Here is a 57,671-nt window from a genome sequence, read left to right on the forward strand (position 1 = left end):
GAGTAGCTCTTTCAGGGCGGCGATCGCGGTGGCATCCCACGGCGGCATGCCGCAATCGAGCAGTAGCAAGTCAATGCTGTGGTGATGGATCTGGCGGTAAGTTTCCGTCCAGGTCCGGGCCAAGGAACTGCGATAACCAGCCGTTTCGAGGTACTGTGTCAGTGCCTGCAACCACTCACTGCTGCGTTCGGCGTGCGTTTCGCGCGCGTCCGCGACCAGGATATGAGGGGCGTCCTCCTCTCGTGCGGAATTGGCACCAGCATTGGCAGCGACGCGGACGGCCGAGCGCAGGGCGGTAACTTGCGATGCATTTGGAGCCGCAAGACATGGAAACACCGACAGCGTTCCCAGATGGTGCGCGCGTTGCGCCGTCGCCGCATCCAAAATCACTAAAGGTAGGGCTGCCAGCTGCCGGAAACCGGTCAGGCGTTTCAGGTCTGCCAGCGGGATGTCGGTATCGACCAGCACGATCGCGTCCGGCCGCCAGATGCGTGCTAGCAAGTCTGCTTGATCGAGGTCGTCGGCTTCCAGAACTCGATATCCGAGCTGCCCGAGCTGTGCGACGAGTTCGCGCTCGGTGTTGTGAAGGTCGGCAACACCCTTGTACGTACCCACGGTCAGCTGCAGCACTGTAAGGTCGTTTAGCGCGTTCGCCGGCGTCGCCACGATCTCTTGCTCGTCGTCCAAGTAGCGCCGCAGCGAGTCACCATCCACCGGCAAGTTCAGGAATCCGTTAGCACCGCAAGCAATGGCTCGGTCTTTCTCGGCGCTGGTAGAAGTAACCAATACGGGAATTTCTCGGGTACGCGCATCTGCTTTAAGCAACGTCAGGACATCCCATCCCGATAGCTGTGGCAGTAGCGGATTGAGGAGAATCGCCCGCGGTTGGAAGGTACGGGCTTTTTCTAATGCTTCGGTGCCAGAGCGCGCGATCGCCACGCGGTACCCGAGCTGCCGCAGTTGCCCGTTGAGATTATCGATGTACTGGGGAACGGCTTCGATCGCGAGCACGAGCTTGCTGCGCCCGACGGTGCTGCCGCCGCGAGCGGGATAGCGGTTATCCGGTGGCGGACAGGGCGGCATTAACAGCGTGAACTCACTGCCCTTGCCGACCTCAGAGATAAAGGTGATATCGCCGCCATGGGCGCGCGCCAACCGCTGGGCCAGCACCAATCCCAGTCCCGAGCCTTCAAACTGCCGCGTCAGCGGGTTTTCGAGTTGCTGGAACTTTTGAAAAATCATGTGCTGAGAGCCTGCTGGAATGCCGATCCCCGTATCCCATACGGCAAAGGCTACCCAGCCTTCCCAGTGGTTGACGCGTAAACCTACTTTACCCCCTGCTTTTGTGAACTTGAGTGCGTTCGAGAGCAAATGCACTAGCAATTGCCGTAAGCGCAAGTCATCGGCAACGATGCGCTCTAAGCCGGGCTCGACCTCCAGGGAAAATCCCACGTGCAGATCGGACTGACCGCGTTCGATCAAGGCAGCGGCGGCATCGCGATAGGCGCGATCGCAGACATCCGCGAGCGACACCGACTGCGGATTGAGCTTGAGTTGACCGGATTCCAGCCGCGTTAGGTCGAGGATGTCGTTGACCAACGTCATCAATTGCCGACCGCTCTGGTAAATCAGTCCCGTGTAGCGCTCTTGGCGTTGGTTGAGTTTGCCTAGGGTTTGTTCTTTGAGCAGGCTCGACAGTCCGACAACCGCCGTTAGCGGGCTTTTGAGCTCGTGGCTGATGCAGGCTAAGAACTCGTCCTTCAACCGATTGAGTTGCACCAGGTCGGCATTCTTCGCGGCAAGTTCGCGGCACAATTGCCGTTGTTCGCTGATGTCTGTTGCCAACACCAGCCATAAGGGTCCCGTTGCTACCGTTGGTAGCGGGGACTCCCAACCCAAAGCACTTGCTGTCGGGCCGGAGAGAGGCAGCTTCGCAAATTGCCACGCACCGCATGCCCGAGCGCGCTCCCCGTCCGCACAGAATGCACAACTATTGCTGCAGGCTGCCGGTGGGTCGTAAAATGCGGACGCTGAAACAAGTGCGGTTGATGCAATTGTCGCCGCTTTTGCTCCCAAGTCGCGCGGATCGCTCAAATTACACCACTGCTGCAGTGGTGCGTCAGCTGTTGGCGGTACGCCGGCCGATGCGAGCGGGGCTTTCTGCTCGCCAATCAATGGGCAACCATCGCATCGAGGGCAAATTTCCTCGCGCCAGCGATCGTTCTGGGCGATCGCGCGGCCGCTAGCATCTTGCATCATGAGTGGTAGAGGCAGATGCTCCAACAACTGCAGCAGCGGCGCGAGTACTAGGGTCCTGGATGGCATCAGCTCCAGGCTAGACGCTTGCGCGGGGGACAAAGCTGCTGCGAGCGGCGGCGGCATGCCAATCGGCGGCGACGCTGGGTGGGGGGGTGCCAGTAGGGTTGCCAATACCTGACGGCTGTCGAGCAGTCCGAGCAACCGACCGTCCGCTGCGACCACGGCACATGCGGCAGCTGTAGAGTTCACGTAAGCGCCGACTTCAATCGGGGCAATATCGACCGGCACCACGGCAATCGGGTCGAGTAGTGTTGCCAAGTCTGGCAGCGGCGATCGCCCCACATACTTTAGCAACCGTGCCGGGCGCAGGAGCCCGAGGGGCGCTCCCCGATCGTTCACGACGGCGATCGATTCATCAGGATCGGTTTGCAACTGCGCCAGAACCGTGGCGAGGTTGGCTGCGATCGCGCATGTTGCCACCGGGCGAACGAAGGGGCAGAGCGATTGGACGGGGGAAGACATAACGAGCCTGGATGAACCGGCCTTAAGGCCGGGTGCACCGGTCGAGCGGACGGAGCGAATCGGAAAGCGGCAAGACGATCGACTCACTCGATCCGGTCCCGCGAACTGGGTTTTAAAATCCACGTTCGGCCGGACGTTAGCGGTCGCGCGATCGGTTTGCAGGCGAAAACAACAAAGCGCCCTCAAAACAGAGAGCGTCGTTGTCGTGTTAGAGCGAGCAGTACTTTCAATCTTGCGGCGTGTTTTCTCTAAAGCAGCAGATTGCTTACAATAAATTACATTTTTGTCGGCGCTTGCGCCCCGCACGGTCTTGCCCTAGTTCGGTAAGGTGTTGTTTGTTCCCGACAGCCGCGCCCGATGTATCTGGAGACGCTCCACCTGCGCTCATTTCGCAATTACACCGACCAGCGCGTTACGTTCTCCGCACAAAAAACGATTCTGGTTGGCAACAACGCCCAGGGCAAATCAAACGCGCTCGAAGCCGTTGAGTTGCTCGCCACGCTGAAGAGCCACCGTACTTCGCGCGATCGCGATTTAGTCCGCAGAGATGCCGAGAGCGGGCAAATTCGCGCAACAGTTGCTCGTTCCAACGGCAGTTTGGAGCTGGCCATGACGCTGCGCGGGAAGGGCCGCCGTACTCTTGCCATCGAGGGCGAAGTGCTGCGCCGCCACCTCGATTTTTTGGGCGCGCTCAATGCTGTTGAGTTCTCTAGCTTGGACTTGGATTTGGTGCGCGGCGCACCTGAATATCGCCGCCATTGGCTTGACGCCCTATTGGTTCAAATCGAGCCGATTTACGCCTACATCTTGCAAGAATACGTTCGCGTTGTTCGCCAGCGCAATGCATTGCTGAAATCGATTCGCAAGTCTCTCGGCGACGGCGGTGATGCGACTACTGTGCCGCGTTCGGACTGGGACCAACTGGCCTTGTGGGACGCGCAGTTGGCAGCAGGCGGCTCGCGGGTGATGCGCCGCCGCGATCGCGTCTTGCAGCGCCTGATTCCCCTTGCCCAGCGGTGGCACGATCGTATTGGCGGCGGTACCGAACATCTGAGCGTGATCTACGCACCCAATGTCGAGTGCGATCGCGACGACCCGGCAGGTGTTCGCGCTGCCATCCTGGAGAAAATCAAGGAGCGCCGCCTCGCCGAACAGCACCTCGGTACGTCGGTTGTCGGTCCCCACCGCGACGAGATCGACTTGCAGATCGACGACACGCCCGCGCGAGCTTACGGTTCTCAGGGACAGCAGCGCACGCTCGTACTGGCATTGAAGTTAGCCGAGCTGGAGTTGATCGAAGCCGTGATCGGCGAGCCGCCCCTGTTGTTGCTCGATGACGTCCTGGCTGAACTGGATCCGATGCGCCAGAATCAATTGCTGGATGCCATTCAAGATCGCTTTCAGACCTTGATTACCACTACCCACGTCGATACCTTCGACGCACAGTGGCTGTCAGCATCGCAAGTGCTAGTCGTTGAAGCCGGACGGATTTCCCCCTAACCGATCGTTCGCTTGCCCTCGAGCGCTTTCGATTTGTCTCGGTGCATCCCTAAGCCTCGATCGCAATAGGTCAACTCAAATCTCGAGTTCCGTCTCGGTCCCGCGAAAAACGCTTTCGTAGTGGCTCCCGAACGTTGCATGACGAACGAACCGCCGCAAGTCTCGAGCCAGTGCTGCGATCTTGAGATGAGTAGTTGCCGGAACTGGTCTTGGCTATACCGGCCCTCGAATCCAACAGGTTCTTAGGGCACTTCGAACGCATGGTTGCCCTTAGGATTTGACATGGGGTTGACGGCGGCGCGATCGCCACCACCACCCCCCTGCGATCGCCAGTGCTATCGCGGCGGCTCCACCAATCCACTGCAGCACCGTCACCAGAGGGGTGGCGCGATCGGCAAGGGCAAATTGCCCAGAGAAGATTGCTATGAAGTTGGCTTCGGAGCGTGCTTTCCAAAAGGCCCTCAATGCTCTGAGCTTGTCGAAAGCATCACCTTCGCGCAGCGATCGGCCGATATCGTAGTCGAGAATTTGCAATCCCGGTTCGCTACTCGCGTGACGCGCAGCGGCAATGGTACGACGGGCTTGTTGCTCTGCCAGGTCGAGCATGCTGGTCAGCCCTTGCGTGTTGTCAAACTCGGTTGGCACCCTCAGTCCGACTGTTTCGAGTTCGGGGTCGAACTTGGCCTTCAAAGAATAGTATTTGGCAATCAGCGAATTCGCGCTGAGGTAGGCGAGGAGCGAACCACCGAGCTGCAGATAGGGGAGGTTGGTGCGATCGTCGAGTTCCTCGGCCAGCTCGGTTGTAGCCGCGAGTGCTGCATGCGCTAAGTAATAAGTTGCGTCAATAGTATTAAACTCTTCGCGCACGACATCGATTGCAACCGCTGTTGACTTGGCATGAGGTTGGATTGTCAGGGCTTCGAAGGCTTTGAAACTAGCATTGGCGGCTTGGAACAGGGTATTGCTGAAGCGCAATACGCGATCGCGCTGCAAGACCGGTCCGGTGCCGTCGAACCCGAGCGCCAATGTATCCTCAACGATCTGCAGCCGTTCATCGGCTAGAGCAGGGGCAACAGCAGAATAAAACAGTGCCTGCTCGGTTTTTGTAGTGGAAGTATTGAAAGGCAATTTGCCAGACTCTAATTCCTGGAGTGACTGCTGGGCAAGTTTTTGGAATCCGTTCGCAGCAATCCAATCACCGTAGGCACGCATTAGGTTAACGGCGTCGGACGCCGATCGCGCCTCGGTTCCGGCCAAACGCGCGAACAGTTCCTCCGCCCGCGAGTCCACCTTCGACCAGTGTGCGGCAGCTTGGGCAATCAAGTCGCGCTGCTGGCGGTGCGACTTGGTCTGGGCACCTGCGTCTGTATTGGAGGCAATAACCGAAGTTTCCGTGCGATCGGCATCAATCGCTGCGTTTGAATCGACTGCTGGATTTGTATTGGGAGCGTCGACCCTTTCAGAGGACGACGTAACAGCGTCGACGGCCAAAAGATTCCGAACGGCTTTAGCGAGCCACAATGCACTGAGGGTTTGGTGATAGGCATCGGCTAGATCGCCGTCTTTAAGGGATTGCTTGGCCGCGCTGAAGTTCTCGGTGGCGCTGACGAAACCTCTCCGGGCAAACGCTACCGGACTCGTGCCATCTTCAATGTCCGCAGCATCTGAGACTTCATTCTCCAATCCCAGTTCGCTGCCCAGAAATTTCCGCGGTTCTATCTTGCGGTAACGTGCTTGTAGAGCTTCCACCTGTGCAGTTGTCGCTGCATAGAACTCCGGGGTTAACTGCGGGCGCTCGTCCTTTGCACCGATCGGCAGCGGTAGCGGCCGCCCGGTCAAGAACCGATAGGCGTCGAAGATATTAGCAGCTTCGAATACCTCCAACCCTGTCTCCTGACGGACGGCATCGACTTCCGCTGTTAGCTGCCCGGCCGGGATTGCAATTCGTCGCTTACCAGCCTCGCTCGCCCCTTGCAGCTTCAGAGGAATGCCGCCAACCGGTCCGATCGTGCCATCGGGGTTGATCGTACCGGTCATGGTGGTGTCGGCACGCACTTTATCGCCCAGCGCCAAAGCCAGGACGTGAACGGTAAATAGACCGCCCGCACTCGGTCCGTCTATCGAGCCGTTGTACTCGAAGGAAAACCGGCGGTGACCGAAGTCGCGGCCCAGCAAGAAGCTGGTGGTGGCGATCGCGGACCAAGCGGCCGATCGCCACTGGTCGCCAGCATTATCCAGACGCGATTCGAAGAACCCAACTTTTAATAACGGTGCGGGGTCGCGCTCGATACCGATCGTTGCCTGTCCCACACCGCCGGTCGGCGGCGTCGTCTGGCGAAAAACCATTACGTCCGCGTTGGATTCGCGGCGGCCGAACGCCAGGGGCATTAATGCCAACACGGAAGGCGATCGCGACATCACTAGTGACGAAGTCGCGGCGATCGCTGCCAAGAAAGCGCCATGAAAGGCAATTGCGACCGCCAAGCCGAGTGCCAGCAAGCTTGAGCCCGAGCGGAAAATACGTCGTCGAGATAAGCGTTGGAACATGGGAGCCGCCTTTCGTGCGTCGATACCGTTAAATTTCGCGCGCGCGGGGTCTGTATTGGCTGGAGCGGCAATTTCCTACTTGTGGCAATCGCGTTTCAATGAATCAATGTTATTGAAGCGGCAGCGGAAACCGTCCTCAAGCCAAGGCTAACGGCCAGCTAGCGGTTGCCATCGGGAGTGGGCGAACTCGCCGGCTCTGCTGATGCTGGTGGGCGTTCGCGTCCGAGCCAGGCGATCGCCCGCGGGTCGAAGGAGTCGAACTGGAGCTTGCGAGCGTTAGATGCTGCGGCCAGGGCGATACCGGCGATCGCGTAGACGGGGAACGGCACGGCTGGCAACTGCAGGTGCAGCATCCACTGCACCAACTCTACCAACACGAACATGAAAAAAAATGCGACCAGCCACAATCCCATCGCCAGCACTCCTCGCAAACGCACATTATTCTAAACGCCATTTCTAGGAGGCGGGTTTCCCTCGGGTGCCGCAAGCTTCACTACACTGCAAAGACGGCACCCTTGCCGCGCTATTGCAAGAACCCGGTTATGACCGCATCACCTGCCTTGCCGATCTCTGCCATTCTCGTGCCACAGGGTGCCGAATATTGCGCTGTCCGTCGCGGATTGCCGCGCGCATCTGCTCCCGTCGCGATTGCGGTTCCGGCCGGCAGCGAGGCGATCGCTCGCTTCGTCCGCGCGCATCCCCTGCCCACGAGCGGTTCGCTGCTTCTAGTTGGATTGTGCGGCAGTCTGTCGCCCGACTTGCCCGTGGGTACTGCGGTACTCTACCGCGACTGCCGCGATCGCGACCGGACACTCGCCTGCGATCGCGTCCTGACTGCCCGGTTGCAAGCGCAACTGCCAGCGGCGGCTATCTCGTCGGGGTATACAGCGGATCGTGTTATCTGCTCGGTTGCCGAAAAGCAAGCACTGCGAGCGGAGTTCGGTACCGATGTCGTGGATATGGAAGGCAGCGGACTGCTGGCAGCCTTGCCGAACCGGTCGATTGCCATGCTGCGTGCGGTCAGCGACGGGTGCGATCGGGACTTGCCCGACCTCAGTCGGGCCATTGATGCCAGCGGACAACTGCAACCGCTGACCGTTGCCGCCGAGTTACTGCGCCAACCCGTCGCATCTGTCCGCTTCGCACTCGCTGCGACCCGCGCGCTCTCTGCTCTGACAGATGCAGTTGCTTGCGTTTTTGCATCGTGAGTGGCAGTCCGCCAGCAGCTAATACTAAATCCGGGAAAATGTGATACGAGTAGTAGGTGTCAGATTCGCGAGATGAGTCACCATGCCGGGAAAGCTCTACATCGATATCGCCGAGTCCGCTGAAGAACTGCGCTCCCTACTCCTCTCAACCTCTAATACCAATTCCTCAAAGTCCTGACACGGATAGCTGGTCGATGAGCCACCACCACCCGGTCAGCGAGGCGATGAGGTCCCGTCCCGCCAGCTGCAGTCGCGTCCTGACCTGCTCTCGGAGTTCCTCCAAGTCACCGCAGGTCAGCCACTTCAGTCCGCTCTTTAACCATTCCCAGCACCGCTCGATTGGATTCACCTGGGGACTGTAAGCCGGCTGAAACAGCAATATTACGATCTCCGGCACTTTCAGCGCTCCCGCTCGGTGCGCTCCCGCTCCATCGACCTGCATCACGTGCAGCTCCCGCGGATACGCCGCTGCAAACTGCTCCAGGTACTGCTCGAAACACCGACTGTCGAGATGGCTGAACTCCCAGAAGTAGCTTTCCCCCGTCATCGGCTCCACCGCTCCGTACAACCAGAACGCCTGGAAGCGCCACTGCACCTCCCCCACCGGCTTCACCCCAGGAGCGGTCAGTACCCGCCCGGTCTCGGTGTGCAATCCAAAGCGGCTCTCGTCCTGGCACCAGTAACGCACCCACTCGTAGTCCACCACCGCTTCGACCCGGCTCTTCAGTTCCTGGGCAATGCGCTCGGGCAGTTTTTTTAAACTCATCCACGGCATCGGCGTCTTGCTTGACGTCGACGGGACGCGGCGCCTTCGGCTTCGCCCCGAGGCGGTAGCGCACGGTGTCGTGGACGGTGGAATAGGGCAGCTTCAGGTCCTAGACGGCTTCGAGCCAGGTCTGGACTTCCACATAACTGGAGAAGCTGCGCTCGTTCTGGAGCTCTTGCTGCAATTGGGCGAGGGCATCGCCAGAGATCTCTGGCGGGCGACCGGAGCGCGGCTTGGGCTCGGTGAGGGCGCTCAAGCCGCCGCCGCGGTAGTCTCTGAGCCAGCGCGAGACGGTGACGCGAGTACGCCCGAGGAGGCTGGCAACCTGGGTTGCTTGGGAAGCATGCCCGCACTTGAGCCAGTAGAGAGCCTGCAGCTTTTCCTTGACTCTGGCATTGGAGGCTGAGAGAAGGAGGGAGCGCAGTTCTTCAGCGGACTCGGCGATATCGATGTGGAGCTTTCCCGGCATGATGACTCAACTCGCGAACCTGACACCTACTACTCGTATCACATTTTCTCGCATTTGGTATCACCTCCGTCAAGGAGTCTGTCCGGGAGCTCCATGCTGCCGCTATTCGTTCAAGGTTGGTTCTAAAGCAGGGTTTGGCGATCGCGAGATCGCCCATCTATAGATCTCGCCCATCTATAGATCTGTGGAGGCATGAACCCGGGTTCGGACTTGTCTGCCGTCTCAATGCACCCGAGCCTTAGAACCCGGGCTTAGAATTTGCTGCTGCGATCGCTTGCAATATCCCCCCAGGGGGCATATGCTGCCGTATGGTAAACTGTGGCAAAGTAAAGATTGGTAACGATTCCTAATAAAGCTTTGTTAAAAACTTCCCACTACCCCAGCGTCGCGGTTGTTGCTGAGGCTCGGCAAGAGCGGCCCGTTATTTGCCAGTCGCAGCCCGATATGGATCGGCGCAGTCGCTGGCAGGCATTTTGGGCGGCTGTCTTTCTAGTGTCGGTTCCCGTGTTTGCCGAAGCACCTTTGGTGCGTCAGGTGCCATGGTTGTGTTTGCTCCTCACGTTGGGCTGGCTCTGGATGGCAACACGGTTGCGATCGCGTCCCCAAACCGCCCTCTGGGGCGATATCTTGCTGGGGTTTGTCTGGACCTGGGTGACGGGCGCGATTTACTGGGGCTGGCTGCGCTGGGAACCGCTCGCGCACATTCCCGTTGAGGCATTGGGGCTGCCGCTGGCAGTATGGTGTATTCTGCGCGGCTGGGGCTTGCTCGGTAATTGGTTTTATCTGGGCTCTCTATTGGGAACGGCATTAACTGACGCGTACTTGTATCTGACCGATCTGACGCCGTATTGGCGGGAAGTGATGCGCGTCGATCCACAGACAGCCGTGTTGCTTCTGCGCGAAGCTGCTCTTCAAGTACAGACGCCTTGGGGGATTGCCAATGCGATCGCCATTGCCGCATTACTCGTCGCGATCGGGCTGTGGGCGCTGCAAAAACCACAACCGCACTGGCGGGCGTTTGCCGGTGCGGTACTGTGCACGATCGTCGTGGATGGTTTGTTCTGGACAGTTGCCTTATTGGGATAGCGCAGGCGAGTTGCCGATGCGGATCTAAGCTTGAAGACAAGCTTGGAGGCTGTGCTCCAACCTCACGACGGGCTTCCGCAAGTTAATCGATGAGTCGGTCGAGCCCGACCACTGCATTGAGGATTCTGGCGAACGGATCTAAAACAGTTGCAATCGTGTCGGTTGTAGCGGCAAGTCCAGAGCGGCGCACGATAATCACGTCCTCGTTTCGCATCGCTGGATTGTTCTCGGGGTCGAGATCGGTCTCGAAGTCGACGGGGATCTCGCGTTTGGTTACCGTACCATCCGGATTCAAACGTACTAGCAGTACATCAGCTTTACGGGCGCGTTTTTGATCGAAGCCACCAGCTGTCAGGATTGCTTGATTGAGAGTCGAATTCGGCACTAACGTCACCGCACCTGGATTCACGACCTCACCGACAACTTGCACTTGAATTTCATCCGGTGCAAAGCTCGCTTCGGCCAGTTCGGTAACTTCTGCTGGGGTTAGAGAGAGGGCGCGCGGAACGACAATGGTGTCGCCATCGCGTAGGGCAATGTCTTGGGCGGTATCGCCCGACTGCAGGAGCGCCCACAGGTCGAGCTCGATCAGGCGCTCCCGGCGTGTTCCTTGGGCGCGTAAGATCTGGACTTGTCGAATTTGCGCGGTATCGGTGATGCCGCCGGCCAGTCGGATCGCTTCCGTAACTGAGGGGATCCCCAGCGTCCGCGCGCCCAGCGTCCGCCCTTCAACGACCGTCCCCTGGCGCTCGGAGGACACCGCGTAGGCACCTGGACGATTAACCTCGCCGATAACGGCTATTTTTAGCGGGCGCGCGTCAGCGAGCGACACGCTGACTATCGGTCGTTTGAGCAGGTTTCTGAGCTGGTGGGTAATGAGCTCGGTCGTCTCGTCAAGGCTCAGCTCGGTTACATAGAGCGTGCCGATCAGCGGCAGGTAGATAGTCCCGTCGCTAAGCACGGTTTGAATGCCACCATCCCCAGCATTAAATTGCGGTTCTTCAAAGACTTCGATACGCAGGCGATCGCCCGGTCCCAGTAAATACGGCTCGGGAACGAACTGGGTTGCTTCTAAATCGATCGACAGCGAACGGTCGTCCGGGCGTTGCTCTAGATCCAAAGCCTCCTCTAGGTCGGACGCTGAGGTGGACGGCTCGCCAGAGGAAGGAGGCGGAACAGTCTGCGCGCGTGCCCCGGGGGCAAAGGTCACAGTTCCACAAGCGATCGCAGACAATAAGCCGAGGAAGAAGCAAAACTCAGGGGGCGGCCGACGGATCATATGCACTTAATGGCTTGAACGCACTACAAGATAGCAACGGTTGGGGGGCTACCCACCCGCCTAGTTTGCCACATTTGCCTGCAGCACGAGCAAGCGACCTCGTCACAACGCTACCGTGCGCAAGAGGATGCAACCAAGCCCGCGGCTAGCTTAGGGCTCCGAGTTCGGCTCCGGTCTGCGAAGACCGCTCTCGGTGCTTACGCTCGTGCTAGGTTGCTGGTGCTACTTCAGCCAGCCCGACCAATCGCGCGCTTAGTTCCCACAAGCGGGCGGCTTTTGCGTCGTCGCCAGCTTGGTCGGACACTTCTTGGATGAAGGCTTCGCGACCGGACTTCTGGCGATTCCCCCAACTCCAGTAGACGCCGGATTGAGCGTACTGCGGATCCGCGACAACGGCTGCCACGCGATCGCCGGACAGTTCCTCGGAAACAAAGCCGCCGGTTATGTACTTTTGGAAGCGTGGGAAGAGGTACTGGAAAAGCGGGTAATGGTTGCGGAACAGTGCCGTGGTAGCCACGCAGCCGGGATAAAGCGAGTTAAAGATAATGCCGGTCTCGGCGTGATAGCGATGGTGCATCTCGCGCATGGTCAAGATGTTGCACACCTTGCTGTCTTTGTATGCCTTGACGGGCTCGAACTTTTTATCGTCGATCGTGACGTGGGGCGACTTGAACCCGGCTGCCAGTCCTTCCAGGTTGCCGAGGTCGGGTTGGGGCGGAATCTTGCCGCCCAGTTCTTTGGGATTGTGAGTGACGGTCCCGAGCACGACCAGTCGCGGTGGAGATGCTGTGGCGTGCTTGAGATCCTCCAGCATCAAGTTGCATAACAAAAAGTGACCGAGGTGATTGGTCGCAACGGTTAGTTCGTAACCGTCTTCGCTGAAAAGCGGCGCCTTCAAGCGCGGCATGTAAATGGCGGCGTTGACAACGAGGGCGTCGAGCGATCGCCCGGTTTCGCGAAATAACTGCACGAACTGACGCACGCTGTTCAACGATGCCAGGTCGAGGGGCAAGATCGTGTAGCTGCCGGGCGGGAGGGCAACATCGCGTGCGGCTTGCTCGGTTTTAGGGAGGTCGCGACAGGCCATAATGACGTGCCAGTTACCTTTTTGAACAAGCGCTCGAGCAGCTTGCAACCCGACCCCCGATGAGGCACCCGTGATAATTGCCGTTAACGTTCGATCCTGTTGCATTTTGTTAAATTTCGCCCATTTCCGTTGCCTATTTTTCAGATAGTACACCATGGAGATGGCAGACTTCTTTGCGGTGCTCGATCGCCGGGAAGTGCTTGCCTATAAAGGTCTTCGCCGCTCCCTTGCGCCATTGGAAGGCTTACATTTCTTTAAATTTATTTAGATTCAAGAGGCAATTCGTAACCGATTTCGAAATACCTTCGCAACACATATTAAAGCAGTAGCGATCGCCGAGTTTCTGGGGCGTATTCGCCGCACCTGCATGCTTCGATTGTTGTCACGTCGATGAAGTGCACGTCAACGTGCACTTCAACTCGTTGTAACCGACTAATGGGTGTTGCAACCGATCGGTCGGCCGCGCGTTAGAGAACGCTGAAGGCAACCACAAGTCCTAGTACTGCCGCAAAGACAATAAGCGCGTAGAACTGCGCGCGACCGTTTTCTAGGTATTTCAAGCCTTCCCCGCTCACCAGTGCCGCCAAACCCGTGAGGTTGACCGCACCATCCACGACGCGGAAGTCCACTTCCATGACCTGACGTGCTAAGCGTCGACTGCCCTGCACGAACACGCGATCGTACAAGTCGTCGATGTACCACTTGTTTAAGGAGAACTGGTACAAAGGCTCTATTCGCTTGGCGATCGCGTCGGCGTCGATTTTGTGCTGCAAGTAAATCAGCCCCGCTAACGTAATGCCAACCAATGCAATGCCAACGGAACCGCCGGCCATGATGGCAAACTCCTGCCACTCAAACGCTTCGGCAGCTTCTAGTGCGGCTTCTGCCGTCTCGCCCGGTGCGTAGACAAACGCCTCGAACAAGTTTTCCCACGGCAACCCGACCAAACCGATCGCGAGCGACGGTACGGCCAGAATCAACAGTGGCAGCGTCATGGTCAGCGGCGACTCGTGGGGAAACTCCGCGTGGTGCTCGTCGTGGCCGTGGGCTTCGGCATCGTGCTCCAGTTCGCGCGTGTCCATCGCACCCGGACCGAAGGCCGGCACCATGCCGGCTTCCTGCAAAAGCGTTTGCCGAATCGCTGCATCGCCGCCGCGGAAGTCGCCTTCGAAGGTACAGAAGTACATGCGGAACATGTAGAACGCCGTGATGCCGGCGGTTGCCCAGCCGACAAACCACAGCAAGGGGCTGACCTCGAAGGTGCTGCCCAGGATCTCGTCCTTGGACCAGAAACCGGCAAACGGCGGAATCCCGCAAATAGCCAGCGTGCCGACCAAGAAAGCCAGGGAGGTCAGCGGCATGTAACGCCGCAGTCCACCCATCAAACGCATATCTTGTGCCAGCACCGGGTTGTGCCCGACGACTTCTTCCATGCCGTGAATCACCGATCCCGAGCACAGGAAGAGCATTGCCTTGAAGAAGGCATGGGTCATCAGGTGGAACAAACCAGCAGTGTAAGCGCCGACACCCATGGCCATGACCATGTAGCCCAGCTGCGAGATCGTCGAATACGCCAGACCCTTCTTGATGTCGTTTTGGGTAATGGCGATCGACGCGCCGAGGAAGGCAGTGAAGGCACCGGTCCAGGCAATAATCGTCATCACCGACGGCAGCGGCTCTAGAACGGGATACATCCGCGCGATTAAGAACACGCCGGCCGCCACCATCGTGGCAGCGTGGATCAGGGCCGAAATTGGGGTTGGACCCTCCATCGCATCTGGCAACCAGACATGGAGCGGAAACTGTGCGGACTTCGCTACGGGTCCGAGGAAAACAAGAACCCCGAAAAGTCCTGCTAAACCGGCACCGATGTAGCCTGCGTCGAGAGCGGTTTCCAAACGCATGCCGATAGTCTCGAACTCGAAGCTGCCCGTTGCCCAATACAAGCCCAAAATGCCCAGCAACAAGCCGAAGTCGCCAACGCGGTTGGTTACAAATGCTTTTTGACAGGCTTCGGCAGCGGCCGCGCGATCGAACCAGAAACCGATCAGCAAGTAGGAGCACATGCCGACCAGTTCCCAGAAAATGTAAATCTGGATCAAGTTCGGGCTGATGACCAAGCCCAACATCGAAGAACTAAACAGGCTGAGGTAGGCAAAGAAGCGGACATAACCGCTGTCGTGAGCCATGTAGCCGTCGCTATAAACCATCACCAGCAGAGCCACGATCGTCACAATCGCCAACATGACGGTGGTGAGATGGTCGACGACATAGCCGACGGTAATGGTAAAGTCGCCGGCTGCAGCCCATTCGATGCTGCGGGTGAAAGTCTCGTGACCGTGGATTTGGCTCCACAGTAGCGCCAGCGACATGCCGACGGTAATTCCTAGCAGAGTGATGATGTAAGCTGCAATGGGTTTGCGGAGTCGCGAGGTTGTTTCGCTCGCGCAGAGCAATCCCAGTCCGACGGTCATCGCCCCGAAGAGCGGCAGGACGGGAATCAACCAGGCGTATTGGTAAAGAGAGTCTTCCATATGAGCAGTCTGCCGCTTCTTTGCCAATTCTGCAGGCCGGGACGCGACGCGCGCGCTCGCCGGTCGGCTCGCCGCAGCGATTCATGCGCCGGGCAAGTCGCCCACAATTGTGACACACTCCGCCAGCGGCAAAGTGTTTGTACTTATTCAATTCATGAAGATTCCCTCTGCGGGCCGAGCGATCGCATTCGGATCTAGCGAGATCGAAACGCTGCTTGCTGGAACCGGAGGTTCGGTTTCATTGCCCGCGCGATTCGGCCGCGGTAGGGTCTCACAGTCTCGTTAACTGGCAGTGTTGTAACTTTCTTAGCGGAAACACCAGAGTTCGGCCCGGAGGATATTTTCGGATGCAAACTGGCGGAATTTTAAGTGATTGTTCGGGGGGGCATCGGCGGATCGATTCCGGAAGGTATCCATGGTTGGTCCTTGCCGAGACAATCCATCTCTCATTTAGGGCATCTCTATAAGGTGCGAGGTTTAGCGTATTTGCAGCTGAAATGCCCATGCTGCATTACCGACCATGGGTCTTGTTCGAATTAATTGAGGTGCCCTTTAGCGAATACGGGCAGAAAGTAGCTGATAGGCCAAGTGTTACTTCGAGTCGGCTCGGAAAAATTTATGAACGCAGCGGAGACGAGAGCGTTTTTTTATGACCCCCTATTAAGGATCTTAAGTGGGAACCATTCCACGCAAGACTGCCTGCCAAACCTGCGGAGATTCGCCAGACCGATCGCACCTGCACCCCAGATATCAACATCTATGAACGCCACTTAAATCGCCTCATCGGGATACCAGCACTTGTGGCCGGGACAACCGTCGGCGATCGCCGTTCGTAGAAATGTGGGAGCTCCCCTCAACCGGCTTTCGCCCGACTGAGACGGAACTGCACGCGCGATCGCCCTATTGCGCGTGCGATCTCGCGGCCGCCGATCTCGTTAGACTGAGTATTATCGCTTTGTGTCGGAGTGTAAACATCGTCGCAAATGGCGTTGCCGGCCGATTCTAGAGCCAAAATTCTGGAGTTTGTATGACTGACGTTCCCGCCTCGCGCATCCGCAATTTTTCGATCGTCGCGCACATCGATCATGGGAAATCCACCCTGGCCGACCAACTTTTGCGCGTGACCCAGACGGTAAGCGAGCGGGATATGAAAGCTCAGTACCTCGACAACATGGACCTCGAGCGCGAGCGCGGCATCACGATCAAACTGCAGGCGGCGCGCATGAACTACAACGCCAAGGACGGTAACACTTACGTCCTCAACCTGATCGATACCCCTGGGCACGTAGATTTTTCCTACGAAGTGTCGCGATCGCTGGTCGCCTGCGAAGGGGCGCTACTGGTCGTCGATGCCTCTCAGGGCGTGGAAGCTCAAACCCTAGCCAATATTTACCTTGCGCTCGAACAGGACCTTGAAATCGTCCCGGTTCTCAATAAAATCGACCTGCCCGGTGCCGAACCCGATCGCGTCAAAGCCGAAGTCGAAGAAGCGATCGGCCTCGACTGCAGCGACGCCGTGCTCGCCTCTGCCAAGATGGGCATCGGCATCGACGAAATCCTCGAAAAGATTGTGGCGATCGTCCCGCCACCGGCCGACAATACCGATCGGCCTCTACGCGCTTTGATCTTCGACAGCTATTACGATGCCTACCGCGGGGTCATCGTTTACTTCCGAGTTGTGGACGGCAAAGTCCGCAAAGGCGATCGCGTACGCCTGATGGCCTCCAAGAAAGAGTACGACATCGACGAACTCGGCGTTCTTTCCCCGACGCAAGTTCCCGTTGACGAACTCCACGCTGGTGAAGTGGGCTACTTTGCTGCCTCGATCAAGAGCGTGGAAGATGCCCGCGTGGGCGACACGATCGCCTTAGCCAGTAACATTCCCGACGAGCCGCTCCCCGGTTACGCTGAAGCCAAGCCTATGGTCTTTTGCGGGCTATTTCCCACCGATAGCGAGGACTTTGAAAACCTGCGCGAAGCCCTCGACAAGCTCAAGCTCAACGACGCAGCGCTCTCTTTTGAACCCGAAACCTCCAGCGCCATGGGCTTCGGCTTCCGCTGCGGTTTCTTGGGGTTGCTACACATGGAGATCGTCCAAGAGCGCCTAGAGCGCGAGTACGACCTAGACCTCATCATCACCGCTCCCTCGGTGGTCTATCGCGTTACCCTCGTCGGCGGTGAAGTAATCGAAGTCGACAATCCCAGTCAACTCCCTGCCCCCCAGAAGCGCGAGCAAGTTGAAGAACCCTACATCCGCGTTGATGTAATCGCCCCCGAAACCTACGTTGGGGCAGTGATGGAGCTGTGCCAGTCTCGGCGCGGCGACTTCAAAGACATGCGTTACTTCACTCCCACGCGCACCACGATTATCTACGAGCTGCCCTTGGCCGAAGTTGTGACGGATTTCTTCGATCAACTCAAGTCCCGTACCCGCGGCTACGCGAGCATGGAGTACCAGTTCATCGGCTACCGCGTCAACGAACTCGTCCGCCTCGACGTCATGGTCAATGGCGACCCGGTAGACTCCCTCGCCACCATCGTTCACCGCGACAAAGCCTACGGTGTCGGGAAAATCCTCGTAGAGAAACTCAAAGAACTTATTCCCCGCCAGCAATTCAAGATCCCGGTTCAGGCCGCGATCGGCAGTCGCATCATTGCCAGCCAACAAATCCCCGCACTTCGCAAAGACGTCCTTGCCAAGTGCTACGGCGGCGACATCTCCCGCAAGAAGAAGCTACTTCAGAAACAAGCCAAAGGTAAGAAGCGCATGAAGGCGATCGGGACCGTCGACGTTCCTCAGGAAGCCTTCATGGCCGTCCTGCGCCTCGACCAGTAAGCTAGGAGCGATCGCAGTCGGACGCGACGCTCTGAAGAACAAGCCGCCGCCAAACCAACTGCAAAACCACCTCAAGATAGCTGCGCTTGAATATCGCGAATCGTCGGCCACCACCATTGCGACGCGACCAGAACCAATCCCAAACCGAGGACGAGGACGAGCGCCACGGTAGTACTTGGCAAGCCAACGCGAGTCCATAAGGAAGCTCCCGCGCTTGCTGGCAGGACGTTCTCCACGTGCGCTGCGGGTCTGACTCTGCCGGATTCGAGTGCAATATAAAGCTCGCAAATCAACAGAGTCGGGATGTAAAACAAAAAATCCATTGCGTAGTCAAAGGGACCTTGCCAATCGTTTTGGTGGCCGGCAAGCCCGCCCGCGACGAGTCCCCAAAGTCCGTATCCGAATCGGTATAGCAAGGATCCAATTCCAAGTACGAACAGCCGCAGCGCCCAGCGTCGGTGGGCAACAAAACGGCGTTGGACAGCCAAACGCCAGGTCTGCACCGCACAGATTCCCATCAACAGTCCGTAAAAACTGAAGGCTGCGCTCATTACAGGTCCGCCTACGGTGCCGTATAGCACGATAAACGCTCCGCCACCGACGCTCGCACCCAGGGCTGCTCCGAGGTAAAGGCGACCGGCAATACGATGCAGCGCAGGCGCGCGATTGCGGAGAGGCGTCCAAAGTTGCAACGGTCCCAACACCATGACCGTGGCCCCAGCTGCGAAGTGCAAGGCAATAACTGCTGTTGCTGCTGGAACGTCGGGGAGGTAAAGTCCGCTCAGTAGAATGTTCCAGAGATCGAAGCGTAGATGTAAGGCCGCCCAAGCGTACGTCGCGAGAATGTAACCGGCAAAGGTCGCACTGCCCGCGAATAAGGTTAGCAACAAGGCAGTTTTGGACCTTCGCGCTCGATCGAGCTGTGCCATCGGTGGGGTGCCTCGCAACAAAGCAGTGGAGAGTCAGTTGGCAGACGCTTCAACGCGTCGCATGGGAGCAAACTTCGGGTCGAAAATCTTCGTGCCGAGACCGGGGAATTTGATCCCCAGCGTTGTCTTTGCTCCCTCGCCCATCACCAACGTAACCTCCCCCGGTCCGAGCGTTTGATGGATGACGCGATCGCCGATCTGCCAGTTTTGAATCGCCGCCGTCGCCGAGACGGTGCCGACGGTCGGGCGATCGCGCTCGACCGATTTGCGCGGCAGCCGCTGGGGCACGATATTCGACTCCAGTAACTCGGATGGCAGCTCTTGGAGGAACTGCGACTGCAGGGCGGGCTCGCGCGCCATGCCCCACAAACGGCGCTCCCGCGTGAAACTCAGAAACAGCTGCTCGCGCGCCCGCGTGATACCGACATAGCACAAACGGCGTTCTTCTTCTAGCGCGGCCGGGTCGTCGATCGCGCGGTTGTGGGGAAATAACCCCTGCTCCAAACCGACTAAGAACACGACCGGAAACTCTAACCCTTTCGCCGAATGCAGCGTCATCGCCGAAACCGCCTGTTGTCCTTCTTCGAGGTTGTCTAGGTCGGAGGCTAGCGACGCATTGGCGAGGAATCCTTCTAAGCTCAAATCCTCGTTTTCTTCAGCGAACTGAATCACGGCGTTGGCAAGTTCCTTGAGGTTTTCAAGGCGGCTGGTCGCTTCGTCAGTTCCTTGGTTTTGTAAGTCGGAATAGTAGCCGGAGTCGGAGAGAATCCCATCGAGAATTTCCGCTGCGGATCGCTCCGTTACTTGGGACTGCCATGTCTGCAGAGTGAGAGCAAACCGCTGCACGGCTTTTGCCGATCGCCCTGCAAGCGTCTTCACCGAGGTCTCGTCTTGGAGGACGTGCCACAACGGCATCCCCAACTCCCGCGCGGCTGCCACGAGTCGATCGACGGTGGCTTGTCCGATGCCGCGTCGGGGCGTGTTAATAATGCGCAGCAAGCTAACTGTATCGGCAGGATTGACTAGCGCGCGCAGGTACGCCAGCGCATCCTTAACTTCCTTGCGATCGTAGAACTTCAGTCCGCCGACGATGATGTAAGGAATCTCGCTGCGCAGAGCGTCTTCGAGGGCACGGGACTGGGCGTTGGTGCGGTAGAGGATGGCAAAACTGCCCCAGTCGAGTTCGGGATCGGCACGGCGCAGGTCGAGAATGCGATCGCGGACGAATTGGGCTTCGACTAGCTCGTTGTCGGCTTTGTAGCAGTAAATGGTTGCACCGCACCCGCGCGTCGGGCGCAGCACTTTATCGATGCGCTCGGTATTGAGTTCGATCAGAGCATTCGCTGCTTCAAGGATGTTCGAGCGCGAGCGATAGTTCTCTTCTAGCTTGACCATCGTGCGCGTGTCGTCATCGGGCAACCCGTCGCCAAAGTCTTCCTGGAACTCCAGCAAGATTTTGAAATCCGCCATGCGGAACGAGTAAATCGATTGATCGGCATCGCCGACGACGAAGATCGACCGCTGCTGCCACGACCACCGATCGCGATGGGGTTCGCCGTTGGTGGAAAGCAAGCGAATCAGCCGATACTGAATGCGATTGGTGTCTTGGTACTCGTCGACGAGCACGTGACGAAAGCGATCGTGCCAGTACCCCAAAATCGACTCATTTTGCTCGAATAAGCGGGCGGGAACCAGGAGCAAATCGTCAAAGTCGAGAGCGTTGTTTTCGGCAAGGCGAGTCTGATAGGCGTCGTATATTTCGCCAATCACCCGCCCGCGATAGTTCTGTTGCTCGCGGGCAAAATCTTGTGGGGAATGTCCGAGGTTTTTGGCGTTGCCGATCGCGTAGCGGATCGAGCGCGGATCGAATTTCTTCTCATCGAGATCGAACTGACGCGTGACAATATTTTTCACCAAGCTCTGCGCGTCTGACTCATCGTAGATCGTAAAGTTGCGTTCCCACTTCCGTTCTTTCTCATCGCGGTACTTATCGATATCGAAACGCAGCAGCCTGGCAAACAGGCTGTGAAAGGTGCCCATCCAAAGTGGTTTAATGTAGCGTTTGTAGGCGCGCGATCGCAGTGCAGTTTGCTCCTGAAGTGGTAGCGATTCTAAGGGGTGACTGTAGGTTTGCTCGGCAAGCTGCTGTGCGAAGATGAGCTGAATCCGCTCTTGCATCTCGCGCGCAGCTTTATTGGTAAACGTGACCGCGAGGATATTCTCAGGGTCGACGCTGTGATTGCGAATAAGGTGAGCGACGCGATAGGTCAGCGTTCGAGTTTTACCCGACCCCGCTCCCGCAACGACCAGCAGCGGACCGCAGAAATGTTCTACAGCGCTTCGCTGAGCTGGGTTGAGATGGGAAAGATAATCTGCTGGTGCTTTCATGAGCTGCAATGCGCGTGCTTGGAGTCCGGACGAGCAAAAAAATAACGAAGTCTAATACAAAACATAGCAATTACTAACATCTTTGAGCGAGCGGTTCGACGCACGCGCGATCGCGGCTCCCTTTATGCAGGTGCTGGGTTGGCGATAGAACTCTTGCCGATAAAGTCATCAACTGGTGAGCTGACTGGAAGTCACGACCGTGCTAACGAGAGGCGATCGGACCCGAAGATATGCTAGTAGTGATGACCGAGCGATCGTATCCTGCCAAACCAATCAGATCGTTGCTGATACCGAAACAGGTTCCACTCGCGCACACCGAAAGAGGAGAGCGTCCATGCTTGAAGCCTACCGCCAACAGGCAGCCCAGCGCCAAGCGCAAGGTATTCCCCCGCTGCCGCTAACTGCCCAGCAGACTTCCGAGCTTTGCGAACTGCTCAAAAATCCGCCATCCGGTGAAGCAGAATTCCTGTTGGAGCTGCTGCGCGATCGCGTGCCGCCGGGGGTAGATGAAGCGGCGTACATCAAGGCAGGCTTTCTGACGGGGGTCGCGAAGCAGGAAATTGTCTGTCCGCTGATTGCGCCCGAGTCGGCAGTCTTCCTACTAGGAACAATGCTAGGTGGCTACAACGTACATTCTTTGGTGGATTTATTGCGATCGCGCGATGCCAACCTCGCCGATATTGCGGCACGCGCCCTAGACAAGACGCTGTTGGTATTTGACGCTTTTAACGACGTCTTGGAACTGTCCGACGTGAATCCCTACGCCAAGCAAACCATTGATGCTTGGGCAAATGCTGCGTGGTTTATCGCTCGCCCTCAGGTTCCTCAGTCGATCCGAGCGATCGTCTTCAAAGTGCCGGGCGAAACCAATACCGACGACCTGTCGCCCGCGCCTCACGCCAATACGCGCCCGGACATCCCGCTCCACGCCCTCTCGATGTTGGAATCGCGGATGCCCGGCGCGCTCGATACCCTGGCCGAGCTCAAGCAGCGCGGGCTCCCGGTTGCCTACGTCGGCGATGTTGTTGGGACCGGCTCCTCGCGCAAGTCAGCGATCAACTCGCTGCTCTGGCATATCGGCGAAGACATTCCCTACGTGCCCAACAAGCGCGCGGGCGGCTTCATCCTCGGCGGGGCGATCGCACCTATTTTCTTCAACACTGCAGAAGATTCCGGCGCCTTCCCGATCCAATGCGACGTAACGCGCTTGGACACCGGCATGGAGGTCGAAATCCGTCCCTACGACGGCACGATCCTCGACGCCAGCGGGGCGGAATTGTCAACCTTCTCGATCGAGCCGAACACGCTCCTCGACGAGGTCCGCGCGGGCGGTCGCATTCCGCTGATGATCGGGCGCAGCCTCACCGACAAAACCCGCGAGGCGCTCGGGCTGCCGACGAGTAAGGTGTTTGCCCGTCCGGTGGTGCCTGAAGATACGGGGAAAGGCTTCACGCTGGCGCAGAAAATGGTGGGCAAAGCGTGCGGACTACCAGGCGTCCGTCCGGGTCTTTCTTGCCAGCCGCGCATGACCTCGGTGGGCTCCCAAGACACCACCGGCCCCATGACCCGCGACGAACTAAAGGAGCTAGCTTGCCTGGGCTTCAACGCCGACCTGGTGATGCAGAGCTTCTGCCACACGGCAGCTTATCCGAAACCCGTCGATGCCGTTACGCACCGTCAGCTGCCGGACTTTTTCTCGACCCGCGGTGGCGTTGCGCTGCGTCCCGGCGACGGCATCATTCACTCCTGGCTGAACCGGATGTTGTTGCCAGATACCGTTGGCACCGGCGGCGACTCGCACACGCGCTTCCCGATCGGCATTTCTTTCCCGGCGGGGTCGGGTTTGGTTGCCTTTGCAGCAGCGCTGGGCGCGATGCCCCTGAACATGCCGGAATCGGTGCTCGTGCGCTTCAAAGGGAGCTTGCAGCCGGGTGTGACCCTGCGCGATATCGTCAACGCAATTCCCTGGGTAGCGATTCAGGAAGGCAAGCTGACTGTTGCCTCCGAGAACAAGCGCAATCTCTTCGCCGGTCGAATTATGGAAATGGAAGGGCTGCCCGACCTCAAGGTCGAGCAAGCCTTCGAGCTAACTGATGCGACGGCCGAGCGCTCCTGCTCTGGCTGCACGGTGGCGCTGGGTCCGGAAACGGTGGCAGAATACCTGCGCTCCAACGTGGCACTGCTGCGAAACATGGTGGCACGCGGCTATCAGGACGGGCGGACGCTGATGCGGCGGGTGGCGAAGATGGAAGCGTGGTTGGCAAACCCGCAGCTCATGCAAGCCGATCGCGATGCGGAATACGCTGACGTACTGGAGGTCGATCTCGATCGTATCGTCGAGCCGATCGTTGCCGCTCCCAACGATCCCGATAATGTCAAACTGATATCCGAATGCGCGGGCGATCGCATCGATGAGGTGTTTATCGGCTCCTGCATGACCAATATCGGGCACTACCGGGCGGCAGCGAAGGTGCTCGAAACTGCCGGGCGGGTAAAGGTGCGGCTGTGGATTTGCCCGCCCACGCGCATGGACGAGAAACAACTGCGCGAGGAAGGCGCGTACGGCACCTTTGCCGCTGCAGGCGCGCGGACGGAAATGCCCGGCTGCTCGTTATGCATGGGCAACCAAGCACGGGTTGAGGACGGCGCGACAGTGTTTTCTACCTCAACGCGCAACTTCAACAACCGCATGGGCAAAGGCGCGCGCGTGTACCTCGGTTCGGCCGAGCTCGCCGCAGTATGCGCGCTGTTGGGTCGCATACCAACCAAAGAGGAATACCTCGACATCATTCGGGAAACAATCGAGCCGTTTGCAAGCGATCTCTACCGCTATCTCAACTTCGACCAAATTGCGAACTTCGAGGACGAAGGGCGTACGATCCCCCGCGACCAAGTGCCCCGCATTGAAGACATCCTGGGTATGCCCGCGGCAGCACGCTAGGGTGCGACGGACGCGATCGCCCGACCTAATTTGCTAAAGCCACAAGCTCCCACCCAGTCGCGCGAATGAGGGCTTATTCGGGCACGTTTGGCGGTTGCTTCGAGCCGAAAGACAGCGCGATCGTGTCTTCTTTGCGCAACACGAACAGAGCGCAGCAGGCGGCAAGCATCGGCCAGGCGGTGAAGAACAGCAAATTCGGTGATGCGTATGGGTCGAGGTAGTAAGGAAACGAGGCGAAGGTCGAGACCGCGTGCATAACCAGAATCATTCCGTATGTGAAGAATTTCGCGATGCCCAGCACGAAGCCGATCGAGATCGCGAGCTGCAATGCCCCCAGGATGTAAGAAGCGATCGGGACCAGGTTACTAATGCCATAAGACCCGTCGAACACGGCAGCCGTATGTTCGGGGTTAAGGAATTTATCCAACGCCCACACAAGAAACACCAAAAACACACTCAGCCGCAGTAATAGCAACATCAATGCCAAGCGGCGCGCCAAGGCGGTCGGCTGGTTGGAAACATCAGTAGTCATCGTCATACCTCGCTGTTTTGCTCGATAGGGTCACGTTAGCGAGTCAGGCTGAGAGCGCTCTGAGAACGCGAGCAGCGCGGGATCGATCCCAATCGTCTCTAAATAGAGCTTGCTGAAAAAGGCTGGAATCCCTGCAATGAAAGGATCTCAGCGTTTTCTATGCCAGAAAAGTGCAAGTTTATAGGCACCAGAGCCTCAAAACCCTTGTACTTGGGCCGAGAATCCGAGCCAAAAAGCTGGGGCTAGATGGTAGAAGCCAGATTCCATAAGCTCTCTGCCTCCTAAATTCGTTTTGTGGACTTTTTCAGCAAACCCTAAGTAGTCATTGTCCGCAATAGACTTGTCTGCAATAGATATTGTCCGCGCTCGATGGGTGTAAGTTGATTTCCCAAAAGCCAGCGATCGCGGACGGCAGACTATTAACTTGCCGGGCACCTAAGCTTCAAACCTGCCCGATGAGTGCAAGAATAAACTACGACGGGAGCCCGGCGTGTTTAGGCAGAAAAACCCCCTGCACTGTCGGCAGCAAACCTGTTGTTAACTTCTATCTTTTACCGACGACGATGGCCAAGGTTCTCGTGTCCGACCCCATCGACCAGGCGGGTATCGACATCCTCTCGCAGGTCGCTCAAGTAGATTACAAGCCGAAGCTGCCGCTCGACGAACTCGTTGCCATCATTCCGTCATACGACGCGCTCATGGTGCGCTCGGGTACCAAGGTGACTGCTGAGGTCATTGAAGCCGGTACCGAACTGAAAATCATCGGGCGGGCGGGGGTCGGTGTCGATAACATTGACGTCCCGATTGCAACTCGCCGCGGGATCGTTGTTGTCAACTCCCCCGAAGGTAATACCATTGCGGCAGCCGAGCATACGATCGCGATGATGCTGTCGCTGTCGCGCATGATTCCCGACGCCAACCAGTCGGTCCAAGCAGAGCAGTGGGACCGTAAGCGCTTCGTGGGTGCAGAAGTCTACAAGAAAAACCTCGGCATTGTTGGACTGGGCAAAATTGGCTCCCACGTTGCCGCGATCGCCCGGGCCATGGGCATGCGACTGCTAGCGTACGATCCCTTCATCTCCCTCGAGCGCGCCGATCAACTCGGCTGCCGCTTGGTCGATTTGGACTTGCTCTTCAGCGAATCGGATTACATCACCCTCCACGTGCCGAAAACCCCGGAAACGGAAAACTTGATCGACGCGGACGCCCTGGCGAAAATGAAGCCGACAACCCGCATTGTGAACTGCTCGCGCGGCGGCATCATCAATGAAGATGCGCTGGCCGCAGCAGTAACAGCCGGCACGATCGCGGGTGCGGCGCTGGATGTATATGCAACCGAACCGCTCGGCGCATCGAAGCTGCGCGGGCTCGGTCCCAACGTCATCCTGACCCCGCACTTGGGCGCGTCTACGGCCGAGGCCCAAGTGAACGTCGCCACGGACGTGGCCGAGCAAATCCGCGACGTACTGCTCGGGCTACCCGCGCGATCGGCAGTCAATATTCCTGGACTCAACCCCAGCGTGCTCGAACAGATGCGTCCGTTCCTGCAGCTAGCCGAAACCCTGGGCAACCTCGTAGGGCAACTAGCCGGCGGTCGCATCGACCAACTCACCGTTCGCCTGCAAGGCGAGCTGGCAAGCAGCCAAAGCCAACCGCTCGTGGTTGCATCCCTGAAAGGGTTGCTCTCTCAGGCCTTGCGCGAGCGCGTTAATTATGTCAACGCCAGCATCGAAGCCAAAGAACGGGGGATTCGCGTGATCGAAACCAAAGATGCTTCGGTTCACGATTACTCCGGTTCGCTCAGCCTTGAAGCCCACGGCAGCTTGGGAGCTCATTCAGTGACGGGCGTGCTGCTGGGCGACAACGAAATCCGCGTTACCAGCGTCAATGGCTTCCCGGTCAACGTTCCGCCGAGCAACTATATGCTCTTTACCTTGCACCGCGACATGCCAGGGATCATCGGGAAAATCGGCTCGTTGCTGGGCAGCTTCAACGTCAACATCGCCAGCATGCAGGTCGGGCGCAAAATCGTGCGCGGCGAAGCCGTGATGGTATTGAGCTTGGACGATCCGCTGCCGGATGGCGTGCTATCCGAGATTACAAAGGTGGAAGGCATTCGCGATGCCTACACGGTGAAGCTGTAATGGCGTCGCCATTGACTCGAAAAGCGCAGCGAACGTCGCGCCGAGCTCCCCGAACGAGCATTCTGCATGGGCAATAGCTGGTGGGAAATTGAAGTCATCTGCGATCGCGATCTAGAAGACGCGCTCTACTGGCGGCTCGAACGCTTTGGTTGCCGGGGAACGGCAAGTACGGACTGGGGCATGGATCGGGCGGTGCGTGCTTACCTGCCGGCAGTCCAAGCCCAGTTATTGGACTTGTCGGCTCTGGCCCTGTGGCTGCAGCAAGATGCTGCCATGATGGAGTTCGAGCCGCCGGACGTGCGCTGGCGGCTGATCGACGACGAAGACTGGGCGCGCAGCTGGCAAAAGTATTGGCAGCCCCTCGAGGTGGGCGATCGCTTCTTGATTTGCCCGGCGTGGCTGACACCCCCCGAGACCGACCGCCTGACAATCCGTCTGGATCCGGGAGCGGCTTTCGGGACGGGCACCCATCCGACTACGCAGTTGTGTTTGGAAGGCATCGAGATGCGCCTGCCGCCGGGGCACTCGGGCGGCACGATCGCGGATATTGGCTGCGGCTCGGGAATTTTGTCGATCGCCTGTTTGCTATCGGGAGCGACGCAGGTGTATGCCGTGGATACGGACCCATTGGCACCGGCAGCGGCGATTAGTAATGCCGCACTGAACGACCTCGCTCCCGATCGCCTGATCGCCGAGCAGGGCAGCATCGAGCGCTTGATCCAGCTGGTACCCGAGGAGTGCGACGGCATAGTCTGCAACATCATTGCCGAGACGGTGCTGGAATTGATCCCGCACTTCAACGCGATCGCCAAGCCGCGCTGCTGGGGCGCGATCGGCGGCATCTTGATCGATCGAGCTAGCGACATTTCGGTTGCTTTGCAGAAACACGGCTGGCAGGTTGGGGCGCTCTGGCGCCGGGGTAATTGGTGCAGTTTTAACATTCGCCACCGTCAGGATTAGGGGAGCGCCGTGAAAAGTTTGGCCGTGCTGCCGCCGTGGATCGCGCTCGAACCGCTATTGCGGGCGTGGTTGCTGGAGGATGTGGGGCGCGGCGATCGCGCCACCAGCGGAATCTTGTCCGGGTCCGCGCGGCCGGGGCAAGCAGCGTGGATTGCTAAAGAAGCCGGTGTGGTGGCAGGGTTACCGATCGCGGCGCGGGCCTTCCAACTGCTCGATCCTGACGCGCGTCTGCAAGTACTGGTGGGCGAGGGCGAGACCTGCGAGCGCGGGCAGGCGATCGCCGAAATCGAAGGGTCCCTGGAGGCGCTGCTGACGGGCGAGCGCGTGGCGCTGAATGTGGCGATGCGCGCAAGCGGCATTGCCACGCGAACGCGGCAGTTCGTGGCGCGGATTGCGGATTTGCCATCGCGGCTGACCGACACGCGCAAAACTACGCCGGGGCTGCGGGCGATTGAAAAGTACGCAACGCAGGTGGGCGGGGCGCTCAACCATCGCTGCGGTCTCGACGATGCCGCGATGATCAAAGACAATCACATTCGCGCGGCGGGAGGCATCGCCGCAGCTGTGGCCGCCGTCCGGGCAACACTGCCCTATCCGCTAACGGTTGAAGTGGAAACCTCGACGCTGGGGGAAGTGAAGGACGCGATCGCGGCCGGGGCGGACATCATCATGCTGGACAATATGTCGGTAGAGCAGATGCGTACGGCAGTCGAACGCATTCGGACGGACGCCCCAAGGACGGCGATTGAGGCGTCGGGGAACGTGACGCTGGAGACGATTCGCGCGATCGCGACAACAGGCGTAGATTTCATCTCCAGCAGCGCGCCGATTACGCGCTCGACGTGGCTGGACTTGAGCATGCAGTTGCGGTGAGGCGATCGCTCCGCGAGGCAGCACTTGCGATGCGGTAGGCTATTTTTGGTTTTACGAACGAATGGATGGGGGTGGTTAGGATGCCGAAATACGTGATGTGGGGCAACTATTGCGAGGACGTGCTGGAGAAGCGCGCGCCGTATCGCCAAGCCCACTTAGACGGACTGACAGCTCAGAAAGAACGGGGCGTTCTGGTCACGATCGGACCGACGAAGGACCTCGCGCAGGTCTTCGGCATTTACGACGCTCCCGACGAAGCAACTGTACGCCAGCTCGTTGAAGCCGATCCTTACTGGCAAAACGGCATTTGGACCAGTTACGAGGTTAAAGAATGGATTCAGGCATTTTAAGCACGATCGGCGCCCGAGCGATCGGCAAGAATGTCTCTGCTGGGTGGGTGGTGCGATCGCAACCCGGTAGTTGAATTTGCTCGTGCAGCGGGGAAGAGTTGTTTGGGTTCGGCAAAGAGTTCCCCGTCGGCCGATCGCATCTTCGACCAGCAGTGAGAGGACGTTTTGAAGACTTCGCTTTACGTTGCAAATTATTGACAGCTGCAAAGCGATTGAACACTCGGGCAAATTGGAGCGTTTAAGCTGTACCTTGCATCAGCGCATCTCACCGTTCCTGCGGCGAGGTTTAGCCATTTTTAAGTGCCTGTTCGATTGCATTGTCTTATTGAGGAATTTTATTCACTACTACAACGCATTATTGCCTCTTGAGTACTCCCCATTGCCAATGGGTACCAAATTGTCGGCAAGACATACATGGCGCGGAGTTTATGGGGAGAATACGACACTGAAGGTATTCCACGATTGCACCACAAGACGCTGTGCTACTCAAAATCAGTGAAGATGCTGACGACTTCACTCAAGCGTTTGATTCACTATCTGACGTTCTAGGACGTACACGTACTAGCTTGATTCATAACTTCATTCGGCAACGCTCAGCCAGGTGAGGAGAGCGTCGTAGGGGGTGGGAGTTTTTTTTCGCTTCGAATTACAATTTGTCCCAGCGATCGCTCGCCGCGCTGCTACGCTAGACGCCAGACCTGCTCCCCCATCCACCCCGACTGAGGTTGAAGTAATGGTCGTCACCCCCGCTCGCGAGATTTGGGTGAGCGCTGCTCGCCTCAGCGATCGCGCCGGACTTTACCAAATTGCGATCTGCGCCGGTCGCATCACCGCGATCGTACCCCAAGACTACACCCCGCAGCCCGCAGCGATCGACCTCGGCGGCGATTGGCTGTCCCTCGGCGGCGTAGATCTGCAAATCAACGGCGCGCTCGGCTTGCCCTTCCCGAACCTGACGCCCGATCGACTCCCGCAACTGCAGGCGATCTGTGAATATCTCTGGCAACAGGGCATCGATGCGTTCTTGCCGACTCTTGTTACCAGCCCGATCGCGTCAATGCGCCAGGCGATCGCTACCATCGCCGCCTTCCTAGAAACCCCGCAACTGCCCGGACAAGCGCAAATCCTCGGCGTCCACCTCGAAGGTCCGTTCCTCAACCCCGACAAGCGTGGCGCGCACCCGCAGCAACACCTGCAGCCGTTAACCCTCGCCAACCTGCAGCATCTGCTCGACGACCTGCCCCCCGTCGTCAAACTCATCACCCTCGCCCCCGAACTCGACCCCACCGGCGAGGCAATCGCCTACCTGCAAGATCGCGGCATCGCCGTCAGCCTCGGGCACTCCCAAGCCACCGCTGCCGAAACCAAAACTGCCGGCGATCGCGGGGCGACCATGGTCACCCATGCCTTCAATGCCATGCCCCGCCTGCACCACCGCGAGCCCGGCTTGCTCGGCGCAGCCTTGACCGACCCCCGCTTTTGGTGCGGCTGCATCGCCGACGGTCAACACATCTGCCCGACAATGCTAGAGATTCTGGTGCGGGCGGGACGCGATCGCCTTTTCCTGGTCAGCGACGCCCTGGCACCGCTCGGTTTGGGCGACGGCGACTATCCCTGGGACTCGCGGGTGGTAACCGTCCGCGACGGCACCGCCCACCTCGAAGACGGCACCCTAGCCGGCACGACCCTGCCGCTGCTGGTCGGCACGCAAAACCTCGCGCGCTGGGGCATCTGCGACCCTGGAGCCGCGATCGCTCTCGCCACCAATGCCCCGCGTGCGGCCTTGGGTTTGCCCGGTCTCGCGATCGGACAGCCAGCAATGCTCTTGCGCTGGAGTTGGGACGCGCGATTGCGAACCCTGACGTGGCAGCGACTGCAGTTAGCCCGTCCGGAGCCCTAGTGCTCTGTCAAACCCAAGATTTAGGGGTGGCGATCTCTGGAAACTCCTTTTGACAGGGGTTCGAGAGGATGAGAACCCTAAAAGTTTTTCTTGATGCAGCACTAGGCAGATAGGGCACGGCGACGGCATCCCGTAGGATCGAGACAGATTCGTTGTCAGTGACGCCGTGACTTCCATCCAGCCGCCTGCGACCGACACTGCCAGTGCCTGGCACGCGCTTTCCGCCCAAGATACCTGCTTTTGCCTCAACAGCAACTCATGCACTGGACTGGCTGCAGAGGAAGTCGCACGTCGGTCCCGCATTTACGGACCCAACCGCCTCGAAGAAAAACGGCTCAGAACTAAATGGGCGATTTGCTTCGAGCAGTTCAAAAACGTCATGTTGGTGTTGCTGATCGTCGTGGCGATCGCCTCCGGCATTCTGGATGCCGTGGAAATGCGGGCGGGGACCTTCGATGGCGTGCCCTTCAAAGACACGGTTGCGATCCTGACTATCGTCATCCTCAACGGCCTCCTCGGTTACCTACAAGAGAGCCGCGCGGAAAAAGCTTTGGCTGCACTGCGGCAACTATCCGCACCCAAAGTGCGGGTGCTGCGCGATAACAAAACCGCAGAACTCGATGCCGCAGAGTTAGTCCCGGGTGACATCGTCTGGCTGGAAGCCGGCACGCAACTGGCGGCCGACGCTCGCCTGCTCGTGGCGGCACACTTGCAGGTGCGCGAATCGGCACTCACGGGCGAGGCGACGCCCGTTCTTAAATCCGCCACCGCCGTCCTCGACGAAGATGCCGCGCTTGGCGATCGCATCAACCTCGTGTTCGCCGGGACGGAAGTGCTGCAAGGGCGGGGTCAGGCGATCGTTATCAATACCGGCAAGCACACGGAACTCGGCCGCATTGCCGAACTGCTGGAGTCGGTAGAAACAGCACAAACGCCGCTGCAGCGGCGCATGACGCAGTTGGGCAATGCGTTGGTGGTCGGGTCGATGTTACTGGTGGCGCTGACGATCGGCATCGGCGTATTGCGGACGGGGTGGGGACGCTTGCTGGAGCTGATTGAAGTGTCTTTGAGTATGGCGGTTGCCGTCGTGCCAGAAGGGCTGCCCGCTGCCATCACGGTGACGCTGGCGATCGGAACGCAGCGGATGGTCCGTCGCAAAGCCCTGATTCGCCGCCTACCGGCCGTGGAAACCCTGGGTTCGGTCAATACAATTTGCTCCGACAAAACCGGCACGCTGACCCAAAACAAGATGGTCGTCCAAGAAGTGGCGATCGCGTGCGGAGCCTTCCACGTCACGGGTGAGGGCTATGCACCTTCGGGGAAGTTCGTACTCGGTGAGGAGGCGATCGCGCCGGCCCAATACCCGGACCTGCAGGCGCTGCTGGTGGCAGGCGTACTCTGCAACGACGCTACGCTGCAGTTCTCCGGTGCCCAAGACGATCGTGCCCCCGACACCAGCGGCGAACGCGGTGAGTGGCAAGTGTTTGGCGATCCGACTGAAGGGGCGTTGCTGGTGCTGGGAGCGAAGGCTGGCTTCGCTAATCCCACTCTCGACGGGCGCTACCAACGCCTCTCCGAATTTCCCTTCGACTCGGAACGCAAGCGCATGAGCGCAATCTGCCGCGCGACCGATGCCGACGTACCGAGATCGGAGCAAGCCTTGGTCCTCTTTGCCAAAGGGTCGCCGGAGAGTCTGCTGGCTCGCTGCACGGTCTATCAGGCGGGTGAGGACGCGATTGCTCTGGACGAACGGGAACGCGATCGCATCCTGGCAGCCAATGCGGACATGGCCGATCGCGGGCTGCGGGTACTGGGCTTTGCTTACAAGCCATTAGATGTGGAACCGGCCGATGCAGATGCGGCTGAAACCGATTTGGTGTGGTTGGGGTTAGCCGGGATGATGGATGCCGCCCGACCGGAAGCGCGCCCGGCCGTGGACAGGTGTATTGCTGCCGGCATCCGGCCGGTCATGATCACGGGAGACCACCCGCTGACCGCGCACGCGATCGCTCAGCAGTTGGGCATCGCGCGGCCGGGCGACCAGGTGTTGACCGGTCCCGAATTGGCCAAAATGTCCGATGGCGATCTCAAAGCTGCCGTCGATCGCACCAGCGTCTACGCCCGCGTCTCGCCCGAACACAAACTCCGGATTGTGGAAGCATTGCAGCAGCGTGGGTGCTTCGTAGCCATGACCGGCGATGGCGTCAACGACGCACCAGCCCTCAAGCGTGCCGACATCGGGATTGCGATGGGAATTACCGGCACCGATGTCAGTAAAGAAGCCAGCGACATGGTGTTGCTCGACGACAACTTTGCCACGATCGTCGCCGCCACTGAAGAAGGCCGCGTCGTCTACGACAATATCCGTCGCTTCATTAAATACATTCTTGGCAGTAATGTCGGCGAGGTACTGACGATCGCCGCGGCCCCCCTCATCGGCCTCGGGGACGTCCCGCTCGTCCCGTTGCAGATCCTGTGGATGAATCTCGTCACCGACGGGTTGCCGGCTCTGGCACTGGCCGTCGAGCCGGCAAACCCGGACATTATGAAGCGATCGCCGTTCGACCCCGGGGAAAGCATTTTCGCGCGCGGGCTGGGCTGGTACATCATCCGCGTTGGCATTGTTTTTGCCCTGTTTACAATCGTTTTGATGAGCTGGTCCTACGGGCAGGCGCAAGGCTCGGCAAACCCCGAGAGTTGGAAAACTATGGTGTTCACAACCCTCTGCATTGCGCAGATGGGACACGCGATTGCAGTGCGATCGGACAAGCCTGCGTTCGAAATGAATCCGTTCTCCAATCCCTACCTACTGGCGGCAGTGTCGATCACGACCGTGTTGCAATTGATGTTGGTTTACGTGCCACCGCTTCAGGCATTCTTCGGCACACATCGGCTGAGCCTAGTCCAGCTCGGGATTTGTCTCGGCTTCAGCACGCTCGTGTTCGTATGGGTCGAACTAGAAAAGCTGTTCCTGCGCTGGTGGCGATCGCGCCGTCGCCTTCGAGCGTAAACCTACACGTCGGTTGCGGATAGCAACAACAAGGAGTGGGCTGCAACCAAAAGCACCTGCCCGAAATCAGGACGAAAACCCCATCTCGGGCAGGTACGACATTTGAGTTAGTTCGAACTCGAGCGTTACTTGATGAACAGCATTTCCTGATAAGTTGGCAGCGGCCAGAAACTGTCAGCTACTTCACCTTCAAGTGCATCGACGTAGCTGCGAACCGTATCCATCAGCGGACGGATCGTTGTCGCGCAGTGCTGCATGTGAGCTTCCGTGCTCTGGAAATCGTGCTTGGTTAGAGCGGTACTCAACTTATCCGTTGCCTCAACCATAGACTTCGTTAAGTCGGCAACTTTCTGAGCACTCTCTTTTTCGAAGTGGATGCCCAACCCCGCCAAAGACGTGATGGTAGAAGACAGCTGCGACAGATACTCGACGGCTGCCGGGTAAATCATGGTCTTGGCCATGTCCATCGCCAGCTTGGCTTCCACCTCGATGGAAAGAATATATTGCTCGGCGTAAACCTCGAAACGACTTTCTAGCTCGACTGGCGTGAGCACTCCGGTCTTCTGGAACAAGTCTTCGATGTATTCTTCCTTCAGCGTCGGCAATGCATCGGCAGAGGTGGGCAGGTTTGCTAAGCCGCGCTCTTCAACTGCCATCTTGTGCCACTCTTCGGAATAGCCATTGCCCCCGAAGATCACAACACCGTGCTCTTCCATGATTTCCTTGAGCACCGTGAGAATCGCCGTATTGAGTTCGAGACCCTTAGACAATTCGGATTCCAACCGGTTGCCGACCCACTCCAAAGAGTCCGCCAGCATAGTATTCAATACGATCAACGGACCCGATACCGACTGGCTCGAGCCGACAGCCCGGAACTCAAAGCGGTTGCCGGTAAATGCGAAAGGCGACGTCCGGTTGCGATCGCCGGCATCTTTAGTGAGGTGCGGCAACACGTCAACCCCCAGGTCCATCACGCCTTTCTGCGTCGACTCGGTAACCGTCCCGGTTTTAATTTGCTCGAAGACTTCTTCGAGCTGCGATCCCAAGTAAACCGACATGATGGCAGGCGGTGCCTCGTTTGCTCCCAGTCTGTGATCGTTGCTGGACGTGGCGATCGCCGCCCGCATGAGCGGTCCGTACTTGTGAACGCCGCGAATGACTGCACCGCAGAAAACGAGGAATTGAGCGTTCTCGTGGGGAGAGTCACCTGGGTCGAGCAAGTTTCCTTGGGTCGAATTACCCACAGACCAGTTGACATGTTTCCCGGAACCGTTGATGCCGGCAAAGGGTTTTTCGTGCAGCAAGCAAGTCAGCCCGTGCTTCTTTGCCGTGTGCTTGAGAACCGTCATGATGGTTTGCTGGTGATCGCTAGCCACATTCGCCGCTTCAAAGTGAGGGGCGATTTCAAATTGACCGGGCGCGACCTCGTTGTGTCTGGTTTTGGCAGGTATCCCCAGCTTGTAAAGGGTTGTCTCTACGTCCTGCATGAAGACTTGAATCCGCTCGGGAATCGCACCAAAGTAATGGTCGTCAAATTCTTGACCTTTAGCCGGTGGTTTGCCAAATAGCGTTCGCCCGGCCAAGAGCAGATCGGGACGCTGGTTGGCAAAATTGGCATCTACCAAAAAGTATTCTTGCTCGGCTCCGCAGCTAGAGTTTACGTGGGCAATATCCTTATGACCCAAAAGTCCCAAGACCTTATTGGCAGCCTTGTCCATCGCGGCAATAGAGCGCAGGAGCGGCACCTTTTTGCCCAATGCTTCACCCGTCCAAGACACGAAAACAGTGGGAATGCATAACGTCGACCCATTGTCCGTTTCCATGATGTAGGCAGGACTAGTTACATCCCATGCCGTGTATCCCCGGGCTTCGAAGGTGTCTCGAATACCGCCATTAGGGAAGGAAGAACCGTCCGGCTCGCCCTGCACCAGCACTTTGCCGGAGAACTCCGAGGTGACATTGCCGTTTCCCTGCACGGAGATGAAACCATCGTGCTTCTCAGCCGTCAGGTTCGTCATGGGATAAAACACGTGAGCGTAGTAAAGTGCCCCTTTGGCCATTGCCCAGTCTCTCATAGCGGTGGCAACGGCATCGGCGACAGAAAGATCGAGCTTCTCGCCGGTGAGAATGGTTTTCTTGATCGACTTGAAGACAGCCTTGGGCAGACTGGCCTGCATTTTGTCGAGATTAAAGACGTTCTCCGCCCAGATATCTTTCAAGCGCTCTGGGGGCTTAGGAGGCTTTGAATCGCGGTTGACAATCTGACGAATTGCTTGAACGCGAGCCATATTTCCACTCATGATCTTTCCTCAATCTCGATCGTTCTAATGATGTGCAAGTCCAATTCTCAAAACAGATGGCGGAGGGACCGAAACCCTGACATCCGCTCTAACCCGAGATGCAACAAACTGCGGTGACGATCTCGCTCCAGACTCGCCTGAGGCAAAATGTTTCGAAACCGTTAGAGACAGAAATGTAGACAATAAAAAATGGCCGCTGCCCTATAGAAAAGAGGACTCGACCTATACAAACCTCATTTGTCGGGCATGGAATTCGTGCGCGTAAATCTGCAATACTCCAAAGGAATAATTTAAGATTGGGAACCTGGGTATAAATGTTTATCCCATGCATGAGGTGGCTCTGTTGTAGTGAAAGTTACAGAACACTGCTGCGATCGCGGCTGAGAAAAGCGATCGATGCTAGGGCTTGTCAACTAGGCAGGTGTAGGACGTTTTCCTCATGCTGCACGAGCAAGTGGTGCAGCTCGCGAAATCAGGACATTCATCAAAACCAGGGTGTGCAGTTCGTTATGTCTGAGCATTGCGGTGCTTAGCGACACCAGACGGGAAAGCCTTACATCCGGAATGTCATCGATTATCTGCAATTGCTGTGAGCATCGCGCTAGGTGCTAGGGGGTAGATCGAACGTAGTAGAGTTCAACTGGCAACCCTATGGGCGCGATCGCCGTCGGCATTCAGTAGCATGAGACCTGGACAGCGCGGGTGACCCCATGACCTTTATTGACTCCAAAGGGCGGCTTTTCGGCAAACTCAGCATCATCGACGTCTGCGCGATCGTCGCGATCGCCCTCGTGGTCTTCGGCATCTTCTTCTTCCCCAGTACGACTGGCTCGGTAGCCCAATTGAGCGGTACGCAGCCCATTGAAGTTGACGTAATGATTCAAGGCTTGAGCGTGCGCGACCCCGACGCTCTGTTAAAGGAATTGCAGGCTGCCGACTCTACCGACATCATCATCCGCAAGCAGCCCTACGGTCGCGTGGATCTTATCTCCGTAGAACTCGTACCGAGCACTGTTTACGTGCCACTCCCTGACGGCAGTGTTGTTGCCAAACCCGACCCGCGCCCGAAAGAGCAGTTCAGCACGACATGGCTGGTGACGATCGGCGGCGAGGCACAGGTCACCCAAAGCGGTTTTGTTCTCGGGAATAACAAAGTGAAGATCGGGACGCCCGTGGAGCTTGAAGGACGAGACTACAACTTCCGGGGCAGTATTATTGCGGTGCGCTCACTGGTGGCGTAACGACCGACAACTCCTTAAGGAAACGGCCGACGAGCGCGATCGCCACACCGGGCACCTCGAGCTGCGGCGTCAGACCGACCTCGGGTAACTCGATGAACGAGCGGATGTATTGGGGGTTGAGCGCGGCGAGGCGTTTGCCAATTTCCGGTCCCGTGAACTGCGATTCGCGTCCCCAGATAATCGCGGTTGGGATCTGGACCTGTCCGATGTATCGTGCCAAGTCGAAGCTGAGATCGCCGCGCACGAATGACAGTGCTGCATATTCGGCATTGGGTTGCTGTGCCGAAGCCAGGTAGGCCATAACGATTTCTTCATAGACTCGCTCGGGATTGGCAAACTGCCGAGTTTCTAGGAAGTTGCGAATACCACCAGCTGTTGCAACGCCGGCGTTATAGATGACGCGGTCGAGCACGGGCGTGCTGACGAGCTGGGCGAAGAAGTTGCGCGAGTAGTCTCGGCCGAAGTCGGATAAGCCGGCAGGCGCTGTCAAAATCAACAGCTTGAAGAGTTCCGGCCGCGCGATCGCCGCCCGCGCGACGATCGCAGCGGTCAGCGAAGATGCGACGACGGCAGTGGGCGTATCGCAAACTTGCTCGAGGAATTCGACGATCGTGGTGATGTAATCGTCTGGGGAGTAGTTGCGTTCGGGATGGTGCGATCGCCCCCACCCGATTAAGTCGGGAGCAATGACGCGGTATTCGTCGGCAAATGCGGGATAGACTTTCGACCACTCGTAGGCGGAAGAGCCGCCACCGAAACCATGGAGAAACGCCAGCGTCGGGCGACCGTCAGCCCCTTCCGTATCGCCTCCCACCATCCATGGAGCAGCGAATGTGGGGGTGTAGTACACCATACTGCCAAGGGACGTAGTGATGGATAGGCGTTCGACGCCGGGCAGCTCGATCAAGATCGGTTCCTCCAATGGGCGCTGCTTCGATCCTCGGCGATTTTTGGCCGTCTGCCAAGGTATTAGTCACATCGCCGCGTCATCAAATCGATTTGCCCGCCCGATCTCAGCACGTTGGCGGCTTGATAGAGCAGTGCTTGGAATCTATTCGTTAGCGAGCGTCGAGGTTATTCCGATAGCGATCGAAATATTGGCAAGTTCGAGTGGGATTAGCAGAAATCCGTAATATCTCGAAAGAAGTATGGCGAGATCTTTGTCAGGTTTCGATCTTGCCCCGAGACTCTCCGACGCGAGTTCGAAAGTGAGCGAGATAGCAAGATCCCTACTAAAAATGGTTTTTCGGGATCGCAATGCGATCGCTTTTTCTCAATCGCTTTTTCTCAATAGTTTCTACCTTTTGCGAAATTCAGTCCGTATTCTCAACTAAAGAGTTTGCTGCGACTCAACTACGACTACCTTGATATTCGAACGCTTCGCTGCAGAGGTTGCAGCAGTCGGTTCCATCGGACTTACATCTCAGAGCAGTTTTTACGATTCGGAAACCAATGAACACTTCAAATAATTGCCTGAGAGCGCGTGCAGGCGGTCGCCCTCAACAGTTGCGATTGTTGCTAGTAGCCTCGGTTGAGTGATGCGGTAGGACTCGTTTCATTGCCAGGCTTTTCCTATAGGCTTCGTTAGTTATCGTATCGGGTTAACAAATATCCCATTGAGGTCGATCTGCTCGTCCACCATTGACTCAGTTGAGGCTTGAGATTCTCGTCTTCGTTACCCAAGCGCAGCGCTTAACAATTCGTACTAAAATATGTGCCCCGCCCTGCTAATTGCCGCGTTAGCATCAGGGATGCGACGTATGGGGGAGGGCAAAGCAATGGTGGCAGCAACAACCGGAATCGAGCGAGCGGGTATCGACATGGGCGGTGTCGCCGCCCTGACAGCAGCCGATGTTTCCGAGCTGGCCAGTCGATTGGATCGCGACGATTACAACAATCCCTTCGAGGCACTCGACGACTGGCATCTGCTGCGCGCGATCGCGTTTCAGCGTCCGGAACTCGTCGATCCTTACGCATATCTTCTCGACTTCTGCAACTACGACGAGGTCTGATCGAGCGTGTTGACCGGCCGGCGAGTACTGGTCGCAATCGGCGGAGGTATCGCAGCGTATAAGGCATGCGAGTTGGTTTCCTCCCTTTACCAAACTGGAGCCGAGGTGCGTGTCATCATGACAGCAGCCGCCCAGGAGTTTATCGCGCCTCTAGCAATTTCTACCCTCAGCCGCCACCATGCCTACACCGATGCGGATTTTTGGCAGCCGCATCCACGTCCGCTGCACATCGAGTTGGGCGAATGGGCCGAGGCGATCGCAATCGCGCCATTGACAGCAAACACGCTGGGTAAGCTAGCGCACGGTCTGGCCGATAATTTATTGACAAATACAATCCTGGCGGCCGATTGCCCGCTGTTGCTAGCTCCGGCAGCTAATACGCAGATGTGGCAGCAACCGCGCGTGCAGCGCAATTGGCAAATGCTTCTGCAGGAGCCGCGCGTGTGCGCGATCGGTCCGGGCGCGGGGTTGCTAGCCTGCGATCGCGTCGGGCCAGGACGGATGGCAGAGCCGGCAGCGATTCTGTTGGCGTTGCGATCGCTGTTGCATACAGACGGACGGATGGATTTGGCGGGCAAGCGCGTGTTGGTCAATGCGGGAGGAACTCGGGAGTTTCTGGACGCGGTTCGGTTTCTGGGCAACCCGTCGACCGGCAAGATGGGACTGTCACTAGCATTGGCGGCTGCCCATCGTGGCGCAGAGGTGACGTTGGTGTTAGGTCCGAGCGAACTCCACGTACCGCAGGTACCACCCCTGCAGCTTGAGCGCGTGACAACAGCTGCTGAGATGCATGCCGCCATGTTAAAAGCATTTCCCGTGGCAGACTGGACGTTTCTGTCAGCGGCAGTGGCAGACGTGCAACCGGCAACGCGCGCAACAGAGAAATTGCCGAAAGACCGACTGCCATCAGTACTGGAGTTGGTCCCCGTCCCCGACATTGCCGCCGACCTCGGACGGACCAAGCACGCGCATCAACGACTGATCGGTTTTGCCGCCCAAACTGGCGATCCAGTGCCGCCGGCGCTCGGGAAGTTGAAGCGCAAGCATCTCGACGGTATTGTTGCCAACCCAGTCGATCGCCCGGATGCAGGGTTTGCTAGCGACACGAATTGCGCCGTTCTCATTGCTCGCGACGGGACGCAGCGCACGCTACCGACAGCGGATAAGTTCGACCTGGCCCACTCCATTCTCGATTGGGCTCGAGATTTACCGGTGTAAGCACCATCTTTTCCTGCTCGGTACCGGTCCCAGGCAGACCGATCCCAAATCTTCCAGAACACCGTCCAAACTACCTTGAAGATAGTCTTGTTTTGGAAGACGAGTTTGGAGAACGAGGCAATCAGTTACGGTAAGCGTTGTCCAGAATTCTATATGACCCATTTCTGCAACTCTCGTTCGAGCGAGCAAGATAACAAAGGGGGCGCATGCGGGGGCTGGAGTCAGCAGTCCTGGGATAGAGGCGCGATCGCGCTGCCCCTGCAGTCGATTGCCTTGAGGATGATGGAGTTTTCTTCGAAATACGATCGGCCGAAGTAACCCAGACTATCGATATCATGGCTGAGTCCGCGCACGATCGACTCGTCTTTTTTACTCGGCGTATAGTCTTGGCGGTTCCCATCACCGATGATTGCCTCGGTGAAGTCGTCGAACGTTCCCGAGTCTTCTCCAGGACCGTATAGCTCCAGCGTCCGGTCGGGCTGGCCCGATCGCCCTTGACCCTATCGCAATACGCTCCTTGCTGTTGCGGGAGTCCAAAGTGCAGCCAGTTCTTCGGCAGCGATCTGTTCTGCAGGCGTAATTCTCTCTCCTATAGACGCGATACATGCTCTTAGGAAAGACAAACGCGCAGAGACTCTGAGCTAACCGTGCCGAGCAATGAGCTGCTCGCCGACGCGCAGGGCATTGGCAATAACTGTCAAGGCAGGACTGACCCCCGAGCAGGATGGAAAAAAGCTGCTATCGACGACATAGAGGTTGTCGAGTTCGTGGGTGCGGCAATCGAGATCGAGGACGGAATGCGCTGGATCGGACCCGAAGCGGCACGTCCCGCACTGGTGGGCCACCACTTGAATCGGTGCTTCCGCACGTGGATGAACCTTTGCCGACTTAAGTCCTTTGACGGTTTTCTCAATCGCCTGCAGCACCTCGATCCACCGGAAGACGAGACGATCGTGGGCCTCGGCGTTGTTGGGAACAAACTCGATCCGCAGTTTGCCTTTATCGCCCCAGCGGACGCGGTTGTTCGGATCGGGCAAGACCTCGGTCTGAACCCACCAGCCGATCGATCGCATCGCCAATTGTTTGAGTCCGAAGCCGGGCATGAGCTTGGCAGCAACCGACAGGAGCGGGGGTGCCTCGGCGAAGATCGTGTCCTGCAGCAGCCCGCCAGTGTTCTGAATGTGACCGAGTGGATAGTTGAAGTTGCTGTCTCCCCAATAGAAGTCGTTCATGCAGACGCTACGTCGGAATACTCCGGAGTTCGCCTCGGTGCTGAGCTGCACGATCGACGTCATCTGGTGTTTCATCAAGTTGCGCCCGACGAGGTCGGAGCCGTTGGCCAGACCGTTGGGGTGCTTCTCATTTGCCGACTTCAACAGCAAGGCAGCAGAATTGATCGCGCCGCACGCCAATACGACGATATCGCCTGTATATAAATACGAGCTCTTGCCGACTTGGGCTTCGACGGCCTTGACCTCGCGTCCTGAAGCATTGGTGTGCAGGCAGGTTACCTTTGCTGAAGTCAAGAGCGTGACGTTCTCGCGCTCCCGAATCGGCTCGATGCCAAAGACCTCGGAGTCGCCAGTCGGATCGTCGTCGCGGCGGGTGAGACTCAGGGGAATGGGCCTGGGATGCAATCCGCGGGCGGCGATCGCTTCAACCACTGGCTTGACCGCGTCGGCATGCTCGATGCCGGGGTAAGGATAGTCCTCACTGTGAGGAGGTTCGGTGGGGTCGCCGTCGGCATTGCCGTGAACCATGTAGAGCTGTTCTGCGGCGGTGTAATAGGGCTCGAAGTCTGCGTATTGCAGCTCCCACTCTGGAGACATCCCCTCTTGGTGCGCGACGGCCGTAAAGTCGCGCTCGCGCATGCGCATCAAAGAGGCGCCGTAGATTTTAGTGTTCCCACCAACGGCATAGTTGGTTTGCGGTAAAAACGGCTCCCCATCGCCGTCATACCATTGCTCGGGTGCGTGGTATCGCTCGCGCTTGAACACGTCGACGCTAGCGACGTTTTGCTCGTCGAGGGCCATAGCACCGCCCCGTTCGAGGATCAAAATTTGCTTGCCGGCTTCGGCCAGCTTGCGGGCAAGTGTGCCCCCGCCCGCTCCCGTGCCGACGATGATGAAGTCGTAGTGGCGATCGTCGATAATCATGCTGCTATTGCCACAGGTAAATGAGCGCGAATAAGACAATCCAAATAACGTCGACGAAGTGCCAGAACAGCGACGTTGACGCTACGCCGTGTTCGCCGCCAGCGTAGTTGTTGGGAATAAACGATCGCCCCAGCATGACGCCTTGCATGACAATGCCCGCGAGCACGTGCAGCCCGTGAAAGCCGGTCAGCAGATAAAACGTCCCGCCGAACGTGCCGGCTGTAAAGCCGAAGGGCAAACTCAACCATTCCATCGCCTGCGCGTACAAGAACGTGCTACCCATCACCATCGTCAGCAACCAGAAGCTCCGGAAGCCCCACAGGTTCTCGCGGTGCAGGTAGCGCTCGGCGATGGTGATAACGAAGCTGCTGGAGACCAGAATCGCGGTGGCGATCGCCGGACTGCGGACTTCCAAGCCTTCGACACCCGGCGGCAGCCAGTCAGTTGCCGAGGTTTTGAAAACAATGTAACCGACGAAGAAACTCAGGAAAATCACCGTTTCCGACAGCAGGAATACGACGAAGCCGAACATGCGATGGTCTTCTGCGTCGTGGTGCGCGCTGGGAGCGATCGCGGTTGTTGCGTCGATGTTTGTCGTGCTCACTGGCTTACTCCGCAGCTTTACTTTCGGCAAGTTCGACCAGCGGTTCGTTCGAACCATAGCCGTAGGGACCCGAGACGACAACGGGAATCTCTGCGAAGTTCTCGTGCGGCGGTGGCGACGAGACCAGCCACTCCAGCCCGATCGCGCGCCAGGGATTGTTGGGTGCCTTCTTGCCCTGCACCCACGAGCTGAGGATGTTGAGGATGAAAGGTAAGGTTGAAAGTCCCAAAATGAAACCGCCGATGCTAGCAATGACGTTCCAGAAGGCGAACTCGGGATCGTAGGACGCGACGCGACGTGGCATTCCCTGCAAACCCAGCGGGTGCATGGGGAAGAAATTGAGATTGGCCCCGATGAAGGTGAGGGCAAAATGCAGCTTGCCCAAGCCTTCGTAGTACATGTGTCCGGTCATCTTGGGGAACCAGTGGTAAATCGCAGCGTATGCGCCCATGACCGCCGCACCGTAGATCACGTAGTGGAAGTGCCCGACCACGAAGTAAGTGTTGTTGACGTGGATGTCGAAAGGAGCCGATGCGAGCATGATGCCCGTGACGCCTGCGAACAGGAACATCACCAGTCCGCCAAGAGCAAACAGCATTGGTGTCGTGAGCTGGATTTTGCCGCCCCATACGGTGGCGACCCAGGCAAAGACCTTCACCCCCGTCGGCACCGAAATCAGCATTGTCGAGAACATGAACAACATGCGCATCCAGTCCGGTGTGCCGCTGGCGAACATGTGGTGTACCCAGACAACGCCGCTGAGACCGGTGATGACTAAGGAAGAGACGGCAACGAAGGGATACCCGAACAGCGGTTTGCGAGCGTGGACGGGGAATACCTCGGAAAACACGCCGAAGATCGGCAAGATAATCACGTACACGGCCGGGTGCGAGTAGAACCAGAAGAAGTGCTGGTACAGGACCGGATCGCCGCCGCCAGCTGGGTTGAAGAAACTCGTCCCGACCGCAAGATCGAACAGCAACATGACCGCGCCGGCCGTCAATGCTGGCAGCCCAAAGAGCTGAATGATCTGGGCGCTCATCACCGCCCAGACGAACACCGGCATCCGAAACCAGCCTAGTCCCAGGGCGCGCATGCGGACTATCGTGGTCACGATGTTCACTGCACCCAAAATCGAAGAGATGCCCGATAGCGCTACCGCCACCAGCCAAAGCAACTGGCCGTTAATCAAATTTCCCGTGGGATTTTGCAAGCTGACCGGCGGATACGCCCACCATCCCGACTGCGACGGTCCACCCGGCACCAAAAAACTCGCCATCAAGATAACGCCAAACACCGGCACCATCCAGAAAGCGACGGCGTTGAGCTTGGGGAACGCCATGTCCCGCGCCCCGATCATGAGCGGTACCAGGTAGTTCGCCAAGCCATTGAGGAACGGGAACGTCCACATGAACAGCATGATCGTGCCGTGCATCGTAAACAAGCCGTTGTAGACCGTGCGATCGACGAGGTCGGCTGCGGGGGTGATCAGCTCCCCGCGCATGACCATCGCCAGCAAGCCGCCGATTAAGAAAAAGAAGAACGCCGTGACGATGTATTGAATGCCGATGACCTTGTGGTCGGTGCTGAACGTGAAGAAACGCTTCCAGTTATCGGGCGCGCCGGGGTGGGGCTGCTCGGTCTTCGGGAGCGCGGTTAGGGTGGCATCACTCATGGGAATCGCTTTCCGAGCTGGAGTAATTAGCAAGGGGAGCTGCGGCCGGGACAATCCTCGACCAGCCCAAGCTCATGGGCTTTTCAATCGCGGCTTTGAATTCTTGATAGGCGACGTTTTCGGCTGGGGTCAGCGGTTGCGCTGCGGCCGCTGCCAGCCACTGTTGGTAAGACTTTAAGGATTCGACGACGACGTGGGTTTGGTTGGTAGCAAAGTAGGTACCGCTGTACTCCGAGTCGCGCAGTCGATAGCGTCCCTCGCGAATGGGCGTGAACTCGAAGGCGATCGCCCGGCCGGGAATGATGTCTTGTTTGACGCGAAAGGCCGGGACGTAGAAGCCGTGGAGCACGTCTTCAGAGGTGAGCTGCAGTTGCGCGCGCTGGTTTACAGGCAGGTGCAGCTCGGTGCTTGTTACGTCGCGATCGGGGTAGTAGAACTCCCAAGCCCACTGGCGCGATCGCACCTCAATGGGAGCGCTTGCCTCCGGACTAGCTCCGATTTCGTTCGCCATAGCAGTCGGCATCCCGACGTGCAGGCTGCCGCCCGATCCAAGGATGCTCATGCGGTTGTAGGTCTGGTAGCTGTAGGTGCCGATCCAAACCACGAGTACCAGGGGAATTGCCGTCCAGACAATTTCCAGCTTGAGGTTGCCTTCCAATGCCGGTCCGTCGCTGATGTCGTAGCGGCTGGCACGCTGGAACAGCACCGAGTACAGCAGGGTTCCCGTTACGCCCAGTACGATGAAGCTCGCGATCGCAACCATGAAGCTGAACAGGTTATCGACCAGGATTGCTTCGGCAGAGGCTTGCACGGGCATCCAAGAGTAAGACTGCTGCCCGATCCAGTAGCTGACTAGGGCGAGCCCAGAAGCGAGCGCGATTAAGGTAAAGAGCGTGCGTCGTGTCATGACCTGAGTTTGGTTTCGACCTTTATTTCGACAGGGCTCTATTTATTCGATAGCGCTCCTAGTGAAGCATTGAGGTCGCCACCAGCATGCAGGATGCGAGCGGCATCGACATGTACGCCGAAGTCTGCGCCCAAGTGCGCGCCGAGGGTGCCGTGGACGAACATGATGGCAAAGATGCTCAAACCCGCCGCCAGGTATGACCATTGCACTTGTCGCGAACGGTCTTGTCGCCACACGTAGCGTTGGAAGCCTCTCCAGACTGTCATGCCGACGATTAGTGCCAGTAACAATACCCCCCCAAGGGCGTGCCAGACCATAGTATCCCTAGCATTCAATCCCCAGGGGCTGAGTTTGTCTGGGTCTGGTTCGGCGAGCAGCATTTCATAGAAACCGGCGGATACCGTAAAAAAGGTAACGATCGCGGCGGCGACCAGATTGTACCAACCGACGTCAAAGAAGTTGGAACGGGTGGCGGGAATGGCGAAGAATTTCAGGAGTGGTTTTTCAAAGGGCAGCAGCACGCCTACGATGTCGAAGGCGATCGCGATGATGAACAACCCTAAGGTGAGGTGAACGAGGTTGGGATGGATCGGCAACTGGTATGGCAAGCCATTGGTACCGACTGCTGCCAGGAATGCGTTCATTACAAGATCCCCTGTCGTGTAGCTTCGACAACTGACTCGGAGTGCAACCCATAGATCCACACCAATTTGTCGCCGAGGTATATCTGAAAGCAAACGATTGCGGTCAGCACTAAACCCGCACCGAGGTAAGAGGTCGGCAAGGTGTCGGGGGTGCGCAGGCGAATCACGTAACGCCAGCCGGTGATCGTAGCGATAATGCCCGAGAGCGCCCAGCCGATAATGGTGTGGGTATTGAGGTCGCTGACGGCAGCAATATAGGGATTGGCTAGACCGGCTTCGATCTGTCCGAAGACGATCGCGATGAAGATCGACACGGTAGCAATGGTCATGTTCCACCAGCTCACTTCAAACAAGCGCGAGTTTTTGGTGAAGTAGCCGATGATGTCGCAGAGGACTGCAAACAACACCATCGCAATCACGAAGTGCACCACGATTGGGTGAATTGTATCGGGGTAGGGGAGATTGTGATTGTTAAGTGGTGGCAGATAATTTTCCATGATTATCGGTCTTAATTAACTTGGATTCATGAAAGGTTTCAGCCATGTTGTTTCTGACGTTAAGGGATAGCCCAGTTGCATTACAAATATTGCGCGAACCCACTTGTGCTCGAGCTTAGTGGCACGTTCGCAGTCAGCTGGTGTCGACATCCAGGGCTCGTACGTATCGAAGAATGCATTTCTCGCTAAAGCTTTAACTTCGCTTCAGTTCCGGCGACTTCAACTAAATTTCTTAAGGATTTGTGGACGCACACAACGAATCATCCACAGCCTAGCACGCGGTTTCAGATCGTGCTAGGAAGTCGAATCCCTTGCCGTATTTAACTTAAAGGCACCTCGAAAATAGGGTGCGTCTGCGAGGAAAGAGCTTTCAGAGAAGGTGGTCGGATGGGACAAAAGGGCTTTTGGGATTGGGAGCAATAGGGGTGTCAAGTATTTTTGTGTAAGCAAGTAGACCTCAGTTGGTGAAGCACTCGGGATGCTCGATGGCAAATCGCGCTAGCGCCACCTTCCAGTTCGCCAGTGGCATCGTCCATTCCTCGGAAATCTTCTCCGGCGCTAGCCTATGTTATTCACGAATAATTTGATGAAGCCTCAAACCCTTGCCCTGACTAGGCTCTAATGAAGTGTATAGAAACGCACTGTCATTGAGCGAAAAAGTCTGCAAGCCTCGCAAGGCAAAAGGTTTAGGGTCTCCGCATAAGAGTTAATGAATAAGGCTATGCTGACCTTAGGGCACGAGGACGGGCGTGAATTCGCTGCGACGGTCGCGCGGAATCTGCAGCTCGAGGTTGCCTTGGTTGCTGTGGGCGGTTTGGCGCGAGTTGCCGTTGCAACTGTTGGGCGGCGCTTCGGGGTCGGCAGCCTGCTGCTGGAGGTGGTAGGTCAATTCGCCTTGGAGGGCGTGCTCGACCAAGCGGGTGATGAGCTGTTTGAGCAGCCCATTCTCGCCGAGGATTTGCTCGGGATAGGAGTATTGCTGCCGGAGTTGGTTGAGGAGCTGGCCGGCTTAGGATGGGTCTGACTTGCGTCGGGGAATGGGTTGCGGTCTTCTAATGGGTTATCTTTCTGACCGCTTACAAAAAAACTTTACAGGCTCGGATGTGGAGATCTTTCTCCGGAGTTAAGCATGGTCTGCGACCATGTTTGTGGTACATTTGAACTATAGTAGACAGAGTGGTCGGCTCTAATTATTCTGCAAGTGCAGCGCTTTCGTTTGGCGGCAGAGCGATCGCCGCCGTCTGTCTTTGTCGAGTTCGCTAATGTCACACTGAGGAACCACAATGGGGATTCGAGAACGATACGAGCACGGTGTATTCTGCTGGGTCGATCTGGCAACCTCAGATCCAGACGCAGCCAAACCGTTCTATAACCAATTGTTCGGTTGGGAGTTTCAGGACATTCCTGTCGAGAACGCACCGCCCTATGCCATGGCATTTAAGGGAGAGCGACGAGTTGCAGCTCTGTTCCTCATGCCTGAGGAAATGAAGGACCAAAATGTTTCCCCCCACTGGCAGAGCTACATCAACGTTGAAGATCTAGACGCAGCCTTACAGCGCTGGCAAAGTGAGGGCGGTACGGTTTTAGTGCCTGCTTGCACGATCCTTGACTCCGGCCGCAAGGCCGTTGTTAGAGACCCGACTGGTGCGGTCGTCCATCTATGGCAGGCACAAGAACATATCGGCGCGGGTGTCGTTAACGAGGTCAATACTTATTGCTGGCCCGAGTTGCAAACCCGAGATGTGAAACGAGCCGCACGGTTCTACCAGTCCGTTTTTAACTGGGAAATCGAGGCTGAAGAAACACCACCCTATTACATCGGAGCCAAGGTCAAGGGTCACTACAACTGCGGGATGTTCGACCTTGAGCAAGCAAACTTACCTGGAGAAATATCCTCGTATTGGGCTGTATATTTCAATGTCGAGAATCTGGATACTGCTCTCGATTGTCTCAAGAATCTGGGAGGGACGGTGCTGATGGAACCAATGACCATCGAGCAAGGCCGCTTTGCGACCGTTGCAGACCCACAAGGTGCAGTCTTCACACTAATTGAACCGACTGAAGTTGACGATTAGGACCGCACAGTATATTCGGAACCTACGCCCACCTTGCTCGAATCGCTCCCGGCAGTATCATGCTGCCGGGGCTACTCTCGCAGTCGCGGGCATTTCTGGAAGATTGCCACTAGCACCAACAGTATTGTCTTCTCGTCGTAATCGAGCGCGTGCAGGTGGCGATCGCGTCATTTCCAGAGAGCGGCCTGATGTCGCTGATTTGCTCGCTAAAAATCGAGGGAGCGATGCGGCAGATAACGAACGAACTTTACTTTGCCAACAAGACTGGTTGCCACATCTGTCGCAGATACTTTGCAAGGCAGTTGGCTTGCAGAAACTGTGGCGATCGCTATGGAACGCACGCTTGAGTTTTTTAGGTATTCGACCGAAATCCTACGATAGTCGTGCTTTTAGTCGATCGCGCAATTGTATAGAACCTACGAAGTGTTTAATGCAAGCGACCTCCAGTGAAGAAGTCTCCGGAAGTCAATCCAGCGCGAGTAGGCTTTTCATTGCAGTTTGCTCGACCCGAACTCACGCTATATTAGATTGAGATTCGGCAATTGCCCCACCACCCGGTGAATGCAGACTTCACGCCATCCCTTGCGTCACAACACCCCACGCCAAAGGCGGTCGTTCGCGGTACTCTGCTAACTGCGTCCCCGATCGTCCGCACCGCCCTGCTTCAGGACTTGCAGGGGGTGGCGGATGTTCTGACCAATAGCTTTCATCCTCCGCACGGATTGCGTGCATTAATTCATCCTTTTTTGCGATTGGGCATCCAGGAGGACTTGCGGACGCGTTTGTGTGCCAACGGACAACACTACCTTTGTTTAGCTGCCTTGGTCTCGGCCGTGACGGCAGGTGGTTGCACTGAGCGGGTTGTCGGGACCGTTGAAATGTCCTTGAGCGTGCCCAAGAACTGGCTGGCACGTGACTATCAGTCAACTTATCTGTCGAATCTTGCTGTCAGCCCGGAATACCGGCGTTGCGGGATTGCGCGCCAGCTGTTGCGACGTTGCGAACAGGCAACCAGAGAATGGGGGCTGAACGAGATTTACCTGCATGTCTTAGAAAATAACAAGTCCGCTCGGACCTTATACAACCGCTGCGACTATCATTTGCGACGCGTTGATGTTGACTGTGCTTCGTGGCTGATGCGACGCCCGCGGCGCCTATTACTCGGCAAGCGTTTGACTTAGGATGACTCCGAGGAGAGTTAGTTCGCGCTACGTTAAGTCAGGCAAGAGATCGGTTTGCGCCGCTCGTCGTGACGGGCACGATCGACAAGCGACATTGAAGGGCATACGAAGCGGGCATGACAGTAGCGCTGGTAATTGGACTGGGGCGATCGGGTATCGCTGCCGCACGCGTTCTGGCGCGGGATGGTTGGAGGGTGACGCTTTGCGATCGTAGCGACACGCCCCCGCTTCAGCTTCGCGCTGCATCGCTGGTCGCTGAGGGCATTGAGGTGCGTTTGGGGGCAGACCCAGTGCTCGAGCCAGCAGCACCTCCGCAACGATTAGTAGCCAGTCCGGGCGTGCCCTGGGACGCGCCAATCCTTGTGCGGGCGCGCCAGTTAGGGGTCGATACGCTCGGCGAGCTAGAGCTGGCCTGGCGCTATCTGCGCGACAGTCCTTGGATTGGTATCACCGGCACGAACGGTAAAACTACAACTACTGCCCTCGTCGGGGCGATCTTGAAAACGGCTGGACTGAATGCTCCAACCTGCGGCAACATTGGCAACGCGGCATGCGAGGTTGCTCTCAACCGCCAACAGGGCATCGTGCCCGACTGGATCGCAGCCGAGGTCAGCAGCTACCAAATCGAATCTTCGCGCGATCTAGCTCCGGCAATCGGGATTTGGACAACCTTCACGCCAGACCACCTAGAACGCCACCGCACCATTGACAATTACTTTGAGATCAAGCGATCGCTTCTGCAGCGCAGTGCTCTTCGCATCCTTAATAGCGACGATCTGCATTTGCGGTCGGTAGCAACAGATATCTGGCCGGATGCGTTCTGGACGAGCATCAAAGGCCGCGCCCACCTGCCGGTGCCGATAGAGCGCGGCGTTTGTATTGAAGGCGGTTGGGTCGAAGCCTTTGGCGAGCGCGTGCTGCCGGTGTCATCGTTCTCAATGGTCGGGCATCACAATCGGCAAAATCTGCTGCTAGCCGTTGCAGCAGCACGCTTAGCTGGCGTCGATCTTGAGGCGATCGCGAGAGCCATTACCAACTTCAGCGGCGTGCCCCACCGTTTGGAGCGTTTGGGCAGCACGCGCGGCATCGAGTTTATCAACGACAGCAAGGCAACGAATTACGACGCAGCCGAGGTCGGGTTGAGCGCCGTGGACGCCCCGTCGATTTTGATTGCGGGCGGCTTAGCCAAAACCGGTGACGACTCGCGTTGGCTTCAAGCAATTCGCGATCGCGCTGCGGCCGTACTACTCGTCGGCAAAGCCGCTCCGACGTTGCAGGCCCGACTGCAACAGCTCGGTTACGATTGCGGCGAAATCGTAGAGACAGTGGAGGCTGCGGTGCCCCGCGCGCTGACCTTAGCCGAAAAGCTGGGGGCACGCGTGGTGTTGCTGTCCCCAGCTTGTGCGAGCTTCGACCAGTTCGCCAGCTTTGAGGAACGGGGCGATCGCTTCCGGCTGCTGTGCCAGCAGCTTGGTGTTAGTAAGTCGCTGACCTGAGTCTGCTAACCCGAGCCTTCCGTAGCACGATCGACTGCCAGCGGAATGTCGCATTTGCCTTAGATGCTTAGCGGTCATTTAACCATCGCGCAATGGCACCTTCAAGTTCTGGAAATGCCAGCGGACGGAGTGTGCCGCCGCTCATGTTGCTTGCGTTTGGTAGTTGTCCGAGGCACGCGATCGATTATTCGGTTCTAGTTCCGCAGCTAACCTCCACTGCCAACATCAGCGTAGCAATGGCAATTGATAGCGATCGCGCGAAGACAGTCGACCTGCTAGTGCCCCAGTCATTTACTAGTTTTCCGGTCTCGCTGGTGCCGAGGGGGCTGGCGACCAACATACGTGAGGTTTGGCGTTGCACCTATCAAAAATATAAGATAGCGTAATTCTAGAGGTGCCTTGCCTCTCCTCCGTCAGTGAGATTCTAGTGGAGATAACGGTTGTGGATACTGCCAAGATGGTGAGAGGAGTAACCCTTGACACGAGGCAAGTCGAACAACCCGCAAAAGTTGCGCCACGGGAAGAACTCGTGCTTCTGGCTCTCTATGGCAATGAGCTTTATGGCTTGGAGATCGCTCAAGCTATGGAAGAGGCTAGTACTGGGCGCAAGCAGTTCAAAATTGGTTCTTTGTACCCCACCCTACATGGTTTGGAGAAGCGAGGGCTTATCGAATCTTGGTGGGGAGATGAAGAGCGACCCGAGCTAGGTGGTGCCCGCCGACGTTACTACCGGATTACCGGAAAAGGTCGAGCCACCGTCGACGACTTCCAGCACTTCCGACAAGAGCTTATCCGCTGGCGGCCGTCCCCAACCTGAAGTCTGCTATTCCCTCACAGATGCAGATCTAGACCAATGGGAAGCTGAGCTTACTCGGCGAGAGCGGACGGATAGGCTATATCGGCGCTCGGTGAAATACCTGCGGCGGCCGCCAACCGACACTTGGGTTACTCGCTGGCTCGTCCCTCCGGTCTTCATGCTCTTAGCGCCTCGCGAACAACGCGAAGAATGGATTGGCGATCTCCACGAGGAGATTCTGAAGCTCAAGCGCCAGCAGCGATCGCGCGCTTGGATCGAGTTTTTGTGTTGCCTGGAGCTGCTGAGATTAATGGGATCGGCACTGAGTATCAAGCTCGGCGACCTGCGCGACTTCATTGCGTCTCTGTTTAAAAAACGTCCCTAGATCCAGACGGACTCAGGCTCAATCCCTGAATTCAAAGAAGTCCCCAAGCAAGAGCAACTTGCCTGGGGATTTGTGTCTTGACAATGACTAAGGTTCAACAGCAACCGCGCAACCGTTGTAGCGGTTCATAGCTTGCTCGACGCCCGAACGCAAGCTCAGCTCTGTTGCCTCGACAGCGAGATCCAGGACTTGCACGATCGCGTCCTTCTCATTGGGAGCAAAGCATCCGAGTACGTGCCCGATTGTTTCCCGTTTGCCGTCGGACTTACCAATGCCGATACGCAAGCGTGGAAAGGACTGCGTACCCAGGTGCGAGATTAAGGACTTAATGCCGTTGTGACCGCCAGCCGATCCGGAGAGACGCAGTCGCAAGCGGCCGACGGGCAAATCCATTTCGTCGTAGATCGCGAGCACCGACTCGGGGGGCAGCTTGTACCAGTCGCAGACCGCGCGGACCGACTCGCCGGAGCGATTCATGTAGGTAGTGGGTTTCAGCAAGCGCACTTTTCCGAGGCCCGGCGCGGCACCTTCGGCGTATTGTCCTTTGAACCGACGGTTCTCTTGCCAGGGCAGCTGCCAGGCGATCGCCAAGCGATCTACAACGTCGAAGCCAATGTTGTGGCGCGTGTGGGCATAGCGATCGCCGGGATTGCCAAGACCGACGAGAAGCTGTGGAATGAGGGGATCGGGCATGGCTGCACGGCGCTGCTAGCATGGTTGCATTGTCAACAGCCTACCCCAAGGCATCGCACCTCGCGACTCGCACGCCAGTTATGTCCACGCCGCTTGCGCCCGTGCTGCGCTACCTGCGCGTACTGCGCCTGTTTTGGAGCAGTTCGATCGCTGCCGAGTTAGAATATCCGCTTAATTTCGCGATCGCGGCACTCAGCAGTGTCGTCGGATTAGCCGGCAGCATTTTCGGGTTGTTCTTGTTCTACCGAACGGGCTATAACTTCGAGAATTGGCGCTGGGAAGAAGCGCTGTTGGTGATGAGCGCATTTACCCTGATGCAGGGCATTTCGGCAACGCTGCTGGTTCCCAATCTCAATCGCATCTTCGAGCAAGTTCAGCAAGGCACGCTGGATTTTGTACTGCTCAAGCCGATTGGCAGTCAATTCTGGCTGTCGGCTCGGGTTGTCTCGCCGTGGGGGTTGCCGGATGTCATCTTCGGATTCGCGATCGCTGCCTACGCGGGCAGTCGCCTCGACCTGAACTGGAGCGACTATCTTTTCGGATTGCTGCCGTTAATATTCGGCGTTGTCAGCCTTTATAGCCTGTGGTTTGTCCTCGGTACCACTTGCATTTGGTTCACCAAAATCAACAACGCCACCGAAGTGCTGCGTGGCTTGCTCGAGGCCGGGCGCTTTCCGATTTCGGCCTATCCAGGGATCTATCGCGTGTTCTTCACGTTTGTCGTGCCAGTCGCGTTTCTAACTACCGTACCGGTGGAAACCGTCCTTGGGCGCAGTCAAACTATATGGGTTGCCGGTGCTGGTTTTCTGGCTGCGGCGTTGCTCTGCTTCTCGGCAAAGTTCTGGCGCTTCGCCTTGCGGTTCTATACCAGTGCGTCCAGTTAAGTCACGCGATCGCGCGCTACTGGGTCGGAACAACGCAGGCGGGGCAGCTCGGCAGCTAGATCCGGCTCTATGATGAGGGGCAGTGTCCGATAGCTAGCGGTAACTGCCGACGAGATGAGCAAGCAACGCACGATCGCGTCCATCAACGACAAGATCCGCCGCCAACAGGCGACCGTATGGACGGTGGAGGAGTTGAAAGCACGGGTGCGCGAGGTCGGTACGGCGAAAGCCTTTGCCAGCGTGGATGTGGTGACGACGGGCACCTTCGAACCCGTGGAATCCTCTGGGGCGATGCTCAACCTCGGGCATACCGATCCGCCGATCAACATTCGCCAGTGCTGGCTCGATGGCATTCCTGCCTATGCGGGTTTGGGTGCAGTAGATTTGTACCTCGGTGCTACGGCGATGCCGGACTATACCGATGCCTCCGGCATGGAAGCGGATGCAGCCGCGCGCGATCGTGGGGGCGGTCATGTCATCGAGGATCTTGTTCTAGGCAAGCCCGTACAACTGCGGGCACTCGGTCAAGTTAGCGACTGCTATCCGCGCGCGTCCTTCGAGACGACGATTTCGCGCACGACGATCAATCAGTTTTATCTGCTGAATCCGCGCAATCTCTATCAGAATTTCATTGTCGGCGTCAATGCCGGCGATCGCGTGCTATATACGTACCTGGGCCCGCTGCAACCGCATTTGGGCAATGCCGTGTATTCCCATCCAGGCGCGCTATCGCCGCTCCTCAACGACCCGGATTTGCAGCTCGTCGGCATCGGCAGCAAGGTGTTCCTCGGTGGGGCAACCGGCTACGTTATCGGGGAAGGCACGCAGCATTTTCCGTTACAAAAACGTCTGCCCAATCGCACGCCGATCGGTCCGGCAGCGACGCTTGCAATCGCGGGCGATGCCAAGTTAATGGACTCGCGTTGGTTGCGCGGCTGCTATTTTCCAAACTACGGACCGTCGTTGATGCTGGGAATCGGCGTGCCACTCCCGGTGTTGAGCGAAGACATGGTCGTGCATTGCGCGATTGGCGATGATGATGTCGTCGCGCCCGTTGTAGATTTTTCGATTCCCCGGCGCGTGCGCCCGACATTCGGACTGGTGACTTACGCGCAATTAAAAAGTGGGCGGATCTCGATTGAGGGCAAACCTGTTCGCACGGCACCGCTGGCCAGCATTCCGAAATCGAGGCAGGTAGCTGAAGAGTTGAAAAAGTGGATTCTCGCCGGGCAGTTCACTCTCGCCGAACCCGTTGCGCCGATTCCTAAAGACCGGACGTTCCTGCCTCAAGATCGCCTCGGGTCTCAAATCGCCCTGGATTAGGCATGTCATCAGGACTTGTCGGGCTCGGCCTTTCTGTGCGATCGCTTCGCTCTGGTTTCGAGCAATCAGTCGCTGCATCTGTCCGGATCGGCAATTTAGTTCCAGCGACTATTGATGGCGCGATCGCAGCCGGTAATCGACTGAACTCTTATGGCAAGTTCGGTTAGGTTGTCGTCGTTGCCGCAAAACCGTTCGGCATCGGCACTCGGCATGCCCAGCGAGGTTGTTATCTCAACCGAACAATTGAACCACATTGCTGCAGCGAGGTTGCTCGCTTCCAAGGAGCGGCGATCGCGAACGCAATACAACAGATACTCATGTGCGCGCAGGGCAAATTCTCGATAGGCGGCCTCGTCGAACCAAGTTTCTGCTGCTAGCACGCTTGTAGCTCCCAAATGTTGGCGATCTTAGCGGGTTTGCGAGTGGATCCTTAGTCTCAGGGACGGGATCGATCGCGCTCGGTTGCTATCAGAGAAACAGTGCCAGTCGCAACCGCAATGAAGCTGTCTCGACAATTGCGCGGTTTCCTCGAATAGTCGGCGAACGTTCCTCGGTGGTTCCTCTGCTCGCCTCTAGCCTGGATTATTCACGAAGATTGTGAAAAAGCCTCAAACCCTTGCTCTAACTAGGCTCCAATCTACGTGTATAGAAACGCACTGTCATTGAGCGAAAAAGTCTGCAAGCCTTGCAAGGCAAAAGGTTTAGGGTCTCCGCATAAGAGTTCATGAATAATCCATGCTAGTACAAGCTTGGCAGCACTTACCGCGACCGCTGGGCAGAGCCTCTCGCCGCAAGCATCTGTTGTCTCCCCGGGGAGTGTTTGCGCCGCACACAACAGCAAGCTAGTTGAAGTCGGTCGCGCGACTGTCGGGCGTTGGGGTAAGTGGTAGAATCGGCGAGGCCTGCGCGGGACCGAGCCTCACCGCACACCCGCGGACTGCTTACCGAGTGAAACGATGAAGAAGTACGACGTATATGGCATGGGGAATGCTCTACTCGATATCGAGTATGAGGTAACCCCAGAGCTCCTTCAGGAACTGGGTATTGACAAGGGCGTCATGACCTTAATCGACGCCGACTGCCAGTCAGCACTCATGCAGCGTCTGGGCGCGATCCCGCATAAACGCAGCTCGGGCGGTTCGGCAGCTAACACGATCGTCGCAATCGCACAGTTCGGCGGCTCGTGCTTTTACTCGTGCAAGGTGGCGGCCGACGAGTTCGGAACTTCGTACCTGCAGGATTTAGAAGCGTGTCGCGTTGCAACAAACCTCACCAATGGCGATCGCGAAGACGGCACCACGGGGCAGTGCTTGGTATTTGTCACGCCCGACGCCGACCGTACGATGAATACCTTCTTGGGTATTTCGAGCCAATTTTCACAGCGCGAGCTGCTTCCCGAGGCCGTGGAGCAGGCTGAGTATCTTTACATTGAGGGGTATCTTGTGACCGGTGACGGCAGCAAAG

At 57.6% G+C, this 57,671-nt stretch carries 46 protein-coding genes (2 of these 46 running past the window's edge); 24 read left to right on the forward strand and 22 right to left on the reverse strand.

Annotated elements, in window-relative coordinates:
- Nucleotides 1–2,781 carry the 5' portion of an ATP-binding response regulator gene (locus KR51_RS15390; protein WP_040656542.1) on the reverse strand. The gene continues 183 nt to the left of window position 1, outside the view, so only the first 2,781 of its 2,964 coding nucleotides appear in the window; its start codon is at nt 2,779–2,781; its stop codon lies beyond the left edge, outside the window.
- Nucleotides 2,782–3,138: 357 nt separating this feature from the next.
- On the opposite strand from KR51_RS15390, the gene recF reads away from it, so the two are divergent.
- Nucleotides 3,139–4,281 carry a DNA replication/repair protein RecF gene (gene recF, locus KR51_RS15395; protein WP_022609031.1) on the forward strand — a complete coding sequence of 381 codons (1,143 nt, stop codon included), beginning with the start codon at nt 3,139–3,141 and terminating at the stop codon, nt 4,279–4,281.
- A 270-nt stretch (nt 4,282–4,551) separates the two neighbouring features.
- Here the strand turns inward: recF and KR51_RS15400 are convergent, their stop codons facing one another.
- Nucleotides 4,552–6,828 (reverse strand): S16 family serine protease, encoded by a 2,277-nt coding sequence (locus KR51_RS15400; RefSeq protein WP_022609032.1) that lies wholly within the window; start codon nt 6,826–6,828, stop codon nt 4,552–4,554.
- A 158-nt stretch (nt 6,829–6,986) separates the two neighbouring features.
- Entirely contained in the window at nt 6,987–7,265 is a 279-nt protein-coding gene (locus tag KR51_RS15405) for a hypothetical protein (protein ID WP_156915145.1), read from the reverse strand.
- A gap of 105 nt (nt 7,266–7,370) precedes the next feature.
- Between KR51_RS15405 and KR51_RS15410 the strand changes: the two genes are divergently transcribed.
- Entirely contained in the window at nt 7,371–8,036 is a 666-nt protein-coding gene (locus tag KR51_RS15410; RefSeq protein ID WP_022609034.1) for a phosphorylase family protein, read from the forward strand.
- Between the two features lie 166 nt (nt 8,037–8,202).
- On the opposite strand, the gene KR51_RS15415 is transcribed toward KR51_RS15410, so the two are convergent.
- Both KR51_RS15415 and KR51_RS15420 read right to left on the reverse strand, forming a co-directional pair.
- Nucleotides 8,203–8,802: an IS630 family transposase gene (locus tag KR51_RS15415; protein WP_198016805.1), complete on the reverse strand. Its 600-nt coding sequence runs from the start codon at nt 8,800–8,802 to the stop codon at nt 8,203–8,205.
- A 109-nt stretch (nt 8,803–8,911) separates the two neighbouring features.
- Nucleotides 8,912–9,271 (reverse strand): helix-turn-helix domain-containing protein, encoded by a 360-nt coding sequence (locus tag KR51_RS15420; RefSeq protein WP_040656506.1) that lies wholly within the window; start codon nt 9,269–9,271, stop codon nt 8,912–8,914.
- A gap of 357 nt (nt 9,272–9,628) precedes the next feature.
- Between KR51_RS15420 and KR51_RS15425 the strand changes: the two genes are divergently transcribed.
- Entirely contained in the window at nt 9,629–10,357 is a 729-nt protein-coding gene (locus KR51_RS15425) for a DUF3120 domain-containing protein (protein WP_232214630.1), read from the forward strand.
- An 82-nt stretch (nt 10,358–10,439) separates the two neighbouring features.
- Here KR51_RS15425 and KR51_RS15430 read toward each other — a convergent pair whose 3' ends face one another.
- From KR51_RS15430 to KR51_RS19920, 4 genes are all read right to left on the reverse strand, one after another.
- A complete protein-coding gene (locus KR51_RS15430; protein WP_198016806.1) occupies nt 10,440–11,567 on the reverse strand; it encodes a polysaccharide biosynthesis/export family protein in 1,128 nt (375 codons plus the stop codon).
- Between the two features lie 277 nt (nt 11,568–11,844).
- Complete coding sequence (locus KR51_RS15435) at nt 11,845–12,828, reverse strand: protochlorophyllide reductase (RefSeq protein WP_022609041.1); 984 nt, start codon at nt 12,826–12,828, stop codon at nt 11,845–11,847.
- A gap of 362 nt (nt 12,829–13,190) precedes the next feature.
- The gene (locus KR51_RS15440; RefSeq protein ID WP_022609042.1) at nt 13,191–15,257 is read right to left on the reverse strand and encodes an NAD(P)H-quinone oxidoreductase subunit 5; all 2,067 of its coding nucleotides are present in this window, start codon (nt 15,255–15,257) and stop codon (nt 13,191–13,193) included.
- Between the two features lie 853 nt (nt 15,258–16,110).
- Nucleotides 16,111–16,269 (reverse strand): hypothetical protein, encoded by a 159-nt coding sequence (locus KR51_RS19920; RefSeq protein WP_156915147.1) that lies wholly within the window; start codon nt 16,267–16,269, stop codon nt 16,111–16,113.
- 15 nt (nt 16,270–16,284) lie between these two features.
- Between KR51_RS19920 and lepA the strand changes: the two genes are divergently transcribed.
- Nucleotides 16,285–18,093, forward strand: a complete 1,809-nt coding sequence (gene lepA / locus KR51_RS15445; RefSeq protein WP_022609044.1) for a translation elongation factor 4 — start codon at nt 16,285–16,287, stop codon at nt 18,091–18,093.
- A 71-nt stretch (nt 18,094–18,164) separates the two neighbouring features.
- Here the strand turns inward: lepA and KR51_RS15450 are convergent, their stop codons facing one another.
- Complete coding sequence (locus tag KR51_RS15450) at nt 18,165–19,022, reverse strand: DUF2306 domain-containing protein (RefSeq protein ID WP_022609048.1); 858 nt, start codon at nt 19,020–19,022, stop codon at nt 18,165–18,167.
- 33 nt (nt 19,023–19,055) lie between these two features.
- On the reverse strand, nt 19,056–21,410 hold the full coding sequence (gene pcrA, locus KR51_RS15455) for a DNA helicase PcrA (RefSeq protein ID WP_022609049.1): 2,355 nt from the start codon (nt 21,408–21,410) through the stop codon (nt 19,056–19,058).
- Nucleotides 21,411–21,744: 334 nt separating this feature from the next.
- On the opposite strand from pcrA, the gene acnB reads away from it, so the two are divergent.
- Nucleotides 21,745–24,351, forward strand: coding sequence for a bifunctional aconitate hydratase 2/2-methylisocitrate dehydratase (gene acnB / locus KR51_RS15460; RefSeq protein WP_022609050.1), 2,607 nt, complete (start codon nt 21,745–21,747; stop codon nt 24,349–24,351).
- Between the two features lie 73 nt (nt 24,352–24,424).
- Here the strand turns inward: acnB and KR51_RS15465 are convergent, their stop codons facing one another.
- Nucleotides 24,425–24,889, reverse strand: coding sequence for a hypothetical protein (locus KR51_RS15465; protein ID WP_198016807.1), 465 nt, complete (start codon nt 24,887–24,889; stop codon nt 24,425–24,427).
- Between the two features lie 557 nt (nt 24,890–25,446).
- Here KR51_RS15465 and serA point away from each other — a divergent pair.
- From serA to KR51_RS15495, 6 genes are all read left to right on the forward strand, one after another.
- Nucleotides 25,447–27,027 carry a phosphoglycerate dehydrogenase gene (gene serA / locus KR51_RS15470; RefSeq protein ID WP_022609052.1) on the forward strand — a complete coding sequence of 527 codons (1,581 nt, stop codon included), beginning with the start codon at nt 25,447–25,449 and terminating at the stop codon, nt 27,025–27,027.
- 66 nt (nt 27,028–27,093) lie between these two features.
- Entirely contained in the window at nt 27,094–27,987 is an 894-nt protein-coding gene (gene prmA / locus KR51_RS15475; RefSeq protein WP_022609053.1) for a 50S ribosomal protein L11 methyltransferase, read from the forward strand.
- Between the two features lie 24 nt (nt 27,988–28,011).
- A complete protein-coding gene (gene nadC / locus KR51_RS15480) occupies nt 28,012–28,860 on the forward strand; it encodes a carboxylating nicotinate-nucleotide diphosphorylase (RefSeq protein WP_198016812.1) in 849 nt (282 codons plus the stop codon).
- 80 nt (nt 28,861–28,940) lie between these two features.
- A complete protein-coding gene (locus tag KR51_RS15485; RefSeq protein ID WP_040656509.1) occupies nt 28,941–29,210 on the forward strand; it encodes a YciI family protein in 270 nt (89 codons plus the stop codon).
- Nucleotides 29,211–29,943: 733 nt separating this feature from the next.
- Nucleotides 29,944–31,110, forward strand: coding sequence for an N-acetylglucosamine-6-phosphate deacetylase (gene nagA, locus KR51_RS15490; RefSeq protein WP_022609057.1), 1,167 nt, complete (start codon nt 29,944–29,946; stop codon nt 31,108–31,110).
- Between the two features lie 166 nt (nt 31,111–31,276).
- Entirely contained in the window at nt 31,277–34,120 is a 2,844-nt protein-coding gene (locus KR51_RS15495) for a cation-translocating P-type ATPase (protein WP_022609058.1), read from the forward strand.
- A 125-nt stretch (nt 34,121–34,245) separates the two neighbouring features.
- Here KR51_RS15495 and KR51_RS15500 read toward each other — a convergent pair whose 3' ends face one another.
- On the reverse strand, nt 34,246–36,420 hold the full coding sequence (locus tag KR51_RS15500) for a glutamine synthetase III family protein (protein ID WP_022609059.1): 2,175 nt from the start codon (nt 36,418–36,420) through the stop codon (nt 34,246–34,248).
- A 710-nt stretch (nt 36,421–37,130) separates the two neighbouring features.
- Here KR51_RS15500 and KR51_RS15505 point away from each other — a divergent pair.
- Entirely contained in the window at nt 37,131–37,661 is a 531-nt protein-coding gene (locus KR51_RS15505; protein ID WP_022609061.1) for a DUF4330 domain-containing protein, read from the forward strand.
- Here KR51_RS15505 and KR51_RS15510 read toward each other — a convergent pair.
- Nucleotides 37,633–38,568, reverse strand: a complete 936-nt coding sequence (locus KR51_RS15510) for an alpha/beta fold hydrolase (protein ID WP_022609062.1) — start codon at nt 38,566–38,568, stop codon at nt 37,633–37,635. The genes KR51_RS15505 and KR51_RS15510 overlap by 29 nt on opposite strands.
- A 913-nt stretch (nt 38,569–39,481) precedes the next feature.
- Between KR51_RS15510 and isiD the strand changes: the two genes are divergently transcribed.
- Together isiD and coaBC are read left to right on the forward strand one after the other, a co-directional pair.
- Nucleotides 39,482–39,673, forward strand: a complete 192-nt coding sequence (isiD, locus tag KR51_RS15520; protein ID WP_040656548.1) for a protein IsiD — start codon at nt 39,482–39,484, stop codon at nt 39,671–39,673.
- A gap of 6 nt (nt 39,674–39,679) precedes the next feature.
- Entirely contained in the window at nt 39,680–40,891 is a 1,212-nt protein-coding gene (gene coaBC / locus KR51_RS15525; RefSeq protein WP_022609065.1) for a bifunctional phosphopantothenoylcysteine decarboxylase/phosphopantothenate--cysteine ligase CoaBC, read from the forward strand.
- Between the two features lie 641 nt (nt 40,892–41,532).
- Here coaBC and KR51_RS15535 read toward each other — a convergent pair.
- From KR51_RS15535 to KR51_RS15560, 6 genes are all read right to left on the reverse strand, one after another.
- The gene (locus KR51_RS15535; RefSeq protein WP_022609066.1) at nt 41,533–43,047 is read right to left on the reverse strand and encodes a GMC oxidoreductase; all 1,515 of its coding nucleotides are present in this window, start codon (nt 43,045–43,047) and stop codon (nt 41,533–41,535) included.
- A gap of 4 nt (nt 43,048–43,051) precedes the next feature.
- Complete coding sequence (locus tag KR51_RS15540; RefSeq protein ID WP_232214637.1) at nt 43,052–43,579, reverse strand: cytochrome c oxidase subunit 3; 528 nt, start codon at nt 43,577–43,579, stop codon at nt 43,052–43,054.
- A 76-nt stretch (nt 43,580–43,655) separates the two neighbouring features.
- A complete protein-coding gene (gene ctaD, locus KR51_RS15545; protein ID WP_022609068.1) occupies nt 43,656–45,326 on the reverse strand; it encodes a cytochrome c oxidase subunit I in 1,671 nt (556 codons plus the stop codon).
- Nucleotides 45,319–46,233: a cytochrome c oxidase subunit II gene (locus tag KR51_RS15550; RefSeq protein ID WP_022609069.1), complete on the reverse strand. Its 915-nt coding sequence runs from the start codon at nt 46,231–46,233 to the stop codon at nt 45,319–45,321. Before KR51_RS15550 ends, ctaD begins: the two co-directional genes overlap by 8 nt.
- Before the next feature lie 38 nt (nt 46,234–46,271).
- A complete protein-coding gene (locus KR51_RS15555) occupies nt 46,272–46,877 on the reverse strand; it encodes a DUF2231 domain-containing protein (protein WP_022609070.1) in 606 nt (201 codons plus the stop codon).
- A complete protein-coding gene (locus tag KR51_RS15560; protein ID WP_022609071.1) occupies nt 46,877–47,374 on the reverse strand; it encodes a DUF2231 domain-containing protein in 498 nt (165 codons plus the stop codon). The genes KR51_RS15555 and KR51_RS15560 overlap by 1 nt, the downstream gene beginning before the upstream one ends.
- A gap of 709 nt (nt 47,375–48,083) precedes the next feature.
- Between KR51_RS15560 and KR51_RS21440 the strand changes: the two genes are divergently transcribed.
- From KR51_RS21440 to KR51_RS15590, 7 genes are all read left to right on the forward strand, one after another.
- The gene (locus KR51_RS21440; RefSeq protein ID WP_022609072.1) at nt 48,084–48,398 is read left to right on the forward strand and encodes a hypothetical protein; all 315 of its coding nucleotides are present in this window, start codon (nt 48,084–48,086) and stop codon (nt 48,396–48,398) included.
- Nucleotides 48,399–48,657: 259 nt separating this feature from the next.
- Entirely contained in the window at nt 48,658–49,449 is a 792-nt protein-coding gene (locus KR51_RS15570) for a VOC family protein (RefSeq protein WP_022609073.1), read from the forward strand.
- A gap of 557 nt (nt 49,450–50,006) precedes the next feature.
- Nucleotides 50,007–50,630, forward strand: coding sequence for a GNAT family N-acetyltransferase (locus KR51_RS15575; RefSeq protein WP_022609074.1), 624 nt, complete (start codon nt 50,007–50,009; stop codon nt 50,628–50,630).
- 116 nt (nt 50,631–50,746) lie between these two features.
- Complete coding sequence (gene murD / locus KR51_RS15580) at nt 50,747–52,126, forward strand: UDP-N-acetylmuramoyl-L-alanine--D-glutamate ligase (RefSeq protein WP_022609075.1); 1,380 nt, start codon at nt 50,747–50,749, stop codon at nt 52,124–52,126.
- 92 nt (nt 52,127–52,218) lie between these two features.
- Nucleotides 52,219–52,512 (forward strand): hypothetical protein, encoded by a 294-nt coding sequence (locus tag KR51_RS19925; protein ID WP_156915148.1) that lies wholly within the window; start codon nt 52,219–52,221, stop codon nt 52,510–52,512.
- A 56-nt stretch (nt 52,513–52,568) separates the two neighbouring features.
- Nucleotides 52,569–52,943 carry a PadR family transcriptional regulator gene (locus KR51_RS15585; protein ID WP_232214632.1) on the forward strand — a complete coding sequence of 125 codons (375 nt, stop codon included), beginning with the start codon at nt 52,569–52,571 and terminating at the stop codon, nt 52,941–52,943.
- Between the two features lie 157 nt (nt 52,944–53,100).
- Complete coding sequence (locus tag KR51_RS15590; RefSeq protein ID WP_022609078.1) at nt 53,101–53,307, forward strand: hypothetical protein; 207 nt, start codon at nt 53,101–53,103, stop codon at nt 53,305–53,307.
- 87 nt (nt 53,308–53,394) lie between these two features.
- Here the strand turns inward: KR51_RS15590 and pth are convergent, their stop codons facing one another.
- The gene (pth, locus tag KR51_RS15595) at nt 53,395–54,000 is read right to left on the reverse strand and encodes an aminoacyl-tRNA hydrolase (RefSeq protein ID WP_022609079.1); all 606 of its coding nucleotides are present in this window, start codon (nt 53,998–54,000) and stop codon (nt 53,395–53,397) included.
- 80 nt (nt 54,001–54,080) lie between these two features.
- Here pth and KR51_RS15600 point away from each other — a divergent pair, with 80 nt between their 5' ends.
- Together KR51_RS15600 and KR51_RS15605 are read left to right on the forward strand one after the other, a co-directional pair.
- Entirely contained in the window at nt 54,081–54,884 is an 804-nt protein-coding gene (locus tag KR51_RS15600; protein WP_198016808.1) for an ABC transporter permease, read from the forward strand.
- 114 nt (nt 54,885–54,998) lie between these two features.
- Nucleotides 54,999–56,207: a homocysteine biosynthesis protein gene (locus KR51_RS15605; protein ID WP_022609081.1), complete on the forward strand. Its 1,209-nt coding sequence runs from the start codon at nt 54,999–55,001 to the stop codon at nt 56,205–56,207.
- 95 nt (nt 56,208–56,302) lie between these two features.
- Here the strand turns inward: KR51_RS15605 and KR51_RS15610 are convergent, their stop codons facing one another.
- A complete protein-coding gene (locus tag KR51_RS15610; RefSeq protein WP_022609082.1) occupies nt 56,303–56,587 on the reverse strand; it encodes a hypothetical protein in 285 nt (94 codons plus the stop codon).
- Nucleotides 56,588–57,163: 576 nt separating this feature from the next.
- Between KR51_RS15610 and KR51_RS15615 the strand changes: the two genes are divergently transcribed.
- On the forward strand, nt 57,164–57,671 hold the 5' portion of the coding sequence (locus tag KR51_RS15615) for an adenosine kinase (protein WP_022609083.1). 482 nt of this gene lie beyond the right edge of the window; only the first 508 of its 990 coding nucleotides appear in the window; its start codon is at nt 57,164–57,166; the stop codon falls past the right edge of the window.

The organism is Rubidibacter lacunae KORDI 51-2, assembly GCF_000473895.1.
Taxonomy (GTDB): domain Bacteria; phylum Cyanobacteriota; class Cyanobacteriia; order Cyanobacteriales; family Rubidibacteraceae; genus Rubidibacter; species Rubidibacter lacunae.

Excerpts from the sequence above, each read along its gene's own strand:
- recF (WP_022609031.1), top strand. The coding sequence starts at position 3,139 with ATGTATCTGGAGACGCTCCACCTGCGCTCATTTCGCAATTACACCGAC.
- KR51_RS15400 (WP_022609032.1), bottom strand. The coding sequence starts at position 6,828 with ATGTTCCAACGCTTATCTCGACGACGTATTTTCCGCTCGGGCTCAAGC.
- KR51_RS15410 (WP_022609034.1), top strand. The coding sequence starts at position 7,371 with ATGACCGCATCACCTGCCTTGCCGATCTCTGCCATTCTCGTGCCACAG.
- KR51_RS15415 (WP_198016805.1), bottom strand. The coding sequence starts at position 8,802 with ATGAGTTTAAAAAAACTGCCCGAGCGCATTGCCCAGGAACTGAAGAGC.
- KR51_RS15420 (WP_040656506.1), bottom strand. The coding sequence starts at position 9,271 with ATGCCGGGAAAGCTCCACATCGATATCGCCGAGTCCGCTGAAGAACTG.
- KR51_RS15435 (WP_022609041.1), bottom strand. The coding sequence starts at position 12,828 with ATGCAACAGGATCGAACGTTAACGGCAATTATCACGGGTGCCTCATCG.
- KR51_RS15440 (WP_022609042.1), bottom strand. The coding sequence starts at position 15,257 with ATGGAAGACTCTCTTTACCAATACGCCTGGTTGATTCCCGTCCTGCCG.
- lepA (WP_022609044.1), top strand. The coding sequence starts at position 16,285 with ATGACTGACGTTCCCGCCTCGCGCATCCGCAATTTTTCGATCGTCGCG.
- KR51_RS15450 (WP_022609048.1), bottom strand. The coding sequence starts at position 19,022 with ATGGCACAGCTCGATCGAGCGCGAAGGTCCAAAACTGCCTTGTTGCTA.
- pcrA (WP_022609049.1), bottom strand. The coding sequence starts at position 21,410 with ATGAAAGCACCAGCAGATTATCTTTCCCATCTCAACCCAGCTCAGCGA.
- acnB (WP_022609050.1), top strand. The coding sequence starts at position 21,745 with ATGCTTGAAGCCTACCGCCAACAGGCAGCCCAGCGCCAAGCGCAAGGT.
- KR51_RS15465 (WP_198016807.1), bottom strand. The coding sequence starts at position 24,889 with ATGACGATGACTACTGATGTTTCCAACCAGCCGACCGCCTTGGCGCGC.
- serA (WP_022609052.1), top strand. The coding sequence starts at position 25,447 with ATGGCCAAGGTTCTCGTGTCCGACCCCATCGACCAGGCGGGTATCGAC.
- prmA (WP_022609053.1), top strand. The coding sequence starts at position 27,094 with ATGGGCAATAGCTGGTGGGAAATTGAAGTCATCTGCGATCGCGATCTA.
- KR51_RS15485 (WP_040656509.1), top strand. The coding sequence starts at position 28,941 with ATGCCGAAATACGTGATGTGGGGCAACTATTGCGAGGACGTGCTGGAG.
- nagA (WP_022609057.1), top strand. The coding sequence starts at position 29,944 with ATGGTCGTCACCCCCGCTCGCGAGATTTGGGTGAGCGCTGCTCGCCTC.
- KR51_RS15500 (WP_022609059.1), bottom strand. The coding sequence starts at position 36,420 with ATGAGTGGAAATATGGCTCGCGTTCAAGCAATTCGTCAGATTGTCAAC.
- KR51_RS15505 (WP_022609061.1), top strand. The coding sequence starts at position 37,131 with ATGACCTTTATTGACTCCAAAGGGCGGCTTTTCGGCAAACTCAGCATC.
- isiD (WP_040656548.1), top strand. The coding sequence starts at position 39,482 with ATGGGCGGTGTCGCCGCCCTGACAGCAGCCGATGTTTCCGAGCTGGCC.
- KR51_RS15535 (WP_022609066.1), bottom strand. The coding sequence starts at position 43,047 with ATGATTATCGACGATCGCCACTACGACTTCATCATCGTCGGCACGGGA.
- KR51_RS15540 (WP_232214637.1), bottom strand. The coding sequence starts at position 43,579 with ATGTTCGGCTTCGTCGTATTCCTGCTGTCGGAAACGGTGATTTTCCTG.
- ctaD (WP_022609068.1), bottom strand. The coding sequence starts at position 45,326 with ATGAGTGATGCCACCCTAACCGCGCTCCCGAAGACCGAGCAGCCCCAC.
- KR51_RS15550 (WP_022609069.1), bottom strand. The coding sequence starts at position 46,233 with ATGACACGACGCACGCTCTTTACCTTAATCGCGCTCGCTTCTGGGCTC.
- KR51_RS15555 (WP_022609070.1), bottom strand. The coding sequence starts at position 46,877 with ATGAACGCATTCCTGGCAGCAGTCGGTACCAATGGCTTGCCATACCAG.
- KR51_RS15560 (WP_022609071.1), bottom strand. The coding sequence starts at position 47,374 with ATGGAAAATTATCTGCCACCACTTAACAATCACAATCTCCCCTACCCC.
- KR51_RS21440 (WP_022609072.1), top strand. The coding sequence starts at position 48,084 with ATGAATAAGGCTATGCTGACCTTAGGGCACGAGGACGGGCGTGAATTC.
- KR51_RS15570 (WP_022609073.1), top strand. The coding sequence starts at position 48,658 with ATGGGGATTCGAGAACGATACGAGCACGGTGTATTCTGCTGGGTCGAT.
- murD (WP_022609075.1), top strand. The coding sequence starts at position 50,747 with ATGACAGTAGCGCTGGTAATTGGACTGGGGCGATCGGGTATCGCTGCC.
- KR51_RS19925 (WP_156915148.1), top strand. The coding sequence starts at position 52,219 with ATGGCACCTTCAAGTTCTGGAAATGCCAGCGGACGGAGTGTGCCGCCG.
- KR51_RS15590 (WP_022609078.1), top strand. The coding sequence starts at position 53,101 with ATGCTCTTAGCGCCTCGCGAACAACGCGAAGAATGGATTGGCGATCTC.
- pth (WP_022609079.1), bottom strand. The coding sequence starts at position 54,000 with ATGCCCGATCCCCTCATTCCACAGCTTCTCGTCGGTCTTGGCAATCCC.
- KR51_RS15600 (WP_198016808.1), top strand. The coding sequence starts at position 54,081 with ATGTCCACGCCGCTTGCGCCCGTGCTGCGCTACCTGCGCGTACTGCGC.
- KR51_RS15605 (WP_022609081.1), top strand. The coding sequence starts at position 54,999 with ATGAGCAAGCAACGCACGATCGCGTCCATCAACGACAAGATCCGCCGC.